Here is a 57671-nt window from a genome sequence, read left to right as displayed (position 1 = left end):
GGTGATCACCTGCGCCGGAGATTGGGCCATCTTGGGCACCACGGACACTTCGCCAAAATTGGCGTAGCCCAGCAGTTGGGCCTCTTCGCGGCGCAGGGCCAGGATTTGGCTGATCAGCGCAGTGTTGTCGAACTTGCGTGCATCGCCCTCAGCCTGGTCGGAGGCACGGGTCACATAGGCACGGTAGAGCTTCTCGCGCAGGTCGCTGCGCGCGGCAAACTGCATGACCGGCAGGTAGCAGGGCATCTTCAGGGTGAGCTTGTAGCCTTCCTTATCGTCTGCCTGCGCTGCGGCCAGCGCGGCCTGTTGGACATCGTCTGGAATGCCTTCCAGTTCTTCAGCCGTGGCGTAGTAAGCGTAGGCGTCGGTGGCATCGAGGGCGTTTTCGCTGAACTTCTGGCTCAGCTCGGCCTGGCGTTCCTGGATCTGCGCAAAACGCTCCTTGGCGGCACCGGTCAGCTCCGCGCCACTCAACACAAAGTTGCGCACCGCGTTCAGGTGGGCCTGCCGCTGCTCTGCAGTCAGGGTGGCGGGGTCGATGGCCTTGTATTTGGCGTACAGGCGTTCATCGGCACCCAGGCGCGTCCAGAACTCGGTGACCTTGGGCAAGGCGGCGTTGTAGGCTGCGCGCAATTCAGGGGTATCCGCCACGCTGTTGAGGTGGCTGATGCTGCCCCAGGCGGTGCCCAGTCGCTCGGTGGCCACATCCAGCACCTTGGCGATGGCATCCCAGCGGGCTGGAAAGTCAGGGGCGGTGACGGTTTCCAGCGCTGCATTGGCGCGCTCCAGCAGCACATCCATGGCAGGCGCCACGTCCTGCGGCGTGATGCGGTCGAAATGGGGGAGGTCCGAGATGTCGAGAAGGGCGTTGCTCATGCGAGTCAGATGGCGCCAGATGGCGCAGGTTCAAGTTGCAAAGCCGCCGACATCGACAGCACTGACCCAGGTCAGTGCTCTGCAGTGCGCTCGGCGGCTTCGATGGTGTTCACCAGCAGCATGGTAATGGTCATGGGCCCAACCCCGCCAGGCACGGGGGTGATCCAGCCGGCCACTTCCTTGACGCCGTCAAAGTCGACGTCACCGCACAGCTTGCCTTCGTCGTTGCGGTTCATGCCCACGTCGATCACCACGGCGCCGGGCTTGACCATGTCGGCCGTCAGCACATTGCGTTTGCCGACTGCCGCCACGATCACGTCGGCCTGCAGGGTTTGTGCCTTCAAATCCTGCGTGGCGCTGTGGCAGATGGTGACAGTGGCGTTCTGGCCCAGCAGCATCAGCGCCATGGGCTTGCCCACGATGTTGCTGCGGCCGATGACCACGGCGTGTTTGCCCTTGAGGTCGTAGCCGATGCTCTCCAGCATCTTCATACAGCCATAGGGCGTGCAGGGCCAGAAGCCGGGCATGCCGGTCATCAGGGCTCCGGTGCTGGCGATGTGAAAGCCATCCACGTCCTTGGCGGGCGAGATGGCTTCGATCACCTTCTGCGCGTCGATGTGTTTGGGCAGCGGCAGCTGCACCAGGATGCCGTGGATGGCCGGGTCGTTGTTGAGGGCCTCCACGCGGGCGAGCAATGCGGCTTCGGTCATGTCGGCCTCGTACTTTTCAAGCACGGAGTACAGGCCGCTGTCTTCGCAGGCCTTGACCTTGTTGCGCACATACACCTGGCTCGCCGGGTTGTCGCCCACCAGGACGACGGCCAAGCCGGGCTTGACGCCCCGTGCTGCCAGGGCGGCGGCGCGTTGCGCCACATCGGCGCGCAGTTGGCGGGAAAGGGCGTTGCCGTCGATGAGTTGGGCTGTCATAGCAGAAAATATCAGTCAAATTAGGCTCTAGCGCTTTATCAGCAAGCGCGAGCAGCTATCAAAATATGAGTATCAGCCCTTGGGCGCATTCTGGCCGAGGGCGATCTTGAGCAGGTCGGCCACGGTGTTGGCGTTGAGTTTTTCCATGATGTTGGCGCGGTGCGCCTCCACCGTCTTGATGCTGATGCCCAGGTCGTCCGCAATCTGCTTGTTCAGGCGGCCGGCGACGATGCGTTCGAGCACCTGGGCTTCGCGGCTGGTGAGCTTGGACAGCAGGGCATCGCGGCTCGCGGCCTGCTGGTAGCCGGCGAAGGCTTCGCGGGCGTGGTCGAGCATGCGCTCGACGAGGCCCACCAGTTCTTCTTCGTCAAAGGGCTTCTGGATGAAATCGAGCGCGCCCTTTTTCATGGTGTTCACAGCCATGGGCACGTCGCCGTGACCGGTGATGAACACGATGGGCAGGGGGGACTTGCGCTCGATCAGGCGGTCTTGCAGCTCCAGGCCCGTCATGCCACCCATGCGGATGTCCACGATCAGGCAGGCGACTTCGCGCGGGTCATAGCGTGAGAGAAACGTCTCGGCCGAATCAAAGCAACGCACCCGGTAGTCCTTGCCTTCCAGCAGCCACTGCAGGGAATCGCGAACTGCCTCGTCATCATCCACAACGTAGACAGTGCCTTTTTTCGGAATCAAGCTCATGCAATTGTCCTTGGTTTTTGAGTATTTGCTACAGAATTTGTAGTGGCATCAGCAGGCTTGGCAAGCGGCAGCCAGAAGGAGAACCTGCAGCCCGTGACCTCGGTTCCATTGTAGAGGTTCTCCGCCTGCATCCTGCCCTGGTGCGACTCGACGATGCTGCGGCAAAGATTGAGGCCCATGCCCATGCCTTCTTCCTTGGTCGAGAAGAAGGCTTCAAAAAGGCGCTCCAGTACCTCGGGGGCCAGGCCTTTGCCGGTGTCCTGCACCGAAAATTCCACCACTTCGCGGTCGTCAATGTGTTTGGGCACCACCCGAAGTTCCACGCTGCGGCCCGACGGCGGACGGTCAGCATGCTGGATGGCTTCGGCGCCGTTCTTCATCAGGTTGACCAGCACCTGCTCGATCAGGATGGTGTCGGCCATCACGGGTGGCAGGCGCGCCGCCACGTAATGTGTGAGCCGCACGTTGTGGCGGCGCAGTTCGATGTCGGCCAGCTCCACGGCTTCATTGACCATCGAATGCACGTCGGCCAAGGTGCGGTTGGGCTCGCTCTTTTTCACAAAGGCCCGGATGCGCTGGATGATCTGGCCCGCGCGCTGGGCCTGGTGGGCGGTCTTTTGCAGTGCCGTGAGCAGTGCTTCCTCGGTCAGCTGGCCACTCTGGATGCGCGAGACCATGCCGCTGCAGTAATTGTTGATGGCCGTGAGCGGCTGGTTGAGTTCGTGCGCCACGCTCGAGGCCATCTCGCCCATGGTGATCAGGCGGCTGACCGACTGGGCACGCTCGGCCTGGCGCGCCGCCTGTTCCTCGGCCTGGCGGCGGGGGGTGATGTCGGTGGCAATCACCATCTGGGCCAGGCGCCCGTCCACCCAGTTGAGGTAGCGGGAGCGTACTTCGAGCCATTTGCCCAGGTCGGGCAGGTAGATCTCGGCGTTTTCGGTGCGGGCGCTGGTGAGGGGGTCGGTGGGTAAGCCCATCAGGCCGTCTTCGTCGTCCATGCCAGTGTGGTCAGACCCCGCCACAGGCACCACGCCGGCCTGCGCTACCAGTTGCAGATGGCCGTCGGTCTGCGAGCCGAACCACTGGCGGTAAAGCTTGTTGGCAAACAGCAGCTCCTGGCTGCCCAGGGGCGCCACTGACACCGACGCGTCCAGCGACTCCAGCACCACCGTGAACCGCTCGTGCGAGGCTGTGAGCTGTTCACGGATCCGGTTGGGCTCGGTGATGTCGGTCATCGAGGTCATCCACCCGGTCTGCTGCCCATGCGCATCGATCAGGGGCGAGACATACAGCCGCGCATCAAAAAGCGTGCCGCTTTTGCGTCGCACCCGCACCTGAAAGCCGCCCACGATGGTTTTACCGCTGATCTCGTCGCGTAACTTGGCGTGCAGCGCTTCATGGTCAGACTCCGGCCAGTAGGGGAAAGGCGCCTTGAGGCCCACCAGTTCAGATTCGCTCCAGCCGGTCATCTGGCAGAACGCGGCATTCACATAGGTGATGCGGCCTTCCAGGTCCAGCGCCCGCATGCCAGTCAGGATGGAGTTTTCCATCGCACGGCGGAAATTGGTCTCGGCGACCAGCGCCTGCTGCGCCTGCATGCGCCTGCGCGTGTGGCGCCAGGTGGCGATCAGCATCCAGGCCGTCATGGCGCTCAGCGTGCCCACCAGCCAGAACAGCCCGCTGCCCACCACACCCAGCGACGTGCGGTAAGCCTGCGCCTTGAGCACCAGCCCGTTGCCCACCGGGGATACAGGCACTTCGTATTCGTTGGCGTGACGCGTCCACGGCAGCAGCTCGGTGGCCGCGTTGCGCGGGCCCAGCGGTGTACCAGCCAGCACCTGGTTCTTTCCGTCGAGCAATGTGACGGCATAGCGGGCCAGTACTTCGGTGGGCGTACCGTAACGCAGCAGGCTGTCGATGGAGTATTCGCCCAGCACCACGCCGCTGAACTTGCCCTGGTGCGTCAGGGGCACCTGCAGCTGGAGCAGTGGCGCCGCATCTCCCGAGGTGGCCGCAGGCTGGGCGTACACGGGCTGCTGCAGATCGCGTGCCAACCCGAAGGTATCGGCTGTGTCCCCGGGTTTGAGCACTTCTCCTGCAATGCGCAGCTCGTTGCTGGCCAGGGTGGGCGCAGCGTGGCTGGCGCGGATTCGGCGGCGTTCGTCGATCCAGGTCACCGCCTGCAGTTCAGGGTACTGGCTGATCAGGGTTTCGGCCCGGCTCACGAACTCGGCACGTTCCAGTTCCTGGTTGGACAGGTCGCGCGCAATGCGCATCAGCTGTTCCTGCCGCTCCAGCAGGCGCAAGCGCACCCGTTGCTGTGCGTATTCCACGTCGCGGCGTAGGGCTTCTTGCTCGCGTTCGGCCTCTTCGGCTCGCAGATACCAGAAGGCCGCCACGATGGCGGCCAGAAACATCAGCACGGCGGCAAGGGGGGCCAGCGCGGCAAAGCGGTCTTGCCGGGTGGGCGACAACCCGCGCCACCACTTGCGCCACCAACGGGCGGGCGCAGCCACCACAGTGGCTGCGGGCGAGGGCTCAAGAGGCTGGGGATCCATCCGCCAAGTGTAGGTGAGGCTCGACAGGCAGCCCAGTGGCTCCCCATGACCAAATGTGCAACTGCAGCAAAATATTACATTATGAAATGAAAAAGCACCATTCGAAATCGCATGAAAATTATGCGAAACTAGAGCCAACGTACTAAATTGCTGCCACACCTACAGGAGACAAAGCATGTCAGCTCAGCCCGACCCACAGGCCGGTTTCGGCATCGGTTCCGACACCGACCAGCAAGAAACCCGTGAATGGATGGACGCGCTGTCCGCCGTGATTGACAAGGAAGGCCCTGAGCGCGCCCATTTCCTGCTGGAACAGCTGCTGGAGCACGCGCGCCAGAACAGCATTGACATGCCGTTCTCTGCCAACACCGGCTACGTGAATACCATCGAGCCCGACCAGGAGGCCCACTGTCCGGGCAACATCCAGATCGAAAAACGCCTGCGCGCATACATGCGCTGGAACGCCATGGCCATGGTGGTGCGCGCCAATCGGCTGGACCCCGCCGACGGTGGTGACCTCGGTGGCCACATTGGCTCCTTTGCTTCAGTGGCCAGCATGTTTGGCGCCGGTTTCAACCACTTCTGGCACGCCGAAAGCGAGAACCACGGTGGCGACCTGTTGTACATCCAGGGCCACAGCTCGCCCGGCATCTACGCCCGCGCTTACCTCGAAGGCCGCCTGACGGAAGAGCAGCTCGACAGCTTCCGCCAGGAAGTCGATGGCAAGGGTCTGTCGAGCTACCCGCACCCCAAGCTGATGCCCGAGTTCTGGCAGTTCCCCACGGTGTCGATGGGCCTGGGCCCTCTGATGGCGATTTATCAGGCGCGCTTCCTCAAATATCTGCATGCCCGCGGCATTGCCAACACCGAAAACCGCAAGGTCTGGGTATTCTGTGGCGATGGTGAGATGGACGAACCCGAGTCGCTGGGTGCCATCGGTCTGGCCGCCCGTGAGAACCTCGACAACCTGGTCTTTGTCGTCAACTGCAACCTGCAGCGCCTGGACGGCCCGGTGCGCGGCAACGGCAAGATCGTGCAGGAGCTGGAAAGCGAATTCCGCGGCAGCGGCTGGAACGTGATCAAGCTGCTGTGGGGTGCTGGCTGGGATGCACTGCTGGCCCGCGACAAGACAGGCAAGCTCAGGCAGCTGATGATGGAGACGCTGGACGGCGATTACCAGGCCATGAAGGCCAACGACGGCGCATTTGTTCGCAAGAACTTCTTTGGCAAGTACCCCGAGACGCTCAAGCTGGTCGAGCACATGACCGACGAAGAGGTGTTCGAGTTGCGCCGTGGTGGCCATGAGCCCACCAAGGTATACGCCGCGTTCCACGCCGCCAATTCGCACAAGGGCCAGCCCACCGTGCTGCTGGTCAAGACCGTCAAAGGCTATGGCATGGGCAAAGCGGGTGAAGGCAAAAACACCGTGCACCAGACCAAGAAGCTGTCGGACGAAGACATCAAGTACATCCGCGACCGCTTCAACATCCCCATCCCGGACAGCGAGCTGCACAAGCTCCCGTACTACAAGCCCGCGGATGACACGCCAGAAATCAGGTACCTGCACGAGCGGCGCAAGGCCCTGGGCGGCTACCTGCCCAAGCGCCGTCCCAAGGCGGACGAGCACTTCACCGTGCCTGCCATTGACACCTTCAAGGCCATCCTGGAGCCCACGGCCGAAGGCCGCGAGATCAGCACCACCCAGGCCTACGTACGCTTCATCACACAGTTGCTGCGCGACCAGGCCCTGGGCCCGCGCGTAGTACCCATCCTGGTGGACGAGGCCCGTACCTTCGGCATGGAAGGCCTGTTCCGCCAGATCGGTATCTACAACCCCAAGGGCCAGCTCTACACCCCGGTCGATCGCGACCAGGTGATGTATTACCGCGAGGACAAGGCCGGTCAGATCCTGCAGGAAGGCATCAACGAAGCTGGCGGCATGGCTAGCTGGATTGCAGCGGCCACCAGCTACAGCACCAACAACCGCATCATGGTGCCGTTCTACGTGTACTACTCGATGTTCGGCTTTCAGCGCATTGGCGATCTGGCCTGGGCTGCCGGCGACATGCAGGCGCGTGGCTTCCTGCTGGGCGGCACCTCGGGCCGCACCACGCTGAACGGCGAAGGCCTGCAGCACGAAGATGGCCACAGCCACATCCTGGCGGGCACCATTCCGAACTGCATCAGCTACGACCCCACCTTTGCCCACGAAGTGGCGGTGATCATGCACCGTGGTCTCAAGCGCATGGTCGAGCAGCAAGAAAACGTCTTCTACTACATCACGCTGCTCAACGAGAACTACGCCATGCCCGGCCTCACGGCAGGCACGGAAGAGCAGATCATCAAAGGCATGTATCTGTGCAAGCCTGGTGCCGTGCCACCGCAGGGCACCTCCGATGCCAGTGACAAGCGCGTGCAGCTGCTGGGGTCGGGCACCATCCTGCGTGAGTCGCTGGCCGCACAGACCCTGCTGGCCGCCGACTGGGGTGTACAGGCCGATGTGTGGAGCTGCCCCAGCTTCAACGAACTCACCCGCGAAGGCCAGGACGCCGACCGCTGGAACCTGCTGCACCCGCTGGAGACACCGCGCGTGCCGTTCGTGGCGCAGCAACTGGGCAGCAGCACCGGCCCCGTGGTCGCATCCACCGACTACATGAAGGCCTATGCCGAGCAGATCCGCCCCTTCATCCCCAAGGGCCGCAACTACAAGGTGCTGGGCACCGACGGCTTTGGCCGCAGCGACTTCCGCAGCAAGCTGCGCGAGCACTTCGAGATCAACCGCCACTACATCGTTGTGGCCGCCCTCAAGGCGTTGAGCGAAGACGGCGTGTTGCCTGCCACCAAGGTGGCGGAGGCCATTGCCAGGTACAACATCCAGGCTGACAAGATCAACCCGCTCTACGCTTAAACCGAACGGAGACAGAACAATGGCATTGGTCAACATTCAAGTCCCGGACATCGGGGACTTTGACGAAGTGGGCGTGATCGAGTTGCTGGTCAAGGTGGGCGACACCGTGAAGGCAGAGCAGTCGCTCATCACGGTCGAATCCGACAAGGCATCGATGGAAATCCCGTCCAGCCACGCTGGCGTGGTCAAGGAACTCAAGATTGCGCTGGGTGACAAGGTCAAGCAGGGCTCGGTGATTGCCGTGGTGGAGTCTGCTGACGCGGGCGCTGTGGCAGCCCCCGCAGCAGCTCCTGCCCCTGTGTCGGCGGCCGCTCCGGTCGCTGCAACGGCACCGGCCGCACCTGTTGCTGCCCCTGCGGCCGCAGGCCCGGTCGAAGTGCGCGTGCCCGACATCGGTGACTTCAAGGACGTGGCCGTCATCGAGATGCTGGTCAAGGTCGGCGACACCATCAAGCTCGAACAGTCGCTGTTCACGGTGGAATCCGACAAGGCCTCCATGGAGATCCCGTCGCCCGCTGCTGGTGTGCTCAAGGAACTCAAGGTCAAGATTGGCGACACGGTCAACATCGGTGATCTGGTGGCTGTACTGGAAGGCTCCGCCGCAGCGGCAGCACCTGCTCCTGTGGCAGCGCCTGCACCCGCTGCAGCACCTGTGGCTTCCGCGGCACCAGCGGTTGCCGCAGCAGCGCCCGCTGGTGCCGTGACGTCCGTGCCTGTCCCCGCCCACCAGCCCGGTACCCCCAGCGCAGGCCTGCCCCACGCATCGCCTTCGGTGCGCAAGTTCGCCCGCGAACTCGGCGTGCCCATCGACGAAGTCAAGGGCACTGGCCCCAAGGGCCGCATCACGCAAGACGACGTGGCCGCCTTCACCAGGCAGGTGATGGCAGGCGCATTGCAGACCAAGGCCCAGGTGGCCAAGGCGCCCGCAGGTGGTGGCGGCTCCGGCGTGGGCCTGGACCTGCTGCCCTGGCCCAAGGTGGACTTCACCAAGTTCGGCCCGGTGGAGCGCAAGGACCTCTCGCGCATCAAGAAGATCAGCGGCGCCAACCTGCACCGCAACTGGGTCGTCATCCCGCACGTCACCAACCACGACGACGCGGACATCACCGATCTCGAAGCCTTCCGCGTGCAGTTCAACAAGGAAAACGAGAAGAGTGGCGTCAAGGTCACCATGCTCGCCTTCATGATCAAGGCTGCCGTGGCCGCGCTCAAGAAGTTCCCCGAGTTCAACAGCTCGCTCGACGGCGACCAGCTGGTGATGAAGAACTACTTCCACATCGGCTTTGCGGCCGACACGCCCAACGGTCTGGTGGTGCCCGTTATCAAGGATGCCGATCAGAAGGGCATCGTGCAGATCAGCAAGGAAATGGGTGAACTCGCCGCCAAGGCGCGCGAAGGCAAGCTGGCCCCGGCGGACATGCAGGGCGGGTGCTTTTCCATCAGCTCGCTGGGCGGTATTGGTGGCCGGTACTTCACGCCCATCATCAACGCCCCCGAAGTCGCCATCATGGGCGTGTGCAAGAGCAGCCTGGAGCCCAAGTGGGACGGCCAACAGTTCGCGCCGCGCCTCATGCTGCCGCTGTCGCTCAGCTGGGACCACCGCGTGATCGACGGCGCCAGCGCAGCGCGCTTCAACGTGTACTTTGCCTCGCTGCTGGCGGACTTCCGCCGCATCGTGATGTAACGACGAAAGGGCAAGACACACCATGGCAATCATCGACATCAAGGTGCCCGACATCGGCGACTTCGCCGAAGTGGCCATCATCGAAGTGCTGGTCCAACCCGGCGACACCATCAAGGCCGAGCAAAGCCTGATCACCGTGGAGTCCGACAAGGCCTCCATGGAGATCCCGTCCAGCCACGCTGGTGTGGTCAAGGAGCTCAAGGTCAAGCTGGGCGACAAGATCGCTGAAGGCTCGGTGGTGCTGACCCTGGAAGTGCAGGGCGCAGCCGCAGCCGCAGCCGCTCCAGCACCTGCCGCCACCCCAGCGCCCGCAGTTTCTGAACAAAAACAGGCTCTGGCGCCCGCTGTACAAGCACGAACAGCTATCAATTCAGTAGCATCCAGCTTTGCCGGCACTGCCGATATGGACTGCGACGTGCTCGTGCTCGGCGGCGGCCCTGGCGGCTACAGTGCCGCCTTCCGCGCGGCCGACCTGGGCCTGAAGGTGGTGCTGGTCGAGCGTTATGCCCAATTGGGCGGCGTGTGCCTGAACGTGGGCTGCATCCCGTCCAAGGCCCTGCTGCACGTGGCGGCCGTGATGGACGAGGTCAGCCACATGGCCGACCTGGGCGTGGACTTTGGTGCGCCCGTGCTGAACATCGACAAGCTGCGCGGCCACAAAGAGAAAGTCATCGGCAAGCTCACTGGTGGTCTCGCCGCCATGGCCAAGATGCGCAAGGTGACCACCGTGCGCGGCTACGGCGCCTTTGTCGGCCCCAACCACCTCGAAGTGGAAGAAACCACCGGCACCGGCCAGGAGAAGACGGGCACCAAGAAGGTGGTGGCCTTCAAGAAAGCCATCATCGCCGCCGGCAGCCAGGCCGTGCGCCTTCCCTTCATGCCCGACGACCCGCGCGTGGTCGACTCCACCGGCGCCCTGGCGCTCAAGGAAGTCCCCAAGCGCATGCTGATTTTGGGCGGCGGCATCATCGGCCTGGAAATGGGCACGGTGTATAGCACGCTGGGCGCCCGCCTCGATGTGGTCGAGATGATGGACGGCCTGATGCAGGGCGCTGACCGAGACCTCGTCAAGATCTGGCAAAAGATGAACGCCAAGCGCTTCGACAACATCATGTTGAAGACGAAAACCGTGGGCGCCGAGGCTACGCCCGAAGGCATCAAGGTTACGTTTGCGCCAGCGGAAGAGGGCGGTACCGCCCCCGAGCCGCAGGTGTACGACCTGGTGCTGCAGGCCGTCGGCCGCACCCCCAATGGCAAGAAGATCACCGCTGAAAATGCAGGCGTGGCCGTCACCGACCGTGGCTTCATCAACGTCGACATCCAGATGCGCACCAACGTGCCGCACATCTTCGCCATCGGCGACATCGTCGGCCAGCCCATGCTGGCGCACAAGGCGGTGCATGAGGCACACGTGGCGGCCGAAGTCATCGCTGGCGAACTGCAAGGCAACAAGGAGCTGGCAGCCGCCGCGTTCAACGCCCGTGTGATCCCAAGCGTGGCCTACACCGACCCCGAAGTGGCCTGGGTGGGCCTCACCGAAGACCAGGCCAAGGCCCAGGGCATCAAGGTCAAGAAGGGCCTGTTCCCCTGGACGGCCTCCGGCCGCGCTATTGCCAATGGCCGCGACGAAGGCGTGACCAAGCTGCTGTTCGACGACTCGCCAGAGGCCCACGGCCACGGCCGTATCCTGGGCGGCGGCATGGTGGGCACGCACGCGGGCGACATGATCGGCGAGATTGCCCTGGCCATCGAGATGGGCGCCGATGCGGTGGACATCGGCAAGACCATCCACCCGCACCCCACGCTGGGCGAAAGCATTGGCATGGCGGCGGAGATTGCGCACGGCAGTTGCACCGACGTGCCGCCGCAGCGCAAATAACGCGCCCATCGACCGGAGCCCGGCCGCACCGTCTGGAGAAGCGCCATGGCAGCCGTCAAGAAGTTTCCCAAAACACCCGCCCACCCCGAGCGGGTGTGCTGGGGTTGCAACCTCTACTGCCCCGCCAAAGACATGCGCTGTGGCAATGGCTCCGACCGCACCCAGCATCCCGCGGAGCTGTTTGGCGAGGATTGGGACCAGTGGGGGCTGGATGCTGAGACGCAGGCCGAATCGCCAATGCCTGGGAGCGCAGACGGCGCCAGACCACGGGGCTGACCAGGTATGCGCTGGGTGCACGTCGAGCGTGCGGAACCTTCGGTGCCGGAAGACTGAAGGTTTTTTGAAATTGCCACGTCTGCTCAACGGTTGGGATCGGCACTGCATGCGATCCCCGTCAAGCTCGTGCACGCCGCACTGGAGCCTTCAGGCCCGGTCAGGGAGCCCACACAAAAGTGATGGAAAATACCGGGTTGGCTGCTGCGCAAACTGTGGCAGCAATTTCGCCCCCGCAAATCCCATTTGTTTGCTCTCTTGAGCCTGTCCATGCAAGACGTTCAAAACTCCAAGATCTCGGTCGAGAAAATCGGCGGCACTTCCATGACCGCCTTTGGCGATGTGCTGCGCCATATCGTGCTGCACGACCCCCAGCGCATCAATGGCCGCATCTACGTGGTGTCGGCGTACTCGGGCGTGACGAACCAGTTGCTGGAGCACAAGAAGACGGGTGAGCGCGGCATCTATGCCTTGTTTGCCGAGAGCAAGGGTTACCAGGATGCGCTGAACCAGCTGGCCACCAGCCTGAAAAAGATCAACGCCGGTTACGCCGACCTGGGCCTGCCGCTTTCCGTGGCCGATGCCTTCATCGACCACCGCATTGGCCAGGCGCGTGAGTACCTGGGCGCCATGCAACATGTGCTGGCCAGCGGCTACCTGAGCCGCAAAGATGTGCTGCTGGCGGCGCGCGAGGTGCTGGCCTCGATCGGCGAATCGCACAGCGCGTTCAACTCGGTTGAAATCCTCAAGGCCAATGGTGTGAACGCCGTGCTGATGGACCTGGCCGGGTTTGATGACAACGAGGCCTGGACCATTGACGAGCGCATTGCGCAGAGCTTCAAGGGCCTGGACCTGGCCGACAAGGTGGTGGTGGCCACCGGCTACACCAAGGGCACCGAAGGCATCATGCGCGAGTTTGACCGCGGTTATTCCGAAGTCACCTTCAGCAAGATCGCCGTCGAGGTGCGCCCCGCCGAGGCCGTGATCCACAAGGAATTCCACCTGTCTTCTGCCGACCCCAACCTGGTGGGCCTGGAAAACGCCATCGTGGTGGGAGCCACCAACTACGACGTGGCCGACCAGCTGGCCGACGTGGGCATGGAAGCCATCCACCCCAAGGCCGCCAAGCCGATGGAGCTGGCGGGCATTCCGATCCGCCTGAAGAACACGTTCGAGCCCGACCACCCCGGCACGCTGATCACCAAGGACTTTGTGGGCGAGCGCGCGCGTGTGGAGATCGTCACCGGAACCGACAAGGTCACGCTGATCGAGATTCACGACCCGAGCATGGTGGGCACCGTGGGCTTCGATGCGGGCCTCATGGAGGTGTTCTGCCGCCACGGCGTGAGCTACATCCTCAAGGCCACCAACGCCAACTCCATCGCCCATCTGGTGTGGGACAACCAGGCCACGCAGGCCCTGGTGGCCGAGCTGGAGGAGGCCTACCAGGTGGTCACGATCAAGCCCAGCGCCATCGTGTGCGCCATCGGATCCAACATCAGCATCCCTGGCGTGCTGGCCAAGGCGGCGCAGGCGCTGGCCGATGCCCAGGTCAACGTGAACTGCGTGTCGCAAACGCTGCGTCAGGTGAACATGCAGTTCGTGATCGAACGTGAGGACTACAAGACTGCCGTCAAGGCGCTGAACATGGCGCTGTGCGTGAACTCGGTCGCGCCGGTTCCGAAGGTGTAATGCCCGGGATGGCGGCCGCTTTGCAGGTGTGAGGCCTTCTCTCAAGCCCGCCCTGTGCGGGCTTTTTCTTGCGTGGTTCCCACAGGTGGGGCATGCATTTTTTACTTCCCGTGGCTGCGAGTTCGTGCTCAGACTTCGGGACGGTACTGTTGAAAGGTTGACGTTTTGAAACCACCAGCGTGCATGAATCAGCGGCAGGCCGCAGTTTGTAGGGAAGGCGCAGCATGCTGAGCATCCTCGCTGTGGTCGTCTCTCTGGCCCTTCTGATGTTCTTCGCCTACCGCGGCGTCACGGTGCTGCTGCTTGCGCCGCTGATGGGGGCCCTGGCGGTGCTGATGTCCGGCGACGGGCGCTGGCTGCTGCCGCTGTACACCGACACTTTCATGAGCGCGCTGGGCGGCTATGTGCTGCAGTATCTGCCGCTGTTTTTGCTGGGGGCGCTGTTCGGGCGGCTGATGGCCGATTCGGGCGCGGCGAGCACGCTGGCCCGCTGGATCGTGCGCACACTGGGCGAGCGGCGTGCCATCCTCACGGTAGTGCTGGCCTGCGCGCTGCTGACCTATGGCGGGGTGTCGCTGTTTGTGGTGGCGTTTGCCATCTACCCCATTGCGCGCAACCTGTTCGAGGCGGCCAACATCCCCAAGCGGCTGGTGCCCGCCACCATCGCGCTGGGCGCCTTTACCTTCACCATGACGGCGCTGCCGGGCTCGCCTGCCATTCAAAACGCCATTCCGATCCCGTATTTCGGCACCAACGGCTTTGCTGCGCCCGGCCTGGGCGTGCTGGCGGCCGCCATCATGCTTGGCGGCGGCCTGACCTGGCTGCTGCACCGCGCAGCGGCAGCGCGTGCGCGCGGTGAAGGCTACGGCCAGCACGAAGAAGACGAAGGCGCCACGGGCGCGGCGCTCACGCCAGCCCAGGCCGCCGCCGAGGCCGCGCGCCATGCCGAGGTGCCGTTACCACTCGCATTTCTCCCGCTGGTGCTGGTGGTGGGCGTCAACGCGCTGTTCACCTACCTGGTGTTCCCGGCGCTCGACCTGGCGTTCATGGCCGAGCGCTTCCCATCGCTCGACCCGGCCCGACTGACCGGCCTGTGGGCCCTGCTGATTGCGCTGGTGGTGGCCTGCACCACGCTGGTACTGACGCGTCTGGGCCACTGGCACGACCTCAAGCACACCATCAACCAGGGCGTGTTCGGCTTCATGCTGCCGCTGTTCAACACGGCATCCGAGGTGGGTTATGGCGCGGTGATTGCCTCGTTGGCGGGTTTTGCGCTGATCCGCGACGCGGTGCTGCGTGTGTCGGACAACCCGCTGGTTTCGGAGGCCATTGCCATGAACGTGCTGGCCGGCATCACCGGCTCGTCCTCTGGCGGACTGAGCATTGCGCTGCAGACGCTGGGCGAAGACTACCTGCGCATGGCGGAGGCGGCGTCCATCAGCCCCGAGCTGCTGCACCGCGTGGCGGTGATGGCCGCTGGCGGCATGGACACGCTGCCGCATTGCGGCGCCATCATCACCCTGCTGGCCATCTGCAAGCTCAACCACCGCCAGTCGTATGCCGACATTGCCGCCGTGACCATCCTGTTCCCGCTGCCCGCGCTGGTGCTGGTCATCACATTGGGCACGGTGTTCGGGAGCTTTTGACGGCAGCCTGCCCGCTGGCAGCGCCCGGGCGCACGGCACGGGTGCCGATGTGGCACTTTAATTTTGATAGCTGCTCGCGCTTTATGGATAAGCGCTAGAGGCCAAAAACACTAAAAAATCAAATCGATGCAAGCCCTGCTCGACACCATTGCCAGCATGCCCCTGCCCACTGATGCCACGCGCATCTTTCACGGCCGGGGTGGTAAACACCCGGGCGATGAACAGTGGGTGCTGGATACCTACCCGCCCGTCTTCGTCGTCACCAGCTTTGCCCCGGCCACCGACGAGCAACTGGCCACCATCGGCGCCGCGCTGGAGGCGCGATGGGCGCAGATTGCTCCGGCGGGCGAGCCGCTGAACTGGGTGTTCCAGCACCGCGGCGAAGCATTGCGCATCGAGGGCCGCAGCGAAACGCGCCTGATGGCCGGCGCCGTGCCCGACCCGCACGTGGTCACCGAGGCGGGTGCGCGCTACCGCGTGCATGTGCTGCGCGGCCAGAACCACGGCCTGTTTCTGGACATGGCCGAGGGGCGCCGCTGGGTGCGGGATTTTGCAGAGGCACGCCGTGGTGATCGCTACGGCCTCAAAGTGCTCAACCTGTTTGCCTACACCTGCGCGTTTTCGGTGGTGGCGCTGCAGGCGGGGGCCCGGCAGGTGGTCAACGTGGACATGAGCCACGGCGCCATCGGCGTGGGGCAGCAAAACCACCAGCTCAACGGCATCACCTCGGGCGCCACCTTCTTGCCGCACGACATCTTCAACAGCTGGGGAAAGATCAACCGCAGCGGCCCCTATGGCCTGGTCATCGTCGACCCGCCCAGCTACCAGAAGGGCAGCTTTGTAGCCACCAAGGACTACGCCCGCCTGATGCGCCGCCTGCCCGACCTGCTGGCACCCGGCGGCCACGCACTGCTGTGCCTGAACGCGCCCGAGCTGGGCCTGGCGTTTTTGCAGGACCAGATGCGCGAACTGGCGCCGGAGCTGCAGTTTGTAGAGCGCGTGGCCAACCCGGCTGCGTTTGCCGATGTGGACGAAGAGCGGGCACTGAAGGTGCTGGTGTACCGCGCGCCTTTGCTCGACGAGCCCACGGTACTCATCGGATGAAGATCAGCGGGTAAAGAAAGCCAGCGGCGCCAGCACGAGCTGCGGGAACAGGATGAGCAGCAACAACACGGTCATCTGCGCTGCCAGGTAGGGCAGCACGGCGCGGATCACCGGCTCCATCCGCTCTTTGGCCACGCCGCACACCACGTTGAGCACCGTGCCCACGGGCGGGGTGATGAGGCCGATGGCGTTGTTCATGATGAACAGCACGCCAAAGTACACCGGGTCTATGCCCGCCATGCGCACCACGGGCATCAGCACGGGCACCAGGATGAGGATGGTGGGCGCAAAGTCCAGCGCAGTGCCCACCACAAACACGATGGCCATGATGGCCGCCATCAGCAACACAGGGTTGCTGGCCAGGGGCTGCAGCATGTCGGCCACCACCATGGGGATGTTGGCCGCGGCAATCAGCCAGGCCGACACCTGCGCGGCGGCGACGAGGAACATGACCACCGCCGACGTTTTGGCCGCAGCCAGCAGCAGGCCGTACAGCATGGACACGCGCAGCTCGCGGTACACCACAAACCCGATGAACAGCGCGTAGAACACGGCCACCACGGCGGCCTCGGTGGGCGTGAAGTACCCGGCCTTGAGCCCGCCCACGATGAGCAGCGGCAGCATCAGCGCCCAAAACCCCGCCACGGTGGCCGACAGCCGTGCCCGCATGGGCATCCTGTCGCCGCGGGGCATGTCGTCGCGCTTGGCCTGGTACACCCAGGTGGCCACCAGCGCCACCGCCATCATCAGCCCGGGCACGATGCCCGCCATGAATAGCTTGGTGATGGAGATGTTGCCCACTACGCCCAGCATCACAAACCCGATGGACGGCGGAATGATGGGCGCGATGATGCCGCCCGACGCAATGAGGCCCGACGCACGCGGGATGTTGTAGCCCGCCTTGCGCATCATGGGGATCAGCAGGGCGGCCACGGCGGCGGTGTCGGCAATGGCTGAGCCCGACAGCGACGCCATGATCACGCACGCAAAGATGGCGACATACCCCAGGCCACCCTTGAAGTGGCCCACCCAGGCGCCCGCCACATTGACGATGCGCCGTGATATGCCGCCTGCGTTCATCAACTCGCCCGCCAGCACAAAAAACGGGATGGCCATGAGCGGAAAGCTGTCCGCCCCAGAGAGCAGGTTCTGCGCCATGATCTGCGCATCGAAAATGCCCATGTAGGCCATCATGGCCATGCTGCAGGTCAGCAGCGCAAACGCAATCGGCACACCCAGTGCCATGGCCGCCAGCAGCGACACCACAAAGATGGCAACGATCATGCGGCGCTTTCTTCGTGTGATGCCACCAGGGACGCGGCCGTGATGCGGCCCGCGAGCAGCCGCACGATGTTGACCACCGCCATCACCCCGATGGAGGCAGCGCACAGGTACGCCACCGAATACACCACGCCCAGCGATATGCCCGTGACCAACCCGATGTTGGCCACGTTCAGCGCATGCTGGCGCAGCATGCCCCACAAAAACACCGCACAGCAGGCCAGCACCAGGCACTGTGCCAGCAGCACGGTGACAAACAGCGCCTTGCCGCGCAGGCGGTGCACCAGCATGTCCATGCCCAGGTGCCCGCCCTCACGCATGGCCACGATGGCGCCCAGAAAGGTCAGCCAGATGAACATGAAGCGTGACAGCTCTTCGGAGATGTTGATGCCCGAATCAAACACGTGGCGCAGCACCACGTTGCCAAACACCATGACGCACATGGCGCCCAGGCACAGCACGAGGATGACCTCCAGCGCCTTGAAGTACCAGTGGATGAGTCGTTTCAAACCAGATGGGGGCATGTGCTTCATGGGTGCTTATGACTGCTTTTGATTGCTCATCAGTGGCCAACGGCCGAGGGCTGGCTGGCGGGGCTGCCAAACGTGAAGATCTTGCCCGGATTCAGCAGGTTGTGGGGGTCCATGGCCTGCTTGATCTGGCGCATCACCGCCACGGCGGCCGGGCCCAGTTCATCGACCAGGAAGCCTTGCTTGTGCAGGCCCACACCATGTTCGCCGGTGCAGGTGCCGTCCATAGCCAGGGCGCGCTGCACCAGGCGCGCGTTCAGCGCTTCGGCACCTTCCACCTCGGCAGGCACGCTGGCGTCCACCAGCATCTGCACATGAAAGTTGCCGTCGCCCACATGCCCCACCATGGGCGCGAGGATGCCCGACTGCGCCAGGTCTTGCGCGGTCTCGGTCACGCAGTCTGCCAGGCGGGACATGGGCACACACACATCGGTGACGACAGAGCGGCAACCCGGGCGCAATTGCAGCGCCGCAAAGTAGACGTTGTGGCGCGCCTCCCAGAGCCGCGTGCGCTCTTCGGGCGTGCCAGACCACTGGAACTGCGCGCCACCGCCGTCCTGCGCCAGGGCCTGCACCACGGCCACCTGCTCGCGCACGCCCGGCTCGCTGCCGTGGAACTCAAAGAACAGGTGGGGTTGCTCTGGCAGCCCGGTCTTGCTGTACAGGTTGAGTGCGCGGATGGCAACGGTATCTACGAACTCGCAACGGGCAATGGGCACGCCGAGTTGAATGGTCTGGGCCACCACCTCGACAGCCGAATGGATGTCTGGGAACGCGCACACCGCCGCCATCACGCTTTCGGGCAGCGGGTACAGGCGCACGGTGGCTTGCACGATCACGCCCAGCGTGCCCTCAGAGCCTACAAATAGCCGCGTCAGGTCGTAACCCGCTGCGGATTTCTTGGCGCGGCGTGCTGTGGTGATGACCTCGCCATCTGCCGTCACCACCGTGAGGTTGAGCACGTTTTCGCGCATGGTGCCGTAGCGCACGGCGTTGGTGCCGCTGGCACGGGTGGCGCACATGCCGCCAATGGTGGCGTCCGCACCGGGGTCGATGGGGAAGAATAGGCCTTCATCGCGCAGCGCCGCGTTCAAAGCCTTGCGCGTAACGCCCGGCTGCACGGTGGCGCACTGGTCGTCGGCGTGGATGGCAATGACCTGGTCCATCTGCTGCAGGTTCAGCGTGAGGCCGCCCTGGGTGGCCAGGGTGTGGCCTTCGAGTGACGAGCCTGCCCCGTAGGGCACCAGCGGCACGCGGTGCTGTTTGCACAGCCGCACGATGGCCACCACGTCGTCGGTGCTGCGGGCGTAGGCGACGGCGTCGGGTGGCATGGCGGCAAAGATGGACTCGTCGCGCCCGTGGTGTGCACACACCGACGCGCTGGTGGACAGGCGCTCGCCCAGCAGCTGGCCAAGCGATTCCAGAAGGGCGGGGGGCAAAGGCAGGGGCAGGCGGGCGTTCATGGCAGTCGTTGAATGTCGAAAAGGCAGACCGCGCTCGGGATCAGGGCGCCCCGAGCGCGGGCCATTGGCGAAGAGCGCGCCTTTGACCTACCTGGCGCGGGCCTTGGCGATTTCGGTGCGCACCAGGGTCATGAACTCGGGCCCGATCTTTTCGAGGTGGGGCGCAATCGCTGGGGGCACGCGGTCGCGGATGGCCTGCAGATCGGCTTCAGAGAACTGGGTGACCTGCACGCCCTTGTCCTTCATGCCCTGCAGGGCGGTGCCGGCCTCGGCGGCGGTGGATTTGCGCTGGAACTCCGTGGCCTTGCGGGCGGCGGTGTTCATCATCTTTTGTTCATCGGGGGTGAGGCTGTCCCAGAACTTTTTGGACACCGCAAAGATCAGCGGCGAATACACGTGACCCGACAGCGTCATGTACTTTTGCACTTCATAAAACCGCTGGGTGTACATCAGCACCACCGGGTTCTCCTGCCCGTCAAACGCCTTGGTCTCCAGCGCCACAAACAGCTCGGACCAGGGCAGGGGCGATGCGTTGGCGCCAATGGCCTTGAAGGCATCGAGCGTGAGCGGGTTGGGCTGGGTGCGCAGCTTCAGGCCCTTGAGGTCGTCGATCTTGTTGACCGGGCGGCGCGAGTTGGTGATGTGCCGGAACCCGTTCTCCCACCAGCCCAGCACGTGGATGCCCACGCCGTTGAGCTTGTTGTTGAGGTACTGGCCCACGGGGCCGTCGAACACGGCATGCGCCTCGGCCTCGGTGTTGAAGAGGAAGGGCACGTCCTGAAACCCCAGCTCCTTGACCTGGCCCAGCAGCGCCAGCGCGCTGCCGGTATAGAACTCTTGCACACCGCCTTGCAGCGCGCCCAGCATCTGCGGGTCGGGGCCCAGGGCCTGGTTGGCGATGACGGCGATCTTCATCTTGCCGCCGGTGGCCTGCTCCATGTCGGCCGCGAATTGCTTGGCTGCCTGGCCCGCGGGGTGGGCGTCTGCCAGGCCATGGCCGAAGCGGGCGGTGCGCACTTTCACATCCTGCGCGCGGGCGGTGCTGGTGACTGCCAGCGTGGCAGCGGCGCCCAGTACGGCGGCGCAAAGAAAGCGGTGCAGTCGCGTGGTCTTCGTCTTCATGATGCTGTCTCCTCAAGGGGTTGGGCGGGGGCAGGGGTTTGTGGGGTGGCGGCTACGCTGTGCACCCGGTTGCGCAGCAGGCCGATGCGTTCGATTTCTACCTCGCAGATGTCGCCAGGTTTCATGTACAGGCGCGGCTCGCGCGCATGGCCGATGCCTGCGGGGGTGCCCGCCACGATCAGGTCGCCGGCTTCGAGCGTGATGGCCTCGCTGATGGTCACGATGAGGGATTCAACGTCGAACACCATGTCGCTGGTGTTGGCGGACTGCACGGTCTGGCCGTTCAGGCGTGTTTCGAGCAGCAGGCCGCGGGCGCCGGGCGGCAGCTCGTCGGCAGTCACCATGCAGGGGCCAAAGGCGCCTGTGCCATCAAAGTTCTTGCCCATGGTCCACTGCGGGGTCTTGAACTGGTATTCGCGCACGCTGCCGTCGTTGAACACCGAGTAACCCAGCACGTGCGAGAGCGCGTCGGCGCGCTGGATGCGGTAGCCGCCGGTTCCGATCACCACGGCCAGCTCGCCCTCGAAGTCCAGCGTGTCTGACAGCTCAGAGTGCAGCAGCGGCGCGTTGTGTGCCGTCACGCTGGAATTGAAGCGCGCGAACAGCGTGGGGTAGGGCGGTTGCACAAATCCGCTTTCTGCCGTGTGGTCACGGTAGTTCAGCCCTACGCAGATGATCTTGCGCGGGTGCTCAACGGGGGGCAGGTACTGCACAGTGTCCATGTCGACAGCGGGGTGCTGCGCCATGACGAGTGCAGCCGCATCGAGTGCAGTGCGGCCACGCCGGATCAGGGTGTCCACATCTCCGGGGTAACCGGGCTGGCCCTCCGTGGCGCCATGCCACTTGCCAGTGGCGGGGCTCTGCACGGCCCAGCCGGGGACGCCGCGCGATTGAAAACGAACCAACTTCATTTGTTCTCCTGGTGGGAGCGCGTGTGGGGGTGTTGAATCGCGCTGATAGATATTTAATCAAATAATCTATTATTCGCGTGTTGGTACATTCCCGCATACAATCCGTCCGCCATGCAGACCACCTTGACCAAACCCACACAGGCCGAAACCGCCTGCGAGCTCATCCGCTCAGAAATACTGGACGGGCGGCTGCCTCCAGGAGCCAAGCTCAACATCAAGGCGCTGGAAGAACGGTTTGAGCTGAGCCTGGGCGCAGTGCGCGAGGCGCTCTCACGCCTGGCCGCCCAGGGCATGGTGATTGCGGAATCGCAGCGGGGCTACCGTGTGAGCCCGGTCAGCAAGGATGAGCTGCTGGACCTCACGCGCGCGCGGGTCGAAATGGAATGCCTGTGCCTGGGCCAGGCCATGCGGCACGGCGATGTGGAGTGGGAAACCCGGATCGTGGCCGCAGCGCACCGCATGGAGCGGCTGCAGTCGCAGACATCGGACATCGAAGCACGGTCCACCAAGCCCTGGAACGACGCCCATGGCGAGTTCCACGAAGCGCTGGTCAGCGCATGTCCCAACCAGTGGCTGCTGCGCATGCGCCACATGCTGTACGAGCAAAGCGAGCGTTACCGCCGCCTCTCGGTGCCGCTGAGTACCGACCAGCGCGATGTGCGCCATGAACACCGCCAGATCATGGAAGCGGCCCTCGCCCGCGACCCGCAAAAAGCCTTTCAGACCGTGGAGCAGCACCTGCTGGCCACAGCCCAGATCATTCTGCGATCGCCCTTGCTTCAGTCCCAGTGAGCAGGCGGCGGCAGCAGGGGCTGCCCCATGGTGCACATTCGCCAGACTCCGACGGCGCGCTCTACCGCACCTTGCTGGAATCCACCCGCGCGATTCCCTGGCAGAGCGGTGCCGCAAGGCGGTTTTCAAGGCGCAGATTCCGCGCGCGGCCTCGGGGGTGGGCACCATCATCCCGGGTGCGCACGACGACCCGGTGCGGTTTGTACGGGAGGTGGACCGGCGCCTGTACTGCGCCAAGCACCTGGGCCGCAACCGCGTGGTGGACAGCGGCACGTAGAGCAACGAAGGTGCGTTTGATGCAAGCTGTCGCACGACTGGATCCATGAAGATATGAATTTGATAGCGCGCTGCGCTTTCCCATAAAGCGCCGGCGGCCAAAAACACCTGAGATTTTTTGCAGCGACAGCGTGGGCGGTCAGGCCGGGCCGCTGCCGGAGAGGTCGTCCACGGCACGGTGCGCGCCCGCACCCATGGCCATGGCGCCCATGCCGCCACCGCCCGCACCACCGCCGCCTCCACCTGTGCGTCCCCCGGCGGCACCGGCGCTCCGGTCGCCGGGGCTGGCGCGACGGCCTGCCGTGCCCGCACCCCCGGGCCGCAACGGGCCCTGCTGCGGGATGGCAAGGGTGGAGGGGATGGGCTCCAGGTCCAGTGCGGCACGGATGAACTGGCGCAGCGAGACCACCAGTGGCGCCACCTCCACGCTGCGCCCGGCCACCATGTCCTGCGCGGCCTGCGTGGCCAGCCGCACCTGTTCTTCGGTGCCCAGCAGGATGACGTCGGACAGGGCCGCCTCCACGGCATCGCGGGTGCGGCGCTGGCGTTCGGTGCTGCCGGCAAGCAGGGCGTCAACGGGAGCGTGGTCGTTGTCCTTGTTGCTGCTGTTGTCCACCAGCGTGGCGGAGTCTCCGGACTCCGCGCCCGGGGCGGTGTGGGATGAACGTGGCATGCCCACGGGCGGGCGGTGCAGGTCGCGCAGATGGGTGGGGCTCACCTGCAATTGCCCGGTGAACGAGCCGCCCAGCGTTTTGTACGCCGCAATCAGCGTCTTGAGGCGCTCGTTGATCTGGCGGTTCTCGCGCTCGCGCCGGCGCTGCAGGGTCTGCATGAAAACCAGCCGGATACCCACCATCACCAGGGTGGCGAGCAGCAGCCCGAACAGCGTGGAGAGCGTGGCGGACCAGGAGCTGAAGTCAAAGAGATTGCGCATGGCAGAAAGGGCGGTGCAGCCGGGGCGTTGGGGTCAGCGGGCCATCATAGGTGCGGCCAGCGCGCCCGGCGGTAGGCGCACACCGCGTGCCCAAGGGGTGCAGCAGCTGCAGGGGGCGCTCGGTCAGCCGCCACCGTCCAGCAGTGCCACGATGCGATCCCAGTGCGCGGCATCCACCGGGGTGATGGAAAGGCGGCTGCCTTTTTGCAGCACGCGCATGTCGGCCAGCTCCGGGCGCTCGCGCAGCTCGGCCAGCGGCATCAGCCGGGTCTTGCGCACAGCCTGCACATCCAGCAACAGCCAGCGGGGCGCATCGGGCGGGGATTTGGGGTCGTAATAAGGCGAGGCGGGGTCGAACTGCGTGGGATCGGGCCGGGTGGTGCTGGCCACCCGCGCAAGGCCGGCAATGCCGGGTTCGGGGCAGCTGGAGTGGTAGAACAGCACGCCGTCGCCCACCTGCATCGCATCGCGCATGAAGTTGCGCGCCTGGTAGTTGCGCAAGCCCGTCCAGGGCACGGTGGCGCCGGGGGCGGCCAGGGCGTCGTCGATGGAGCACTCGTCGGGCTCGGATTTCATGAGCCAGTAGTGCGCAGGGCGCGGCGTGGAGGAGGCAGTCATGCGCGCCATTTTGGCAAAGGTGTGGTGGTGTGCATACACGGCAGGCCAGGGCACGCCACGGTAGGTTTGCTTCTGTTTTTATAGCTGCTCGCGCTTTATGGATAAGCGCCGGAGGCCATTTTGATTCATATTTCCGTGTGAATTCGCCCGCAGGGTGCACCCCGGTGGCAAAACGTGCTGGCCTGCGGCGGCGGCAGGCCGCAGAATCAGCGCCGCCCGGTTTCCGGAAGAACAAAGCCCCCGGCATGGGGGCACGCACAGGGAGGGAGGGTGAATGGCCAACCCGGCACGGCGGCGCAATGGCGGCGCGGCCCCGCAGGCATCTGCAGGCAAGAACCAAGGCAAGAACCCAGGCAACAAAAGCGGCACCTGGTTTCTGATGCTGTTCGCACTGCCGTTTACGGCCGTCGGCATTGGCACGCTGCTGCTGGGCGTGCTGCCCACGCTGTGTGACTGGTCGCGCATGCAGTTCTGGGAGCCGGTTTCTGCCGCCGTGGTGTCGGCTTCGCTGAACACGCACCGGGGGAGCAAGTCGGCCAGCACGTACAGCGTTTCGGTGCACTACCGCTACCAGGTGGGCGGTACGACCTACGACGGCCACCGAGCGGCCATCAACACCTCGGCAGACAACGTGGGCAGCTTTCAGCAAGACCTGGGGCGGCGTCTGGTGGCTGCGCAGCACAGCGCAGTGCCGTTACCCGTGTGGTTCAACCCGTCGGCGCCCGCGCAGTCCGTGGCCGACCGCAGTCTGCGCCTGGGTTTGCTGGGTTTTCGGATGATCTTTGTGGTGGTATTTGGCGGCTTTGGCCTTGGCATGCTGGTGTGGGCGTTGCACCTGCGGCGCAGTGGTGAACGCAAGGCGCAGCGGCTGCAGACCGTGGGCAACCCGCCGTGGCTCGCCCAACCGGCCTGGGCCGGCAACCGCATACGCTCCGGCAAGCGCTGGGAGGTGTGGGTGGCGTGGGGCTTTGCCGTGGTGTGGGGCGCCATTGCGTACCCGGCCGCGCTGTCGGCCATGCCCCGGGCCTGGCGCAACGACAACTTCCTGGTGCTGGGGGTTCTGGGCCTGCTGGTGGCCGTGGGGCTGGGCCTGCTGGTGTGGGCCGTGCGCGCCACGCTGGATGCGCGGCGCCATGGCGAGGTGGTCCTGGTGATGGACCCTTTCCCCGGCTCCATTGGCGGGCATGTGGGCGCCACGATGGATTTGCCCACGGTGCCTTACCGGCCTGAGCTGCGCTTTGCGGTCACGCTGCGCTGCGCCTACCACTACCAGACCCGCACGGGAGGCAGCGAGCACGGCAACGAGTCGCGTGAACAGGTGGTATGGCAGGGCGAGGGCGCGGCGCAGGTGCAGCCGCAGGGTCCGGGCAGCCGCGTCGCGTTCCGGCTGAATGTGCCCAAGGGCCTGCCCGAGTCCGAGCAGCCCGCGGGCGACAGCGAACACCACTGGACGGTGCTGCTGGAAAGCACCGATCCCGCGCTGAAGTTCTCGCGCCGGTTTGAAGTGCCCGTGTACGCCACGGGTACCGAATCCACCTGGCTTGCACACGACGCCGCCAAGCACCCGCAGGCGCAGGCCCGGCGCGACGCCGAGCTGGACGCGGTGAGCAATATCGAGCCCGTGGAAGGCGGCGTGCGGCTGTATCAGCCCTATGGCCGCCTGTGGCGGCAGAACCTGCTGTGGCTGGTGATGGGCGGCGCATTCTTTAGCATGGGCATGCTGGCGGGCTACGGCGGCGCGCCTGCTTTGTTTCCGGTGGTGTTTGGCGGCGTGGGCGGTGCCATGCTGGTGTGGGGCTTTTACGCGGTGTGCAACAGCCTGACCGTGCAGCTCGATCGCCAGGGCCTGCGCACCGAACGCCGCCTGCTGGGCCTGATGCTGGCCTGGCAGCGCGTGCCCGCCAAAGACATCGCCCGCCTGCGCATCAAGGAAAGCTACACCCAGCAAAGCGGCCACCAGCACACCACCTTCTTCCGCGTGCAGGTGAGCCTGCGCAATGGCAAGAGCGTGACCATTGCCGACAGCCTGCGCGGCCGCCCCGTGGCAGAGCAGATGCTGGCCAGGGTGGCCCAGGCCACCGGTTATCCCCTGTGAACGGGGTGCGGGTCAGCCCGCCTTGCGAAACGTGAGGTTGATGCGGTGGGCACCCGTCAGTGGGTGCGTGCCCTCCGGCAGCGGCAACACGCCATGAAAGCGCAGCCGCGCCGGGCCGCCCCACACCACCACGTCGCCATGCATCAGCGCAATGCGCCGCGCGTTGCCGGCCCGCTGGGCTCCGCCCCACAGAAACACGGCCGGGATGCCCAGTGACACCGACACGATGGGGTGCGCGTAGTTGCCTTCATCCCGGTCCTGGTGCAGCGACAGCCGGGTCCCTGGCGCGTAGCGGTTGATGAGGCAGGCATCGGGCGCAAAGCCGGGGAAGCCGGCAGTTGCAGCCGCTTCGAGCGCCAGCTGACGGAACAGCGGCGGCATCGCAGGCCAGGGTTTGCCGCCGTCGGGGTCGAGGGGGTCGTAGCGGTAGCCGTTTCGGTCGCTCACCCAGCCCAGCTTTCCACAGTTGGTCATCGCCACCGACATGCGCAGGCCGCCGGGGGTGATGAGGTGCCTGAAGGGCGCTTGGGCCGTGATCTGCTGCACCGCTTGCAGCAGGTCTGCCGCCTTTTCCAGCGCAAAGCCGCGCAGCACCATGGCGCCGGGCTCCAGCACCTCGGGCGGCTGGGCAGGCTGGGGCGGGTCGTCGAAAAGGCTGGGGGTCATCACGCGGTCAATCCCTGGGGGCAGTCATTCAGCATCATGAAAAATGATGCCCAGTGTGTGCCGCCGCCCGCTGCGCAAGCGGCTAACGCCATGTCGCATCTGCACCCGGTACGGCCCGCGCGTGCCCTGCACGGGGCGGTAGTGCACGGCAAACACCACGGCGTCGCCGCGCAAAAGCGGCACCACCTCGGCCCGCGACTGCATGCGCGGGCGCTGCTCGGTCAGCACGAATTCACCGCCCGTGAAGTCGCGCCCGGGCTCTGACAGCAGCACCGCGACCTGCAGCGGAAACACGTGCTCGCCATACAGGTCCTGGTGCAGGCAGTTGTAGTCGCCAGCGCCGTATTGCAGCAGCAGCGGGGTGGGGCGCACCTGGCCCGCGGCGTGGCAGCGGGCGATGAAGTCGGCATGCTGCGCGGGGTAGCGCACGGCCAGGCCCATGGCGGCGTTCCACTGGTTGGCAATGGGCGCCAGGTGCGGGTATAGCGCCTCGCGCAGCCCGGCCACCACATCGGGCAGCGGGTAGCTGAAGTACCGGTATTCGCCCTGGCCAAAGCCGTGGCGCTGCATCACCACGCGGCTGCGGAAGGTGCGCTCATCCGCGTTGCCATACAGGCGGGCCAGCGCGGCGCATTCGGTGGCACTGAGCAGTTGCGGCAGTACCGCGTTGCCTTGCTGGTGCAGGGCCTCGGTGGTTGTTGGCCAGTCGATGGAGGCCGCACGCTGCGCCCAGTCGTCGTTCTGCGGATCGGGGTGGTGAGGCAGCTGGACAGCGTTCATGCCACCTTCTCCGCCAGCGGTTGTGCGGGCTCTGGCGCGGCTTCACGCGCCAGCAGCGCACGTTTGCGTTCCACGCCCCACCGGTAGCCCGACAACGCGCCATCACTTTTCACCACCCGGTGGCAGGGTATGGCCACCGCCAGCGCATTGGCCGCGCAGGCCTGCGCCACGGCGCGCACGGCGGTGGGGGCACCTATGCGCTGGGCCACCTCGGCATAGCTTGCAGTCTGCCCGGCGGGGATGGCCTGCAGGGCCTGCCACACGCGTTGCTGAAACGCCGTGCCGCGCACGTCCAGCGGCAGGTTCAGCCTCAGGCCCGGGGCCTCGACAAATGCCACCACCTGCGCCACCAGGGCTTCAAACGCGGCATCCCCGCCGATCAGGTGGGCGTGCGCAAACCGGTCCTGCAGGTCGCGCGCCAGGGTGTCGGCATCGTCCCCCAGCAAGATCGCGCAGATGCCCCGGTCGCTTTGCGCCACCAAGATGGCACCCAGCGAGCACTGGCCGATCGCAAAGCGGATGTCTTGCGCCGCACCCCCCGCGCGGTAGTGGCTGGGCGTCATGCCCAGGACCTGGGCCGATTGTTCGTAAAAGCGGCTGCTGGACGGGTAACCCGCGCTGTAGATCGCGTCCGTCACCGAGGCCGTGTGTGCGTTGTCGAGCGCACTGCGCAGGCGCTGCGCACGCTGGGCGGCGGCATACGCCTTGGGCGTGAGGCCCGTGGACTGCTTGAAGATGCGGTGCAGGTGCGACGGGCTCAGGCCCATCTGGGCGGCCAACGCATCCAGCGTGGGCGCTTCACCGGCGGCAGCGCCTTCGATGATGCGGCAGGCCTCGGTGACCAGCGCGGCGTGGTGCGACAACGCCGTGGGCTGCCGGGGCTTGCAGCGTTGGCAGGGGCGAAAGCCTGCGGCTTCTGCATCCGCGCAGCTGTCGTGAAACCGCACGTTCTCCGGCCGGGGTGCACGCGCAGCACAACTGGGGCGGCAGTACACGCCCGTGGTCTGCACCGAATACCAGAAGCTGCCGTCCGCCGCTGCGCTGCGCGCCGCCACTGCCGCCCAGCGCGGGTCGGCCTGGGTGGCGGCGGCCTGTGCGGCCTTGGCGGATGGTGTGGCGCGGGTGGGCATGGCGACGAAGTGTCGTGTCAGTGCGTTGGCGTTGCTGTGGGTGCGGGTGGCGTTCGGGTTCATGGTGCATGGCTCACACGGTGGTTTGCGATGCCGTGCACTTTAGGTACGGGGTGCGTGATGCGCACTCCGAAGCTTGCTTTTGAATTCTGCGCCACGCCAGCAGGCTGCGTGCAATGCGGAAAAAACTCTCAGTTTGATAGCTGTTGGCGCTTTATCGATAAGCGATAGAGGTCAAAAACACCAAAAATAAAGCAGACAAGGCGCAGGAATTTTCGCGCTGCCGTTCTTTTAAACTGCACGCGTTTTGCCGCCAGCGCGAGGCCAGCGAATTAACTCAATACAAAACAGCAAAAGTTCGGAGGGAGATCTCATGCCACACACCCGTGAACCCCGCAGGGCGCCCATGCGCAACGCATTGCTGCTGGCCTTGTTTGCCGCCCTTTTTGGTCCGGTCCCCACGGCCCACGCGGCGGACACCACGGCCACGCACCCTCTGGTCGGTCGCTGGAAGGTCGCCAGCATCAACGGCACGCCGCCCCCAGGTTTTCTGACCGGGCAGGTGCTGGTCATACAGGCGGATGCGCAGATCATCAACATCGACCTGAAAACATCCAGCGGCGCAGCAGCCTCTGAAAGTGCTGTACAGAAAGCCCTGCGCGATACGCTGATGCGCGGCACCTGGCGCGCAGACAAGGCGCGGCTGTATGTGTCCAACAGCCCTCGGCGCGACACCGGCAGCGCCTATATCCTGACGCAGCAGGGCAAGTTGCTGAGCCTGGACCCGGACCCGTATTTCTCAAACGCGGACGTGCCCTCCAAATCCACCTACGATCACCTGCCGTGAGGCAGCGCCGGGCGTCCCCCGAAGGGACAAGCCGACAGAAGATGCCGGGCGGCGTGTGGGTGCTGGCGCTGTTTGCCCTGCCGTTTGCGGCAGCAGGTGTTGCCATCTTTGTGCTGATGGTGGCCCCTGCCATCTATGACTGGGCGCGCATGCAAAGCTGGCAGCCGGTATCCGCCCAGGTGGAGTCGGCCACGCTGCAAAGCCACCATGGCAGCAAAGGCGGCACCACGCACAGCGTGGCGGTGCGCTACCGCTATGAGGTGGCTGGCGTGACCTACACCGGGCAGCGCGCAGCCATTCACGAACGGGCAGACAACATCGGCAGCTTTCAGGAGCAACTGGGCCGACGGCTGAAAAGCGCGCAGCACACGGGGACGCCGGTGCAGGTGTGGGTGAACCCCGAGCGCCCCGCCGAGTCGATTGCCGACCGCAGCCTGCGGCCCGGTCTGCTGGGTTTGGCGCTGGGTATGTCGCTGCTTGCGGGCGGCTTTGGCCTGGTGGTGCTGACCAAAATTGTCCGCGCTGTCTGGCGCGGGACGCTGACCGAGCCGCCTGGGCAGGCGACCACACGCAGCGATGAAGGTCCTGCGCCCTGGCTACACCGTGCAGAGTGGGCCGACAACAGCATCCGGTCGGACCAGCGCGAAACGCTCAAAACCGCGTGGGTCATCGCACTGGTATGGAATGCGGTGGCGATGCCGCTGATGGTGCTCAAGCTGCCCGCAGCGTGGGCGCGCGGCAGTTGGGTGTCTTTGGGTGCGATGGCATTTTTTGGCGTGCTGGGCACATGTTTGCTGGTGTGGGCGGTGCGCGCCACGTTCGATGCGCGCCGTTTTGGCGACGCTCGCCTGGTGCTGGACCCGTTCCCTGGCGCGATAGGAGGCCACTTTGGCGCCACCCTGGCGCTGCCGGTGGCCTACGCGCCGGGCCTGGTTTTTGTCACGCGGCTGCTGTGCACCCGCTACGAAAAAGGCAGCGGCCGCGGCAATGACGAAGACAACGAGCACGAACTGTGGCGCGCGGAAGGCATGGCCCAGGTGCAACCCCACGGCAATGGCGTGGCCGTGAGCTTTCGGTTTGATGTGCCTGCGCACTTGCCTGCATCGCAAGACCCCGTGGCCCAAGAGCACCACGGTTGGCGCGTTGAGGTGCAAAGCACCACGCCGGGATTGAAGTTTGCCCGTGGCTTTGGCGTGCCGGTGTACGCCACCGGCGCCATATCCAGCCGCCTGAGCGCCGATGCAACGCAGCACCCGGGCTTGCATGCACTGATGTCCCAGGAGCTTTCTGACCTGGCGAGCGTGCAAGCCCTGCCTGGCGGCGTGGAGCTTTACTTTGCCGCCGGCAGGCGCTGGGCCGCTTCGCTGATGGTGCTGGTGTTCGGGGCCATTTTTGCCGGGGCGGGTTGGTTTGCAGGAAAACAAGGTGCACCGATGCTGTTCCCGATCGTGTTTTGCGGGGCGGGGGGCGCCATCCTGCTCGGCGGACTGTACGAGCTGGCCAACAGCCTGCGCGTGCACATCGACCGCCAGGGGCTGTGGACCGAAAGACGCGTGCTGGGCTTCGTCATGGCCCGCCATCAGGCCCGCGCTGAGCAGGTGGTGGGTCTGAGGCTCAAAGAGGGTGGCGGCACACGCTCCGGCGCATCCAGCGTGCCCAACTACCGCCTCGTGGCAGAACTTCAAGGGGGCGGTCGCGTCACCCTGGCCGAGGGCGTGCGTGGTCTGGCCGCTGCGCGGGAGTTGATGCAGATGGTGCAGTCGCGCAGCGGCTACACCGCGCTGGACGGGCCATAGTGGGTAAAGCCAGCGCGCGCAAACGGCTGCGCCGAAACAATGCCGCCCCTTCTTCTTTCGGATCGAAAGGCGCTTTCGGCGTGGGAATCTGGTCGCAGCTTGTATTGACCTTGGTGGCCTTGATGCTTGTGGCGACAAGCCTGGCCCTGCTCGTCTTCAGTGAGGGCCCCACGGTTTACGACTGGTCGCGCATGCGTCAATGGCAGCCCGTGCCCGCGCTGGTGGAGTCTGTGCGCTTGCACCAGGGAAGAATGGCACGCGGTGCCCCGTACTACGCGACCGTGGTGCGCTATCGCTATCAGGCAGACGGCACGCAGTACATCGGCACGCGCGCTGCGGTGGATGGCTCGGGGGACAGCTGGCGCAGCTTTCACCAGCAACTGGCGGACCGGCTGCACAATGCGCAGCGCTCGGGTACGTCGGTGCAGGTGTGGGTCAACCCCGCGAACCCGACGGAATCGGTGGTGGACCGCAGTCTGCGTGCTGGCCCGCTGGTGTTGAACCTGGTGATTGCAGGCTTCTCGGGCGGCGCTGGTGTGCTTATGTTGATGATGGCGGTGGGCGCGCGCCGGCAGGGACGGCGGGGCAGAAAAACGCGGCGCAGGGCAGATGGTTTGCTACACAATTCATAGCTTTTAGCGCTTACTGGATAAGCGATAGAGGCCAAAAACACTCAAACTTCTGGCGGCTGCAGCGGCCTGGGCCGGCGCTTGCCGGTGCCGCCCCAGCGCAGCGCGTCTTCGCCCGGAATGCCCAGCGGGTTGTTGACTGGCTCACTCAAAGGCGCCAGCAGGGCGTGCAGGTCGGCCTCGCTGAACTTGACCGCACCCTCGGCGTCGTGGCCCAGCACGCCCTGGGCCAGCGCGGCCTTGCGGGCCTGCAGTTCCAGCATGCGTTCTTCGATGCTGCCTTCCACCACCAGCTTGTAGACAAACACGGGCTGGTTCTGCCCGATGCGGTGGGCACGGGCGGTGGCCTGCTCTTCGACGGCGGGGTTCCACCACGGGTCGAGGTGGATCACGGTGTCGGCGGCCGTGAGGTTCAGGCCGAGGCCCCCGGCCTTGAGGCTCACCAGCAGGATGGGGGCGCTGGTTGCGTCCTGTGCCTGGAACTGCCGCACCACCGCGCCCCGTAGGCGCGGCGGCGTCTGGCCGGTGAGGGTGAGGTAGGGCAGGGCCAGGGTGTCGAGCAACTCGGCCGCCAGTGCCAGCATTTCGGTGAACTGCGAGAACACCAGCACGCGGCGGCCTTCGTCGACCAGGGCGGGCAGCATGTCGGCCAGCAGCTCCAGCTTGGCGCGCTCCATGGTGTGCGCCGTCTTCGTGGTGCCCTTCACCAACCTGGGGTCGCAGCAGACCTGGCGCAATTTCAGTAGCGCATCGAGGATGGTGATCTGCGCGCCATCAAAGCTCTGGCGCTCCAGCGCGCGGCGCACCTGTTTGTCGGCTGTGGTGCGCACGGCCTCGTACAGCTCGCGTTGTTTGCCCTGCAGCTGCACGCGCTGGATGACCTCGGTGCGCGGCGGCAGCTCGGTGGCTACATCCTGCTTGCGGCGGCGCAGGATGAAAGGGCGCACGCGTTGCGACAGCAGCTGTGCGCGCAGGGTTTCGCCGTTCTCCTCGATGGGCTTGCGCCAGCGGGCGTTGAAGCTGCGCACATCGCTCAGAAAGCCGGGCATCAAAAAGTCAAACTGTGCCCACAGCTCGCTCAGGTGGTTCTCCAGCGGCGTGCCCGTCAGGCACAGCAGGTGTGGAGCCTGCAGCTTGCGTAGGGCGCGGGCGCTGCGGCTGCCCGCGTTCTTCACCATCTGCGCTTCGTCAAGGATCAGCAGGTGGAATGGCTGTGCGGCCAGCGCTTCCACATCGCGCCAGAGCAGCGGGTAGGTGGTCAGCACCAGGTCGTGGTCGGCAATCTGCAGGTAGCGCTGGCCACGGCTCGCACCGTGCAGCGCCAGCACGCGCAGACCCGGGGCCATGCGGGTGGCCTCGGCCTGCCAGTTAAAGAGCAGCGAAGTGGGCAGCACGACGAGGGCGGGGCGGGTGAGACGGCCTGCCTCTTTCTCGGCCAGCACATGGGCCAGGGCCTGTGCGGTTTTGCCCAGGCCCATGTCGTCGGCCAATATGCCGCCCAGGCCCTGCGCGCGCAGGTACTGCAGCCAGGCCAGGCCCTCCAGTTGATAGGGGCGCAGTTGCACCTGAAGTCCCCGCGGCGCGGCCACCGGCTGCGGGGTGCCGATGGTGCGCAGGCGCTGGGCGAGCTGGGCCAGGCCCACGTCGCCCTGCAGCTGCCAGTCGTTGTTCCAGCCGTTGACCGTACCCACGCGGTGGGCCAGCACCAGCCCGGCGCGCAGGGCTTCGATGCGGCGGGCCTCCCACGCGCCCAGGTGCAGCGGATCGCCATCCTTGCGCTGGTTACGGGTCGGGTCGGTCAGCAGATCGACCATGGCGCCCACGATGGCCTTGAGCGGCCCGGCCGGCGCGTCGATGCGTTTGCCGCCCGGTGCGCGCAGCTTAATGATGGCCAGGTCGTCGATAGCGGCCATCTGCTGCGCGTTGAGCCAGCGCGCATCGCGGCGCAGCAGGTCGGCCAGCATGGGGGCTAGGTCCAGCGTTTCGCCGTCGATCTCGATCCCGAGGCTCAGCAGCCAGGCGCCTTCGCGCTCGGGCAGTTGCAGCTTTTGCACGGGGCGTTCGCGCAGGGCCAGCGGGCCGTCCACTTCCTTGCCCAGCAGTTCGCCCGTGTCGGGGGCGATCAGCAGCTTCCAGCGCAACACGGGCACGCTTTCGTGTGCAAAGCCGGGCTGCACCACCACGCTCCAGCCCTCGGCGCGCAGCAGCGGAACCACGTCGGCCCAGAAGTCGCCAAAGTGCGCCTCCTGCGCCAGCGTCCACACGGGGCCCAGCGTGGCAGCAGCGGCGCGGTGGCGCCATTGCAGCTTGCTCGCGTCCACGGGGATCAGGCCCAGGTCCCACACGCGGTCCATGGCGTCGGCCTCGGCGCCCAGGTTGCGCTGCATGCGCACCACCGGGCCGCCGGTGTCGAACAGGTCTTGCACGGGGGCGGGGCGGGCGTTGAGGATGGACGTGGGGGCAGGCGTCTGCCAGTGGGCTCCATCGTCAGTGCGGTAGGTCCAGTCAATCTGCACCAGCGTCACGCTGTCGCCGCGCGGCCCCAGCTTGCCCTGGGGCGCCATGCCCAGCAGGCCGTCGCCCCGGCCCAGGGTCATGAGGGTGATGCGCGGGCGGAAGTGGCCCTTAGCAACACCATCGGGTGGGGCTGACGCAGTTCGGTGGCTTCCCTCGCCCCGCAATTGCGCCATCACCTGTGCGGCTTCGGCATCGGTCAGCGGGGGCCGCGCTTGCAGGGCGGCGCTGTTGGCCCGGTTGCGCAGGGCCTGGGCCCATTGCGCGACCACATGGGCACGGCCTGCGGGGGGCGTGGGTGGAGCGGGCGACGGCGGCAGGCTGGGCATGGGCAGGCATTGTGCCCATGCGTGGTTGGCGGGGGCTAAGCGCCGCGTTGGGTGCCCAGCGCCAGCGCAAACAGCTCGTTGCGAAAGTGGATGCCCAGGCGGCTGAATGCGCGATTGCGGTAGGTTTTGACGGTGGGCAGGCTCAGGCCCAGGTCGCAGGCAATGCCCTCTTGCGTCATGCCTTGCAGCAGGCGGGCGCACACGTCCAGCTCGCGCCCGGTCAGCCCGGCGTGGGCGCGCAGCAGGCGTTCGCGCAGGGCGGGCAGGCTGTGGGACAGCGATGGCGGGGCCGAAGCAGCCGTCATTTCAACGCCTTGCGGCAGCGCGCCGGGGCGCTGGGCCAGGGCAATGTGTTTGCGGGTCAGCGCGAGCAGCACCGGGGCCATGCCCTCGAAGTCGCTGATCTCCCGGTCCTGAAAGGGCTTTTGGTGCTGGTGGCGGTAGAAGTTGACGGCGAACACCGAGCCGTCAGCTTCATGTTCGACGATGGACACGCGCTCAGCCATGCCATGGGCTTCGTACACGCGGGCCTGGTGTTCGCCACCCACTTCGCTGGCGGTGAGATGGCACAACCGGGTGCCGGGGGCGGTGACCGACGACTCACCCCAGGTACGGTCGGTCCGGTAGGGGCCCGACAGATACGCCCACCAGCAGTCCTGCGTGGTGTCCGGAATGCCGTGGCTGGCCGACATGAACAGCGTGGGCCGGCACTGGCGCCCCGTGCGGTACACCGACCACGAGGCGGCGGGCAGCACGGGCGCCAGCTCTTGCAGCATGCTGCGGGCAAACCCGTCATCACCGAGCCGGTGCACCATCGCGCCCAGCGCGGAGCCCGTGAGGTTGGGTGCAGGCGCCACGCGATTGTCGGCCGTGCTAGCTGGAAGCCAGTGCCTCATGGGTGGTGGGTGGGGTGCCAGGCAGGCGTTGTCATGCTGTCATCTTCAGGGATGACACGGGTCAAGCGCCACGGGACTTACGCTAAGCCCGCTGAACCTTTCTTGTCACCCGAAAGCTGGAGCCATGAGCGAAAACGTGCCTTTGATGGAACCCCGTCTGCGATTTTTTGCCGATCTGCGCGTGGAGGTCGGCACGCCGCAGGAAGTCGGCAGCACCGTGCATGGTTTGCGCCGGCTGATACCCATCACCGGCGGGCGGGCCGTGGGCGACGGCTGGCAGGCGAGGGTGCTGCAGGGTGGGGCGGATTTTCAGCTGATCGTGAGCAGCACCCTGGCCGAGCTGGACGCACGCTACACACTGCAGACGGACGCTGGCGACCTGGTCTACGTACACAACCGCGCGGTGCGATCCGGCCCGCCCGAACTCATGGCCCGGATTCTGCGCGGCGAAGAGGTGGACCCCGCGCAAATCTACTTTCGCTGCAGCCCGCGCTTTGAGACCGCTTCGCCCGCGCTGCGGTGGATCAGCGAGCGCATGTTCACAGGAACCGGGGCGCGTTTTCCAGACGCAGTGGTCATGCGGTTCTGGGAGCTGATGTAGCCGCGTCCATCGTATTTTGTTTTTTCCCCTTCGTTCACTGACTGCACACAACAACACCCTGGAGACTCTGTCATGACCTCTTTTTTCACGCCCACCCGCAGCCTGCCCCGCCCGTTCTCCCGCCGCCATGCACTGCGCAACGCGGGGGCCGCCGCGGCCGTGGTGGTGGCGGGCCTCGCGCCTGCCACGGGCGCCCTCGCGCAGGCGACGGACTACCCCAACAAGCCCGTGCGCATCATCGTAGGGTTTCCGGCGGGTACGGGGCCCGACATCGTGGCGCGGCTGCTGGCGCAAAAACTGTCGGAGGGCTGGGGCAACCAGGGGGTGATCGTGGACAACAAGCCCGGCGCGGGCGGGCTCATTGCCGCTGGCGAGGCAGCACGCGCTGCGCCGGACGGCTACACCCTGATGCTGGGTGAAACCGGGCAGCTCAGCATTGCCCCCAGCAGCTACAACAAACTGCCCTATGACCCTGCGAAGGACTTTGTGGCCGTGAGCCAGGTGGTGACGGCCGACTTTGTGCTGCTGGTCAACCCGCAAAAAGTGCCATCGCGCAACGTGAAGGATTTTGTGACCTGGACCCAGCAGCAAAAGGGCCTGTTTCTGGCTACTTTTGGCGCGGGCACGCCGGGGCATTTTGGTGCGTTCATGTTTGGCGATGCGGTCAAGCTCAAGCCCGAGCCGGTCCACTACAACAACACATCAGATGCGCTTGGCGGGCTCTTCAGTGGCGACGTGCAGGGCGTGTTCGCCACCGTGGGTTTGGGTGCACCCCAGGTAAAGGCTGGCAAGCTGGCCGCGCTGGGGACGACCGGAGCTACGCGCTCGCCCATGTTGCCCGATGTGCCAACCATCAAGGAGCAGGGCTACGCCAACCTGGAATTCTCATCGTGGTTTGGCATCGTGGCACCGACCCGCACGCCGCCCGAGATCGTCGCCAAGCTCCATGCAGACATCGTGAAAGCCGTTCAGTCGCCGGAAGGCAAGGCCAAGATGGAGGAAGCGGGGTTCCGCGTCACGGGCACCAGCCCGCAGGAGTTTGCGCGCACCATTGCAGCAGACACGGTGACCTGGGGCAAAGCTGTGGCGGCCACGGGTTTCAAGGCCGACTGAGCCTGCACCCGCGCTACCCGCGGCGGGCGTTCAGCACGTGAAGTCCGTGTGGAATCGCGGGGTTTACGTGCAGAGGATCGCTAGCGGGTCGGGGGCGCAGGCAACTGCAGCTGGGCCTGCTGGACCACGCGAACACAGTCCCGCACGTGCTGCTCTCCCAGATAGCGCAAGGTGGCGTAGCCCATGGCGGCTGCGACTGCCTGGCCTGCCAGCGGCACATATTTGGCGGCCTGTTTGGTCGTCAAGCGCAGGCCCACCGTCTGGGTAGCGCGTATGACGAGCTCCCGCGTGATCAGCTTGCCAATCAGCACCGAGCCCACCAGCGCCACGGCCTTTTGCACCTGCTCACGCTGGGTGGGATCCAACTGGTCGATCTGCGCTGGCGACAAGCCGAACTCGGTGTTGATACGGGGCAGCAGGCGCGACAGCAGCGCTGCATCCACCGCCCAGTCAAGGCCGGGCACCGGCACCGCGCTGGCGGCCGCGGCCACCAGGGCGCGCCGGTGCAGCAAACTGCGCGCGCGCCGTACTGCGGCCTCCAGGGCCGGGTTACCGGCCGCCATCTGTGATGCTGTAGGCATGGCCACCGTTTTCAGTGCTTGCCCTTGACCAGGGCGTAAATCACGAGCAGCACCATGGCGCCGACCACCGAGGCGATCCAGCCTGCGGCCTCGCCTTGCTGGTACCACCCCATGGCCACGCCCAGATACGTGGCCAGAAACGAGCCTGCCACACCCAGCAAGGCTGTCATGATCCATCCGAGCTTGTCGTTCCCCGGCTTGAGTGCACGGGCCAGAAAGCCCACGATCAGACCGATCAGCAGTGTTCCTATCAAAGACATCATGTTCTTTCCCCGTTGGGTAGTCAGTTGTGCGTGCGATGCCGGTACTGTAGGCAACGGCGGCTGTGGTGGGTGTCAGACAAGGCGCCCTGTGGCGGTACAAGGCTCAACCTTCAGGCGGCTGCCGCAATGGCCGCTCGAAAAGGCACTGCCCGAACCGGTGCGATGGCAGCACCAGGCCGGATATTTCATGCAGCTCGGCAGAGCAGGCGTAGCGCCCGGGCGGCAGGGCTGCATGCGCCGCCTGGGTGAGCAGGATCTGCCCGGCAGCTGCAATGTCTTCGCCCAGCTTGCATGCGCCGTTCATTTCGGGCCCGAAGAGATCTTCATCGGCAATCACGAGCGTGGGGCCGAAGCCGATGCCAGCGCTGACCAGCAGCGCCCGCTCCGGCGGGAGCACGGCGTTCATGGCGTCCAGTGCCCGCAGCGTGTCCAGCGCGGCCTCCAGCGCCTGTTCGGCCGTGGTGAACACCGCAAAGAGGTTGTCGGCCTCCTGCTTGATGACCTCGCCGCCGTTGCCGACGATGGCGGGCCGCGCCGCTTGCTCCATCTGGTGCACCATGGCCAGAAAGTGAATGATGCCGTGGCGCGCAGTGATGCGCGAGAAGCCGCACATGTCCAGCACCAGGATGGCCACATCCCGCACAAACGCCCGTTCGATGGCCGCGTCAATGGCGGCGGCCTGGGAGGGCTGCTGGATGCGGCGCGACAGCAGCCGGCGCAGGCTTTCCTTGTCATGCGGTGCGTCCAGCGGGGAGGTCGTGGGCTCCAAGGCGGTCATGAAAATCAAAGGGTGTGTGGGCGATGTCCGACATGGTAGTGCGCCAGATGCTGGCGGTGTCAACGCGCCGCGCGGCCTACAGTCAAACACGTTCCACTTTTTCCCGGCAAGGATCCCATGACACACGCTTTTACCCTGCGCGCTTTTCCTCTGGTGTTTGCGGCGGCGCTCACCGTGGGTATTTTGGCCGTGTATCCGGGACACGCTACTGCGCAGACGAACGACGAAGCGTCGCTGGCGCGGGGCGCGGTGCCGGACACAACGCCCCAGCAGCGTTACCAGACCGCCATCCGCGAGGCGGGAGGCGGCTTGAAAGTGAGTCTGGAGGAATGCCGCGCCATGGGCAGCCCGGAGCGCAAGGCATGCGAGGCGCAGGCCCGAAGCCGCTACCAGGCTGATATGGCCACCGCGAAGGCCATGCTGCGCGATCCGTCCGTGCGACCAGCGAATGTGGTGGGCGGGCCCATCCGGAGCACCGAAACCACCTACGAAATCAAATAAGCGCTGCTACCGGTGGGCGAGGCAGCCGCTCTTTAACGGCTCAAGGGGCTTTGGCGATGTCTTCGCCGGCGGACGCGGCCACACGGCGGGCGCCGTTGAAGCGGCGGGCCCAGTACGCCACGCCCATGTCTTCCACGCGGATCTGGGCGCCGCTGCGCGGAGAGTGGATGAACTTGTTGTCGCCCACATAGATGCCCACGTGGCTGAACTGGCGGCGCATGGTATTGAAGAACACCAGATCGCCCGGTTGCAGCTCTTTCTTGTCGATCACTTGCGTGGCGGCAGCCTGCTGGTCGGCCCGGCGGGGCAGCAGCAGGCCCACGGTCTGTTCATACACGGCGCGCACAAAACCACTGCAGTCAAAGCCCGTGTCGGCGCTGTTGCCGCCGCGCTTGTAGGGAATCCCCAGGAAGCCCATGGCGTTTCCGACCAGCGTAGACGCCTGGTCGGCCACGGTGTGGGCCTTGTCAGCCACCTTGTGGCCCGCGTCTTCCAGGCGGTTGAGCAGGCTTTTGTCGGTGATAAAGCGCTCCACCTCGTCAGGGGTGCCGGCCTGAGGGGCCGCATGCGCAAGGGGGGTACAAGCCAGGAGGAAGATGCAAAGCCATCGGAACATGGGGGCGAAGGGTACCACGGTATCCTTACATGCCAAACCGGCGCCCTTTTGCAAGTCCTTGATTTTGTTCAACTAAATCGAAGCTTCGGGTTTTTCCGGATGCCACCGGGGGGCCGGCGGACGCGCACGGGCGCTTGGGCGCCCTCACTGCTGGCAAGCCCCGGTTCCACGGATCAAAACGGAGTTCAAGTCCATGAAATTCATGCAAAAACTGCCACCGGCGCTTACTGGTAAAGCGCGAGTAGCTATTGTTTTGGTAGCGTTCGGCGCTTCCATCGCAACGGCCACATCCACGGCTGCACAAACTGCGTCGCCTGCGGTGGCGCTGGTGGCGGTGGCCCAGGGGCTGAAGAACCCGTGGGCGGTGGCCTTTTTGCCCCAGGGGCAGTTCCTTGTCACCGAGCGGTCGGGGCAGATGCGCGTGGTGAGCGCCACCGGGCAGGTGAGTGCACCGGTTGCGGGGCTTCCGGCCATCGCCACGGGCGGGCAGGGTGGCCTGCTGGATGTGGTGACCGACACGGCGTTTGAGGCCAACCGCCGCATCTTCTTCTGTTTTTCCGAGCCTGCAGCCCCTGGCGCACGGGGCAACAGCACGGCCCTTGGGCGGGCGACGCTGTCGCCGGATGCGCGCAGCCTGCAGGACGTGAAGGTGATCTTCAGCCAGCAGCCCAAGGTGGAAAGCAGCCTGCACTATGGCTGCCGCATCGTGCAGGCGGCGGACGGCAACCTGTTCCTGGCGCTGGGCGAGCGCTACCAGCGCAAGGACGATGCGCAAAAGCTCGACAACCACCACGGCAAGGTCATCCGCATCACGCCAGACGGCTCCGTGCCGCCTGGCAACCCGTTTGTCAGCCAGAGCGGCGCGTTGCCAGAGATCTGGAGCTATGGTCACCGCAACCCCCAGGGCGCCACGCTGGCGCCCGACGGAACGCTGTGGATGCACGAGCATGGGCCGCAGGGGGGCGACGAGATCAACCTGCCCCAACCGGGCCGCAACTACGGCTGGCCTGTGGTCACCTATGGCGAGAACTATGGCGGCGGCAAGATGGGCGAGGGCACGGCAAAGGCAGGCACTGAGCAGCCCCTGCACTACTGGGTGCCATCCATTGCGCCGTCAGGCATGGCGTTCTTGACCAGCTCACGGTATGGCGCAGCGTGGCAGGGTAGCCTGTTTGTTGGTTCACTCAAATTTGGCACCCTGCACCGGCTGGAAGTGGCCGGCGGCAAGGTGCGGCGCGAGGAAAAACTGCTGCAGGGCAATGGCGAGCGCATTCGCGACGTGCGCCAGGGGCCCGACGGCCTTCTTTATATGGTGACCGACAGCGCAGAGGGCCGGTTATTGCGCTTGCAACCCCAGTGAGAGAAGCGGCGGTGCTGAGAGGCCGAAGTGGCGCGGAAAATCTTGACTTAGGTCATGGCCACTGCAAGATCCACCGTGCAATTGCAGCAGGGCGGGGTGCTCCCGGGGGCTTGCCGGGCACTTTGCCGTTAGGCTGGTGCCATGCACGCCGAGACATCCTCCTCTTCGTCCCCCGCTTCATGGCCCCCAGCGCCAGCCACCATCGCCGATGACGCGGCGCCCCGCTCCCAGTTGGCCCTGCGCCGCGTGGCCATCGACACCTGGCGCGAAAACGTCGCCTACCTGCACCGCGACTGCGCCGTGTACCGGGCCGAAGGTTTTCAGGCCCTGTCCAAGATCGAGGTGCGCGCCAACGGCCGCCGCATTCTGGCCACGGTGAACGTGGTGGACGACCCTGCCATCGTGGGCTGCCACGAGCTCGGGCTGTCAGAAGATGCGTTTGCACAACTGGACGTGGACAACGGCCATACCGTGTCGGTGGCGCAGGCCGAGCCGCCCGAGTCCATGGGCGCGCTGTTCCGCAAGATCGCCAGTGAGCGTCTCACGCGCGAGGACTTTGGCGCCATCGTGCGCGACATTGCCAACCACCGCTATTCCAAGATCGAACTCACCGCCTTTGTGGTGGCCTGCCACCAGAGCGAGCTGGACCGCGAGGAAGTCTTTTTCCTGACCGACGCCATGGTGGCCAGCGGCAGGCGCCTGGACTGGCACGAACCGCTGGTGGTGGACAAGCACTGCATCGGCGGCATTCCCGGCAACCGTACCACCATGCTCGTGGTGCCCATCGTCGCGGCGCACGGCATGCTGTGCCCCAAGACTTCGTCACGCGCCATCACGTCGCCCGCCGGCACGGCCGACACCATGGAGGTACTGGCCAAGGTGGAGCTGCCGTTCGACCAGCTGGCCGACATCGTGCGCGACTACCGGGGCTGCCTGGCCTGGGGCGGCACGGCCAACCTGTCGCCCGCAGATGATGTGCTGATCTCGGTGGAGCGGCCGCTGTCCATCGACTCGGCCGGGCAGATGGTGGCATCCATCCTGTCGAAAAAGGTGGCGGCCGGTGCCACGCACCTGGTGCTGGACATCCCCATCGGCCCCACGGCCAAGGTGCGCTCCATGCCCGAGGCGCAGCGCCTGCGCCGCCTGTTTGAATACGTGGCGCGGCGCATGGGCCTGTCGCTGGACGTGGTCATCACCGACGGCCGCCAGCCCGTGGGCAACGGCGTGGGCCCGGTGCTGGAGGCGCGCGACGTGATGCGCGTGCTGCAAAACGACCCGCGTGCGCCCGACGACCTGCGCCAGAAGGCCCTGCGCCTGGCGGGCCGCCTGATCGAGTGCGACCCCGACGTGCGCGGCGGCGACGGCTACGGCATCGCGCGCGACATCCTCGACTCCGGCCGCGCACTGGCGCGCATGCGCGACATCATCGCCGCGCAGGGCGCCAAGGAGTTCGACCACAACAGCCCCAACCTTGGCGCGCTGCAATTCGAGATCTGCGCACCCGCCGCCGGCGTGGTGGCGGGCATAGACAACCAGCAGATCGCCCGCATCGCCCGCCTGGCCGGCGCACCCAAGGTGCAGGGCGCGGGCGTGGACCTGCTGTGCAAGCTCGGCGACGCCGTGACCCCAGGCCAGCCCATGTACCGCGTGCATGCGGGCTTCCCGGCCGACCTGGAGTTTGCCCGCCAGGCCAGCCATCGCGCCAGCGGCTACCGCATCGGCAGCGCCGACGAGGTGCCCCACGTGTTCGTGGAGTTCTGAGCATGGCCGCGCCCGACGCCCCCGCGGCCTGCCTGCTGCACTTCGGCGACGAACGCGCCGCCGCCGCCCGCCTGGCCGCCGCCTGCGGCCTTCCCGCGCTGGAGATCGCGCGCCACCGCTTCCCAGATGGCGAGCTCAAGCTCACCCTGCCCGTGGACGCCGCGGGCCAACTGCCCGCGCGCGCCGTGCTGCTGCGCAGCCTGGACCAGCCCAACGAAAAGCTCATCGAGCTGCTGCTGGCCGCGCGCAGCGCGCGCAGCCTGGGCGTGCGCCAGCTCACGCTGGTGGCGCCCTACCTGGCCTATATGCGCCAGGACATCGCCTTCCACCCCGGCGAGGCCGTGAGCCAGCGCATCGTCGGCCCCTTCCTGGCCAGCCTGTTCGACGCCGTGGTCACCGTGGACCCGCACCTGCACCGCGTCGCCACGCTTGACGATGCCGTGCCCGCCGCGCGCACCGTGGCCCTGAGCGGCGCGCCGCTGCTGGCCGACTGGATCGTGCAGCAGCGCCCCGGCGCGCTTCTGGTGGGCCCCGACGGCGAATCCGCCCAATGGGTGGCCCAGGCCGCCGCGCGCCACGGCCTGGAGCACGCCGTCTGCACCAAGGAGCGCCACGGCGACCGCAGCGTCACCATCCACCTGCCACCCGTGGCCGTGCAGGGCAGGGCGGTGGTGCTGCTCGACGACATGGCCAGCACCGGCCACACCCTGGCCCAGGCGGCGCGGCTGCTGCTGCAGGCGGGCGCTGCCTCGGTGGACGTGGCGGTGACGCACGCGCTGATCGACGCAGAGGCCCTGGCCGCGCTGCACGCGGCAGGGGTAGGAGAGTTCTGGAGCACGGATTGCGTGGCGCACCCTACGAACGCGGTGGCGATGGCGGTGGAGCTGGCGCGGGGGGTGGGGCAGTTGTGGGGCTTTGGGGCTGATATTCCCGGTTGAATGTGTTTGCCCGACTGGATATGTAGCACTGTCGGCCATGGTCCAGCAGCCGGTTTTCTGGTGGCTGGCTTGTGTGACACGACGGTTTGCAGCAGCCGACTCGTTCCAACTGCTGGTCAATTTTTGGCGAGCGACCGCTTGGGCAAGCATCGGGGGGTGCCAAAACTCCAAATTCATCGGCCCGATTTCACCCAACCCTTTGGGCAATTGCCTTGCCGGGCGGTCTGCGGCGTTACGGCGCTTGTGGATAGCCGAGCTGTACGCAGCGCCCCGTGCCTTGCATCCCAACCCAGCAAAGGACTCGTGCAACTCCAAAAAGACTTTGAACCAAGGCTCTTGGAAGATTTAGCGTGGCCCACAAGGGGCTCTCAGTCATGCAGATGCTCGGCTACAAACTGGCGAAAAATTCCCATGGCAGGCGCTTCAGTACGGTCGGCCAGGGTAACGAACGCAAAGTGTGCGCCCTCGTTCAACGCCGGAGTGATGGGCAACTCCACCAAGCTACCGTTGGCGATGGCTTCACGCGCAGGGCTGATTAGGCCGAGGAACACCGCGTCACTGCCGTGTACCGCGTGTAGCAAACTGTTGACATCGTTGCAGCGCAGGGTCACCGCGACCTGGGGATCCGCTGCGGGTCCATAGCGGGTGATCAGAAGACGTGCCAACTCCGGATTGAGTGAAGTCGACCCTAACGGATAGCGTTGGAGGTGTGCAAATGTAATGGGGGTGTTGAGCTTGGTAAGGGGGTGACCCGCGCGACAGATGAAACCACCGCGCATTTGGCCCAAATCTTCGATCAACAGGTCATCAGCTGGCGTGACGCTGCGTAGATCCACGACCAGTGCGTCGAATCCAAGTTCGCGCAAGCGCTTGGTCTGCAACTCGGGGGGCCTGATTCGAGGCTGACCTGCACTCTTGGATGCATGCAGGCCATGTAACGCAGAAAGGGCTGCATCAGCAGTGCAGTAGGCCCCGCGCCGAGCCCAATGCGGATGACCCCCAAGTAGCCCTCTTGCAATAGCTGTGCGCTGCGTTTTAGCTCAACGGCATCCAGCACCATGCGGCGCGCCCGGCTTGCAACGGTCTGGCCGAACGGCGTCAACTCGTTGCGCTTGCCCATTCGGTCTATCAGACGTGCTCCGAGGTCGTCTTCGAGGGTCTGGATGCTGCGACTCAGGGCGGACTGGGTGATGTGGCACCGCTCCGCGGCGCGGCTGAACGAACCGGTGTCCGCCACAGCCAGCAGGTACTCCAGATGGCGCAGGTTCATTTCGTTTGTCGCATGAGTTTTTTGAATGCATTCCGAATAAATTATGCATTAGACGCATTTGATCATGATTCATATGATTTCGCACGCTGTCGTCCAGGGCAGCAGCAATCATCCGGAGACAAATTCATGGGCGTTCAAAATTCCAGTATGGGCGACGTCGCGTTGCCGCCCACATCCCAGCGCGTATCGAACAATTCAACTGCCGCGAAGAGCAAGGTGCAGCCCCGCGTCGTGGCTGCAACAGTGGCGGGTAACGCGCTGGAGTTCTTTGATTTCACCACCTACGCGTTCTTCGCGGTGTATATCGGCCAGACCTTCTTTCCTGCTGACGAGCCGCTGGTCACAGTGATGCTGTCGGTAGCGGTCTTTGGCGTTGGCTTCATCACGCGCCCTTTGGGCGGGCTGCTGATCGGCTCTTTTGCTGATCGTGTCGGACGCAAGCCGGCCATGCTGTTGACCATTGCGCTCATCACGATCGGCACGATCGGCATGGCGCTCACCCCCTCGTACGCAAGCATCGGGTTGGCGGCACCCATCATCGTCATTGCCTGTCGGCTGGTGCAGGGGCTGGCCCTGGGCGGCGAGGTCGGGCCGTCTACGACGTATCTGATCGAGATCGCACCCCAGGGCCGGCGCGGCCTGTATGGCAGCTGGCAGCTTGCCAGCCAGGGCATAGCCTCGCTTGCGGCTGGCGTCGTCGGCATTGTGCTCACGCTGGCGCTAAGCAAGGAGCAGATGCTGGCGTGGGGTTGGCGTATCCCTTTTTTGCTCGGTCTGGCATTGATCCCCATTGCTTTCTTTCTGCGCCGCCACATGCCTGAGAGCCTCGAGCATCCCACGCATAGCGGACCCATCAAGAGCCCGCTGGCCGATATCCGGCACCATCTGCGACCGATCATGCTGGCGCTCATGGTAATCCTGGGTGTGACGATCTCGACCTATGCGGCGATCTACATGACCACTTATGCCGTGACCACGCTCAAGCTCTCCGCGACGATCGCCATGTCGGCGACCATCGTATTCGGCGTGGCGACCTGGGCGGGTGCGCTGCTGGGGGGCTGGCTGTCAGATCTGTATGGGCGCAAGCCGGTGATGCTCTGGGCTCGCGTGGCATTGTTTGTTCTGGTCTATCCGGCTTACATGCTGCTCATCGACCATACCAGCGTTGCCACTCTGGCACTGGCGACTGCGCTGCTGGCATTGCTCACGGGCATTGGTGGCGCGCCAACGCTGGTGGCCATCCCGGAGCTGTTCCCTGGCCATGTACGCGCGCTCGGGCTGTCGATTGCCTATGCCTTTGGTGTGGCGCTGTTTGGCGGCACCGCGCAACTGGTGATCACCTGGCTGATCAAGGTGACCAACAACCCGGCGGCGCCAGCGCTCTATGTACTTATCACCAGCTTGATCGCCATCGTCGGCATTCTGCTCATGCGCGAAACCGGCGGTGACAAGGAACTACAGAAATGATCACCAGGCGAATTTTTGCGGACTGTGAGTTCATAGCATGACTGTTCAAGACACCTTGCAGGCGGTACGCGCACACGAAGACGAATTCATCGCTTTGCGCCGTGATATCCATCAGCACCCCGAGCTGCCATTCGAAGAGCTGCGCACCAGTGATTTGGTGGCTGCGCGACTGCGGGACTGGGGTTACCACGTTGAGCGCGGCCTGGGCGGAACCGGTGTGGTCGGGCAACTCAAGCGTGGCGACGGCACGCGCACGCTGGGCCTGCGCGCGGACATGGATGCACTGCCGATCCAGGAGGCCACGGGGCTGCACTACGCAAGTCGCAACCAGGGCGTCATGCACGCCTGCGGCCACGACGGACATACGGCCATGCTGCTGGCGGCAGCCAAGGTGCTGGCAGAGCAGGGTGACTTCTCAGGGACACTCAACCTGATCTTCCAGCCCGCGGAGGAATACGGCACCAGCGACTGTGGCGCCGTGCGCATGATCAACGACGGCCTGTTCGACAAATACCCATGTGACGCTGTCTTCAGCATGCACAACATGCCCGGCTGGCCACAGGGGCACTTGATCTTTCGCGAAGGCCCAATGATGGCCTCCTCTGACAAGGTCTACATTACGCTGGTAGGCCACGGTGGTCACGGTGCTGTGCCGCACAAGGCAGCCGATCCGGTGGTGGCGGCGGCCAGCCTGGTGATGGCGTTGCAGACAGTGGTCTCGCGCAACGTCGATCCACTTCAAACAGCGGTGGTTACTGTGGGGGTGCTGCAATCCGGGCGCGCCAATAACGTCATCCCCGACAGTGCATATCTTGAGCTGAGCGTGCGCGCGCTCGATTCCGAGGTGCGCAGCCTGCTGCAGCAGCGCATTACCGAAATCGCCCACGCTCAGGCGCAGAGCTTTGGCGTTAAGGCTGAAATCGACTATCGGCGCGGCTACGCGGCACTGGTCAACAGCAAGGACGAAACCGACTTCGCCCGCCAGATTGGCAGCGAATTGGTTGGTGCCGAGCGCGTTGTGCTGCAGGCCCCGCCACTCACCGGCAGCGAAGATTTCGCTTTCATGCTGGAGAAGTGCCCCGGCAGCTACCTGTTGATTGGAAACGGGGATGGCGACAAGCTGGGCGCCTGCATGGTGCACAACCCGGGTTACGACTTCAACGACGCCAACCTGGCCATTGGCGCTGCATACTGGGCGCTGCTGGCGCGGCGTTATCTGGTTTGAACGATGGACCGCGCCGCTTTGGAAACGCTCCAGAGCTTTCTGGTAGGGCTCGACGCGCGCATGAAGCGCGCACACAAACGCGGCCGGGTGGCGCACTACATTCCGCAACTGGCCAGCGTTGATGTGCATCAGTTCGGGATCAGTGTGTGCCTGGCCAGTGGTGAGCAGCTGAGCGCGGGCGACGCTGCGACGCCGTTTTCGATCCAGAGCATCTCAAAGGTCTTCTCGCTGGCGATCGCATTGGGCCGTCACGGCGACCGGCTCTGGAAGCGGGTGGGCAAGGAACCATCTAACTACACCTTCAACTCGGTCATTGAGCTTGAGCAGGAAGGCGGCAAACCGCGCAATCCTTTCGTCAATGCGGGTGCACTGGTCACCACCGACGCCATGCTTGATGCGCCTGACGCGGGCGGCGGACTCGACGAACTGATGGATTTCGTTCGCACGGCGGCGGGAGATGACCGGATCTCGATTGATGAACAGGTTGCCGCCTCGGAATACCGCACGGCCTACCGCAACTTCTCCCTGGCGTACTTTCTACGCTCGTGCGGTAATCTGCACACCGAATGCGAACGGCTGCTGCAGATTTACTGTCGCCAATGCGCGATCGCGATGAACTGCCAGCAATTGGCCAGCGTCGGCCGGTTCCTGGCCGGCTTCGACTCCGCAGCCCACCTGCTGAACCCAGCTCAGGCACGCAGCATCAACGCCTTGATGCTGGTCGCGGGGCACTATGATGGTTCAGGCGACTTTGCCTATTCGGTCGGCTTCCCCGGCAAGAGTGGCGTCGGAGGCGGCATTCTTGCCGTCGTTCCGGGACATGCATCGATCGCGGTCTGGTCTCCTGGCCTGAATGCGTTTGGCAATTCACTGCTCGGCACGCGCGCGCTGCAAGAGTTGTCAGAGTTCACCGGCTGGTCGGTGTTCTGATGTGCAGACTTTATCGTTTGCCCCGACATGAACAGACCCGGATTTTGAGCAGGCTGGCTGGTTTGAATGGAGGTCGGTGAGACTGCCTCGCCGGCCGATTGCCGCCAGACTGCTTGGAGCGCCGGCATGGTCGGCCAGCCTGAGCGAGGCAATCCCAGCGACTCTGCGATGACTTTTCACTCCAGCTTGGCAAGACACTCCTGAATCAAGGGAGGCCCGGCAAGACCGGCCCATGTTGTTGTCCTTTGCGTCATCCCGGGTGGTCATGACGACCGCCGGCCCGGATTCCAGCGGGTAAAAGCATTGTTCAGAGCCAAGGGTTGCATGAAGCTACCTCCCATGCTCCTGCCAGCCAAGCGCGCTGGGGCCTGCCCGCAAAGTTCAAGATACGCCGGCAGGTGCAAAGCCCCCGGCGCTGCGCTACGGCTGCGACAATCCGGCCCTTGCACCCACACGAGAGAAAGACCCCCCCATGCTGCTTGACGCCACCGAATCCCAACTCGTCCTGGTTGATTACCAGGAACGCCTGATGCCCGCCATCTTTGAAGGCCCCGCCGTGCTGGCCAATGCCCGCCGCCTGGCCGAGATTGCCCGCATGCTGGACGTACCCGTGTGGGGCACCGAGCAAAACCCCTCGCGCCTGGGCGCTAACGACCCCGCTCTGCGCGCCCTGTGCCAGAACACCCTGGCCAAGATGCATTTCAGCGCCGCCGAGGAAGGCCTGGGCGAATGGCTGCGCCCCCCCGCCAAGCCGCAGCAGGGCGGCAACGCGCGCAGCCTGCCCAAGCACCTGCAAAAGCCCGCGCAGCAAGCGCCCGAACGCGGCACCATCGTCATTGCAGGGTGCGAAGCCCATGTCTGCCTGTTGCAGACCGCGCTGGACCTGATCGACGACGAGTTTGAAGTGTGGGTGGTGACCGACGCCTGCGGCTCGCGCACCGAGCGCAACCGTGATGCCGCCTTTGACCGCCTGGCTGGCGCAGGCGCCGAGCTGGTGACCACTGAAATGGTCGCATTTGAATGGCTGGGCAGTTGCGAGCACCCGGCGTTCAAGGATGTGCTGGCGCTGGTGAAGTAATTAAATCTTCAGTGTTTTTGACCTCCAGCGCTTATCCAGTAAGCGCTGGCAGCTATCAAAACTATAGTTTTCAAGCCGCGTCTTTGGGCTGCAGGGCGTGGCCCGATGCCGCCCAGCCCTCCAGTCCGCCCTGCAGAAAGCGCGCCTTGATGCCCGCAGCACGCAGGCGCAGCGCGGCGGCCCGGCTTACGTCGTGGCCATGGACACAGTACACGACCACTTGCGCACCCACAGGAATTTCCTGCAACCAGGTTCCAATGGCGGCCGGATCGCGCCAACGGGCGCCGGGAAGGGTGGTGGCGGCCCCGGCGTAGGCGCCCGCCCGGCGCACGTCGATGAGGTGCGCGGCCTGCTGCGCCTCCTGCGCCGACGCCTGCAGCCTGTCACTGGCAGCAGTCACCGCAAGCTGGTAGCGGCTATAGACAGCAGCCCAGTCGATGGTGGCGAGGAGGGTTTCGACAGCGGCCGCTGCCTCCAGTGGGTCATGCCCGGACTCATCCAGCGTGAGCAGCGGCGTGCCGCTGACCGAGGCACGCTCGTTCACCAGCATCCCGCTATCGTCCTGAAACGCCAATTGCAGCGCGCCAGTACCGCCATCGCGTGCTGCCGCCACGAGCTGCGCATGCCAGTGTTCCAGGCTGCCAAAGCTGGCGGCCAACGCCAGGGCCATGCCGGGTGGAAGGGAGGAGGTGCCAGAGAGTGCTTGCATGGGATGTCCTCGAAGCGTCATGGGGTTGGATTCAGGCGAGCCAGGGCCTGAACAACGTCACCGCCAGCCCGACCACCGCGCACGCCGCCAGCAGGCTCAGCACGCCGGTCTTGAAGCGGAACAGCGCCACACCGGCTGCGAGCGCGATCACGGCCGACACCGCATCCATTGCCGCGCCAAAGCCTTGCGGCCACAGCAGGTGCCAGGCAAAGAACAGCGCCAGGTTCAGGATCACGCCCACCACGGCGGCGGTGATGGCCGACAGCGGCGCGGTGAAGCCGAGCTTACCGTGCGTGGCCTCCACCACCGGACCGCCGGCCAGAATGAAGATGAACGAGGGCAGAAAAGTGACGAAGGTGACCACCACGGCGCCCGTGGCGGCACCGGCAAACAGCGCGTCCGGCCCCCACACCTGCTGCAGCCAGGCGCCGACAAAGCCCACAAAGGCCACCACCATGATCAACGGGCCGGGCGTGGTCTCGCCCAGGGCCAGACCGTCGATCATCTGCGGGCCGCTGAGCCACTGGTAGTGTTCCACCGCGCCCTGATACACGTAAGGCAGCACGGCGTAGGCGCCGCCAAAGGTCAGCAGCGCGGCTTTGGTGAAGAACCAGCCCATCTGCGTGAGCGTGCCTTGCCAGCCCTGCGTGGCCACCAGCACGCCCATGGCTGCCAGCCACAGCAGCAGGCCCGCCGCCAGCACCTTCGCCAAGTGGCTGCGCGAGAAGCGGGCGTGGGCAGGCGTGGGCGTGTCGTCGTCGATCAGCGCCGGGCCGTAGCCCTTGTGGGTATTGCCATGTCCGCCACCGAGTGCGAATACGGCGGGCCAGCGCTTTGCACCGAAGTAGCCGATGAGCCCGGCCGCCAGCACGATGGCCGGGAAGGGCGTGTGGAATGCAAAGATGGCCACGAAGGACGCGGCGGCGATGCCCCACATCCAGCCGTTCTTGAGCGCGCGCGTGCCGATGCGGTGCGCGGCGTGCAACACCAGCGCTGTGACGGCGGGCTTGATGCCGTAGAAGATGCCCGCCACCACCGGCACATCGCCAAAGCGCAGATACACCCAGGACAGCGCGATCAGGATGAACAGCGAGGGCAGTACAAACAAGGCGCCCGCCACGATGCCGCCCCAGGTGCGGTGCAGCAGCCAGCCGATGTAGGTGGCCAGTTGCTGCGCCTCGGGGCCGGGCAGCAGCATGCAGTAGTTGAGGGCGTGCAGAAAGCGCGTCTCGCTGATCCAGCGGCGCCGCTCGACCAGCTCGGTGTGCATGATGGCGATCTGCCCGGCCGGACCGCCGAAGCTGATGAAGCCGAGCTTGAGCCAGAAGCGCAGGGCCTCGCCAAAGCCGACGGCGGCGGGGCGCTCCAGGGTGGGGGCGTTGGCGGATGTTGTCATGCGGCGAGGGGGTTTGAGGGGAGGGGCGCGGCATACAGCGCGTCGAACACGGCGGCGGCGGCCTGGGTCAGCTGGTCGTCATCGGCATGTACCTCGCGCAGCCCGGCCAGCACGGCTTCCAGGCCCGCAGCCTCGGGCACGGGGATGCCGCCCACATCCAGGTAATGCACGACCCGGGCCAGGCGCTGCAGCCGGGCGTCGGCACGATCCAGGTCAAAGCTGGCGGCCAGCACCTCAAAGCTCACACGCGCGCCCACATGGGTGAAGCGGGCACCGTCAAAGTCAAAGCCCAGTGCGCCGCGCGGCGCCTGGGCCGGGTCCTGCAGCCAGACAAAGACCGCGCCCGGATCGATGAAGCGGCGGATCAGCCAGGCGCAGGCCAGGCGGTCCACCCAGGGCCGGGCGCGCGTGGTCCAGCGCCGGTTCTGGAACTTCGTGCGGTCCAGGCGCGCAATGCCATGCGCAGGCTGGGCCGCCGGTTCGCCTTTGGAGAAGCAGGCATCCACCGCCTGGCGCAGTGTGGCCAGGTCGGCATCGGCCTGGGTGGCTGCGCTGCCGGGGTAGTAGTCGGTGCGGTGCAGCGCCTGCAGCGCGTCGGCAATGCTGCGCAGGCGGCGGCGGGCATCGGTTTCGCTGAGCTGCGCCAGGTCGGCCTGCAGGGCGGTGGCGGTGTCGCGCCACTGGGTGAAGGCTTCGGTGCGGTCAAACAGCGCTTCAATGGCGGCGCGCTGGGCGTCATCGGTGGCCGCCATGCTCAACACCATGGCCGTGCCGCCGTGCTCGCGAACCTGCTCGGCCACGGGGGCCAGCAGGCCCGCGTGTTCCCGGGGCAGCAGATAGGCACCATCGCGCAGGGCCGCGCAGCCCAGCGTTTTGAGATGGCGCCAGATGCGCAGCCGCACCGCATTGGGCTGTGTGGGCAAGGTCATGATGAGGGTGGACCACATTGTGTGAAGTATATGCGTTGATTATAGAAATATATATTTCTTAAATCTACGCCACAAAACACTCTATTGAGTGAAGGCACCCCTCGTCAGCTTGCCGCAAGTCCGTTATGAATAATTATGAATTCAGAACCCGCCACCCCGACGGACCCGAAGAGATGCCGAGGAGACAAGCCGCCATGACCGCCTACGCCGACTTTTACCGCCAGTCCCTGGCGCAGCCTGACGCCTTCTGGGCCGAGCAGGCCCGCCTCATCGACTGGCAGACGCCGCCGCAGCAGGTCTGTGACTACAGCAAGCCGCCGTTTGCCAAATGGTTTGTGGGCGGCACCACCAACCTGTGCCACAACGCGGTAGACCGGCATCTGGCCACACGCGCCAGCCAGGCGGCGCTGGTGGCAATCTCCACCGAAACCAACACCGAGCGCAGCTACAGCTTTGCCGAGCTGCATGCCGAGGTGCAGCGCATGGCAGCCGTGCTGAAAAGCCTGGGCGTGCAGAAGGGCGACCGCGTGCTCATCTACATGCCGATGATTGCCGAGGCAGCGTTTGCCATGCTGGCCTGCGTGCGCATTGGCGCGCTGCATTCGGTGGTGTTTGGCGGCTTCGCTTCGGGCTCGCTCGCTTCACGCATTGAAGATGCGGAGCCGGTGGCCGTGGTCAGCGCCGATGCAGGCTCGCGCGGTGGCAAGGTGGTGCCCTACAAGCCGCTGCTGGACGAAGCCATTGCGCTGTCCAGACACAAGCCCGCCGCCGTGCTGATGGTGGACCGCGGCCTGGCCCCGGCCGCCATGCGTGCCGGCCGCGACCACGACTGGGCCGCCCTGCGCGAGCAGCATCTGAACACCGTGGTGCCCTGCGAATGGGTGGAATCCACCCACCCCAGCTACACGCTGTACACCAGCGGCACCACGGGCAAGCCCAAGGGCGTGCAGCGCGACACGGGTGGCTACACCGTGGCGCTGGCTGCGAGCATGAAGCACATCTTTGATGCCAAGGCGGGCGACGTGTACTTCGCCACGAGTGACATCGGCTGGGTGGTGGGGCACAGCTACATCGTCTACGGCCCGCTGATCGCGGGCATGACGACCATTATGTACGAGGGCCTGCCCACGCGGCCCGATGCCGGTGTGTGGTGGAGCATTGTGGAGAAGTACCAGGTCACCCACATGTTCTCGGCCCCCACGGCGGTGCGGGTGCTGAAGAAGCAGGACCCGGCCTATCTGGCCAAGTACAACGTGAAAAGTCTCAAGGCCCTGTGGCTGGCGGGCGAGCCGCTGGACGAACCCACGGCCCAGTGGATCAGCGGCGCACTGGCCGTGCCCATCATCGACAACTACTGGCAGACCGAAACCGGCTGGCCCATCCTGACCCTGGCCAACGGCGTGGAGCAGCAGACCACCCGCTTTGGCAGCCCGGGCAAGGCCATGTATGGCTACCACGTCAAGCTCATTGACGAGACCAATGGCGAAGAGCTGACCGGCGCCAACCAGAAGGGCGTGGTCGCCATCGAAGGGCCGCTGCCCCCCGGCTGCATGCAGACCGTGTGGCGCGACGATGATCGCTTTGTGAACACCTACTGGAAGAGCATCCCCGGCCGCCTGATCTACAGCACGTTTGACTGGGGCATCCGCGATGCCGACGGCTACCACTTCATCCTGGGCCGCACGGATGACGTGATCAACGTGGCTGGCCACCGCCTGGGCACGCGCGAGATCGAGGAATCCATCTCGTCGCACCCCAACATTGCCGAGGTGGCCGTGGTGGGCGTGGCCGACAGCCTCAAGGGCCAGGTGGCCATGGCGTTTGCAGTGCCACGTGATGCCTCGGGCCTGACGGACGACGCCGCCCGCCTCAAGCTCGAAGGCGAGGTGATGAAGCAGGTGGACAACCAGCTCGGCGCCGTGGCGCGTCCATCGCGCGTGTACTTTGTGACCGTGCTGCCCAAGACCCGCAGCGGCAAGCTGCTGCGACGCGCCCTGCAGGCCGTGGCCGAGCGGCGCGACCCGGGCGATTTGACGACGATGGAAGACCCTGCCGCGCTGCAGCAGGTCAAGGAGCTGGTGGGGTAAAGAATACCCCGGCGCGTGTACCAGGCAACTGACGGTTTGGGAGCCTCGACAGCGAAAAGCGGGGCCAGTGGCTCGCTTGGTACACTGGCCCCGATTTTTTTGTAGCAAGAAGTATCCGAAGTCTTTGGTGCCCTCGGCTGCAGCGCCTGCCATGCACCACCACACCATTTTTGATACGCCGGTCGTCAACACCCTGCTGCGCGGGCTGTCCGTCGCCATCCTCAAGGCCACGGGCTGGAAGGTGGAGGGCCAGCTACCGCAGCACGCCGCCAAGAGCGTGCTGATTGCCGCACCCCACACCAGCAACTGGGACCTGCCCTACACCCTGATGCTCGCCTTCGTGCTGCGCCTGCGCGTGTACTGGATGGGCAAGCAGAGCATCTTCCGCTGGCCCTTCGGTGGCCTGATGCGCTGGCTGGGCGGCATTCCGGTCAACCGGGGCCAGGCCAGCAACCTGGTGGCCCTGTCGGCCCAGGCCATGCGCGACGCCGACGGCCCCATGCAACTCATCGTGCCGCCCGAGGGCACGCGCGGCAAGACGCGGCACTGGAAGACGGGCTTCTACTTCATCGCCCAGCAGGCGGGCGTACCCATCGTGCTGGCGTTTGTGGACTACGAGCGCAAGGTCGGTGGCCTGGGCCCGCTGTTCCAGCCCACAGGCGACGTGGAGGCCGACATGGCCGACATCAAGGCGTTCTACGCGCCCATCAAGGGCAAGAACCCGGGGCAGTTCGAGGCCTGATGTATTCAGGAAAATTTGAATGAAATTGGCCTCTGGCGCTTATCCAGAAAGCGCAGGAAGCTATCAATAGTGAAGTACTTCAGGGCGCAGAAACGCAACACTGTAATAGTGCTTCCCAAGCGGGCGAACGGCTAGCAGCGGTCTAATCATCAGTCAAGCTGACCCGCCTCCGGCGGGTTGCCCCATTCATGCCTCACTTTCCGATAGCACGTTTCATTGCTTCCAGAACACAGTGGATCATTTGGCTGTGCACAATTTTCAGCCTGAGCGCACCCATTCTCCGAATCATCCCCCTCCATGAATTTGAAGATGTGCAATGGGCGCTGGAGCTGATCTCCCATTGGCAGTGGGTGTATCTGGTGGCGGGGATCACTTGTCTCGCGGTGCTGGTGGTTGCAAAGCGCGCCTGGTGGCCGCTCATACCTTCCCTTGTTCTGGCCGCTACGTTCTTTGTGCAATCCGGCACGCTGGACCGCAGCACCGAGCCTGTGGGGGCCAGGCCTGTGCTGCAGGTGGCCACCGCCAATCTGAACTTTGACACCACGGATTTCAGCGGCTTGGTGGGCTGGCTGGTGTCTGGCGAAGCGCCAGATGTGGTGTTTCTGCAGGAATTCACGGGGCAGGCACAGCAAGCCCTTCAATCGCCAGAAGTTGCCCAACGGTACCCGCATCGCGTGGAGGCACCGCAACCCGACCAGTTTGGGCTGGCCATTCTGTCGCGCTACCCGCTGTCAGAGGTGCAGAAGGTGGAGCCTGCAGACATGCAAGCCACCCTGCGGCTGCGGGCCACGGTGACTTGGGCAGGCGGCCCCGTTCGCCTCAGTGCGATTCACCCCATGCCGCCTCTGAGTGCAACCTACGCGCAACTCCGGGACCAGGCCTTGGTCGAGGAAACGCACCATTTGTCGCAATCGGGCGGGCTGGCCTTGATGGCGGGGGATTTCAACACCACGCCTTGGGCAAAGGGTCTGTTGGCCATTGATTCGCAGCTCAGGCGCGCCAGCGGTTTGGCAGGGAGCTGGCCCAACGCGTTTGGCTGGTTGTCAGTTCTGCCGCTCGACCATGTTCTGGCATCCAGGGGGTGGCAGCTTGTGGACTCTGGCCATGGGCCAGATTTGGGCTCTGACCATCGCCCTGTGGCCGTACGGTTGGTGGCGCGATAGCGCTCGCTTCACTTACTCCATCGATTTCAAGGCTTTTTGGCCTCTAGCGCTTATACAGCAAGCGCTGGCAGCTATCAAAAACAGAGTATCTTGAAGCTAAAGCCCCACGCTGCGGCGGTCGATCTTGCGGCTGAGCACGATGCTGGTTTGCGTTTGGTGTACCCAGTCTGATCTGACCGATCTGTCCGAGCAGGGCGTCGAGCCGCTCGTGGCTATTCGCCGATTGGCGCGCTACACGGCCTAAGCCGACAGCCTGGCCGCACCCGTGCTGCGACGGGCCCACAGCGATACGCACAGGTGGATGCCCAC

At 65.3% G+C, this 57671-nt stretch carries 49 protein-coding genes and 2 pseudogenes (2 of these 51 only partly in view); 25 read left to right on the top strand and 26 right to left on the bottom strand.

Features of this window, described 5'->3' with window-relative positions; translation table 11 throughout:
- The 4 genes from KYG_RS20950 to KYG_RS20935 all read right to left on the bottom strand — a co-directional run.
- On the bottom strand, positions 1-876 hold the 5' portion of the coding sequence (locus tag KYG_RS20950; protein ID WP_008906935.1) for a M3 family metallopeptidase. 1194 nt of this gene lie to the left of the window's left edge; only the first 876 of its 2070 coding nucleotides appear in the window; it begins with the start codon at positions 874-876; its stop codon lies beyond the left edge, outside the window.
- Between the two features lie 71 nt (positions 877-947).
- Positions 948-1802, bottom strand: a complete 855-nt coding sequence (gene folD / locus KYG_RS20945; RefSeq protein ID WP_008906934.1) for a bifunctional methylenetetrahydrofolate dehydrogenase/methenyltetrahydrofolate cyclohydrolase FolD — start codon at positions 1800-1802, stop codon at positions 948-950.
- A 72-nt stretch (positions 1803-1874) separates the two neighbouring features.
- Complete coding sequence (locus KYG_RS20940; RefSeq protein ID WP_007848524.1) at positions 1875-2501, bottom strand: response regulator transcription factor; 627 nt, start codon at positions 2499-2501, stop codon at positions 1875-1877.
- Positions 2498-5059 carry a PAS domain S-box protein gene (locus KYG_RS20935; RefSeq protein WP_008906933.1) on the bottom strand — a complete coding sequence of 854 codons (2562 nt, stop codon included), beginning with the start codon at positions 5057-5059 and terminating at the stop codon, positions 2498-2500. Before KYG_RS20935 ends, KYG_RS20940 begins: the two co-directional genes overlap by 4 nt.
- 175 nt (positions 5060-5234) lie before the next feature.
- On the opposite strand from KYG_RS20935, the gene aceE reads away from it, so the two are divergent.
- The 7 genes from aceE (at position 5235) to KYG_RS20900 (ending at position 16245) form a co-directional block, all read left to right on the top strand.
- Positions 5235-7967, top strand: coding sequence for a pyruvate dehydrogenase (acetyl-transferring), homodimeric type (gene aceE, locus KYG_RS20930; protein ID WP_008906932.1), 2733 nt, complete (start codon positions 5235-5237; stop codon positions 7965-7967).
- Between the two features lie 19 nt (positions 7968-7986).
- On the top strand, positions 7987-9651 hold the full coding sequence (gene aceF, locus KYG_RS20925; protein WP_008906931.1) for a dihydrolipoyllysine-residue acetyltransferase: 1665 nt from the start codon (positions 7987-7989) through the stop codon (positions 9649-9651).
- 22 nt (positions 9652-9673) lie between these two features.
- Positions 9674-11530, top strand: a complete 1857-nt coding sequence (gene lpdA, locus KYG_RS20920; RefSeq protein WP_008906930.1) for a dihydrolipoyl dehydrogenase — start codon at positions 9674-9676, stop codon at positions 11528-11530.
- Positions 11531-11575: 45 nt separating this feature from the next.
- The gene (locus KYG_RS20915; RefSeq protein WP_008906929.1) at positions 11576-11806 is read left to right on the top strand and encodes a DUF3079 domain-containing protein; all 231 of its coding nucleotides are present in this window, start codon (positions 11576-11578) and stop codon (positions 11804-11806) included.
- 267 nt (positions 11807-12073) lie between these two features.
- Entirely contained in the window at positions 12074-13495 is a 1422-nt protein-coding gene (locus tag KYG_RS20910; protein WP_008906928.1) for an aspartate kinase, read from the top strand.
- Positions 13496-13719: 224 nt separating this feature from the next.
- Positions 13720-15141, top strand: a complete 1422-nt coding sequence (locus KYG_RS20905) for a GntP family permease (RefSeq protein WP_008906927.1) — start codon at positions 13720-13722, stop codon at positions 15139-15141.
- A gap of 126 nt (positions 15142-15267) precedes the next feature.
- Positions 15268-16245 carry a class I SAM-dependent methyltransferase gene (locus KYG_RS20900; protein ID WP_008906926.1) on the top strand — a complete coding sequence of 326 codons (978 nt, stop codon included), beginning with the start codon at positions 15268-15270 and terminating at the stop codon, positions 16243-16245.
- Between the two features lie 3 nt (positions 16246-16248).
- Here the strand turns inward: KYG_RS20900 and KYG_RS20895 are convergent, their stop codons facing one another.
- The 5 genes from KYG_RS20895 to KYG_RS20875 all read right to left on the bottom strand — a co-directional run bounded on the left by KYG_RS20895 (position 16249) and on the right by KYG_RS20875 (position 21552).
- Positions 16249-17529: a TRAP transporter large permease subunit gene (locus tag KYG_RS20895; protein WP_008906925.1), complete on the bottom strand. Its 1281-nt coding sequence runs from the start codon at positions 17527-17529 to the stop codon at positions 16249-16251.
- Entirely contained in the window at positions 17526-18035 is a 510-nt protein-coding gene (locus KYG_RS20890; protein WP_034695684.1) for a TRAP transporter small permease, read from the bottom strand. Before KYG_RS20890 ends, KYG_RS20895 begins: the two co-directional genes overlap by 4 nt.
- A gap of 53 nt (positions 18036-18088) precedes the next feature.
- Positions 18089-19519 (bottom strand): FAD-binding oxidoreductase, encoded by a 1431-nt coding sequence (locus KYG_RS20885; RefSeq protein WP_008906923.1) that lies wholly within the window; start codon positions 19517-19519, stop codon positions 18089-18091.
- An 87-nt stretch (positions 19520-19606) separates the two neighbouring features.
- Complete coding sequence (locus KYG_RS20880) at positions 19607-20641, bottom strand: TRAP transporter substrate-binding protein (RefSeq protein ID WP_008906922.1); 1035 nt, start codon at positions 20639-20641, stop codon at positions 19607-19609.
- Entirely contained in the window at positions 20638-21552 is a 915-nt protein-coding gene (locus KYG_RS20875) for a fumarylacetoacetate hydrolase family protein (protein WP_008906921.1), read from the bottom strand. Before KYG_RS20875 ends, KYG_RS20880 begins: the two co-directional genes overlap by 4 nt.
- A gap of 111 nt (positions 21553-21663) precedes the next feature.
- Here KYG_RS20875 and KYG_RS20870 point away from each other — a divergent pair, with 111 nt between their 5' ends.
- On the top strand, positions 21664-22344 hold the full coding sequence (locus KYG_RS20870) for a GntR family transcriptional regulator (RefSeq protein ID WP_008906920.1): 681 nt from the start codon (positions 21664-21666) through the stop codon (positions 22342-22344).
- Between the two features lie 415 nt (positions 22345-22759).
- On the opposite strand, the gene KYG_RS24765 is transcribed toward KYG_RS20870, so the two are convergent.
- Positions 22760-23554, bottom strand: coding sequence for a hypothetical protein (locus KYG_RS24765; protein WP_008906918.1), 795 nt, complete (start codon positions 23552-23554; stop codon positions 22760-22762).
- A gap of 123 nt (positions 23555-23677) precedes the next feature.
- Positions 23678-24172, bottom strand: coding sequence for an EVE domain-containing protein (locus KYG_RS20860; RefSeq protein ID WP_034695679.1), 495 nt, complete (start codon positions 24170-24172; stop codon positions 23678-23680).
- 274 nt (positions 24173-24446) lie between these two features.
- Here KYG_RS20860 and KYG_RS23395 point away from each other — a divergent pair, with 274 nt between their 5' ends.
- Positions 24447-26267 carry a DUF3592 domain-containing protein gene (locus KYG_RS23395; protein WP_008906916.1) on the top strand — a complete coding sequence of 607 codons (1821 nt, stop codon included), beginning with the start codon at positions 24447-24449 and terminating at the stop codon, positions 26265-26267.
- 12 nt (positions 26268-26279) lie between these two features.
- Here KYG_RS23395 and alkB read toward each other — a convergent pair whose 3' ends face one another.
- From alkB to ada, 3 genes are read right to left on the bottom strand one after another with little or no spacing between them, the layout of a single operon-like run.
- A complete protein-coding gene (alkB, locus tag KYG_RS20845) occupies positions 26280-26933 on the bottom strand; it encodes a DNA oxidative demethylase AlkB (RefSeq protein WP_008906915.1) in 654 nt (217 codons plus the stop codon).
- A gap of 24 nt (positions 26934-26957) precedes the next feature.
- Positions 26958-27713, bottom strand: a complete 756-nt coding sequence (locus KYG_RS20840; protein ID WP_008906914.1) for a 2OG-Fe(II) oxygenase — start codon at positions 27711-27713, stop codon at positions 26958-26960.
- Positions 27710-28843 (bottom strand): bifunctional DNA-binding transcriptional regulator/O6-methylguanine-DNA methyltransferase Ada, encoded by a 1134-nt coding sequence (gene ada, locus KYG_RS20835; RefSeq protein ID WP_050813912.1) that lies wholly within the window; start codon positions 28841-28843, stop codon positions 27710-27712. The genes KYG_RS20840 and ada overlap by 4 nt, the downstream gene beginning before the upstream one ends.
- 373 nt (positions 28844-29216) lie before the next feature.
- Here ada and KYG_RS20830 point away from each other — a divergent pair, with 373 nt between their 5' ends.
- From KYG_RS20830 to KYG_RS20820, 3 genes are read left to right on the top strand one after another with little or no spacing between them, the layout of a single operon-like run.
- A complete protein-coding gene (locus KYG_RS20830) occupies positions 29217-29690 on the top strand; it encodes a hypothetical protein (protein ID WP_139019432.1) in 474 nt (157 codons plus the stop codon).
- Complete coding sequence (locus KYG_RS20825; RefSeq protein ID WP_139019431.1) at positions 29687-31486, top strand: DUF3592 domain-containing protein; 1800 nt, start codon at positions 29687-29689, stop codon at positions 31484-31486. The genes KYG_RS20830 and KYG_RS20825 overlap by 4 nt, the downstream gene beginning before the upstream one ends.
- A complete protein-coding gene (locus KYG_RS20820) occupies positions 31486-32118 on the top strand; it encodes a DUF3592 domain-containing protein (protein WP_008906910.1) in 633 nt (210 codons plus the stop codon). Before KYG_RS20825 ends, KYG_RS20820 begins: the two co-directional genes overlap by 1 nt.
- 41 nt (positions 32119-32159) lie before the next feature.
- Here KYG_RS20820 and KYG_RS20815 read toward each other — a convergent pair whose 3' ends face one another.
- Together KYG_RS20815 and KYG_RS20810 are read right to left on the bottom strand one after the other, a co-directional pair.
- A complete protein-coding gene (locus KYG_RS20815; protein WP_008906909.1) occupies positions 32160-34958 on the bottom strand; it encodes a DEAD/DEAH box helicase in 2799 nt (932 codons plus the stop codon).
- Positions 34959-34993: 35 nt separating this feature from the next.
- Positions 34994-35854: a LuxR family transcriptional regulator gene (locus tag KYG_RS20810; protein WP_192810338.1), complete on the bottom strand. Its 861-nt coding sequence runs from the start codon at positions 35852-35854 to the stop codon at positions 34994-34996.
- Between the two features lie 124 nt (positions 35855-35978).
- Here KYG_RS20810 and KYG_RS20805 point away from each other — a divergent pair, with 124 nt between their 5' ends.
- Together KYG_RS20805 and KYG_RS20800 are read left to right on the top strand one after the other, a co-directional pair.
- Positions 35979-36455 (top strand): DUF3237 domain-containing protein, encoded by a 477-nt coding sequence (locus tag KYG_RS20805; RefSeq protein ID WP_008906907.1) that lies wholly within the window; start codon positions 35979-35981, stop codon positions 36453-36455.
- Between the two features lie 72 nt (positions 36456-36527).
- Positions 36528-37568, top strand: a complete 1041-nt coding sequence (locus KYG_RS20800) for a tripartite tricarboxylate transporter substrate binding protein (protein WP_008906906.1) — start codon at positions 36528-36530, stop codon at positions 37566-37568.
- 80 nt (positions 37569-37648) lie between these two features.
- On the opposite strand, the gene KYG_RS20795 is transcribed toward KYG_RS20800, so the two are convergent.
- The 3 genes from KYG_RS20795 to KYG_RS20785 form a co-directional block, all read right to left on the bottom strand.
- The gene (locus tag KYG_RS20795; protein ID WP_034695661.1) at positions 37649-38149 is read right to left on the bottom strand and encodes a hypothetical protein; all 501 of its coding nucleotides are present in this window, start codon (positions 38147-38149) and stop codon (positions 37649-37651) included.
- A gap of 11 nt (positions 38150-38160) precedes the next feature.
- On the bottom strand, positions 38161-38412 hold the full coding sequence (locus tag KYG_RS20790) for a GlsB/YeaQ/YmgE family stress response membrane protein (protein WP_008906904.1): 252 nt from the start codon (positions 38410-38412) through the stop codon (positions 38161-38163).
- A 103-nt stretch (positions 38413-38515) separates the two neighbouring features.
- A complete protein-coding gene (locus KYG_RS20785; RefSeq protein ID WP_008906903.1) occupies positions 38516-39190 on the bottom strand; it encodes an adenylate/guanylate cyclase domain-containing protein in 675 nt (224 codons plus the stop codon).
- A 117-nt stretch (positions 39191-39307) separates the two neighbouring features.
- Here KYG_RS20785 and KYG_RS20780 point away from each other — a divergent pair, with 117 nt between their 5' ends.
- On the top strand, positions 39308-39691 hold the full coding sequence (locus KYG_RS20780; RefSeq protein WP_008906902.1) for a hypothetical protein: 384 nt from the start codon (positions 39308-39310) through the stop codon (positions 39689-39691).
- Positions 39692-39731: 40 nt separating this feature from the next.
- Here KYG_RS20780 and KYG_RS20775 read toward each other — a convergent pair whose 3' ends face one another.
- Positions 39732-40307, bottom strand: a complete 576-nt coding sequence (locus KYG_RS20775) for a C40 family peptidase (protein ID WP_008906901.1) — start codon at positions 40305-40307, stop codon at positions 39732-39734.
- 193 nt (positions 40308-40500) lie between these two features.
- On the opposite strand from KYG_RS20775, the gene KYG_RS20770 reads away from it, so the two are divergent.
- From KYG_RS20770 to KYG_RS20760, 3 genes are all read left to right on the top strand, one after another.
- A complete protein-coding gene (locus KYG_RS20770; protein WP_034695631.1) occupies positions 40501-41667 on the top strand; it encodes a PQQ-dependent sugar dehydrogenase in 1167 nt (388 codons plus the stop codon).
- Between the two features lie 141 nt (positions 41668-41808).
- Positions 41809-43428 carry a thymidine phosphorylase family protein gene (locus KYG_RS20765; protein WP_369750104.1) on the top strand — a complete coding sequence of 540 codons (1620 nt, stop codon included), beginning with the start codon at positions 41809-41811 and terminating at the stop codon, positions 43426-43428.
- A 2-nt stretch (positions 43429-43430) separates the two neighbouring features.
- On the top strand, positions 43431-44366 hold the full coding sequence (locus KYG_RS20760; protein WP_008906898.1) for a ribose-phosphate diphosphokinase: 936 nt from the start codon (positions 43431-43433) through the stop codon (positions 44364-44366).
- Between the two features lie 368 nt (positions 44367-44734).
- Here KYG_RS20760 and KYG_RS20755 read toward each other — a convergent pair.
- Positions 44735-45636 (bottom strand): annotated as a pseudogene (locus KYG_RS20755) (LysR family transcriptional regulator).
- A 126-nt stretch (positions 45637-45762) separates the two neighbouring features.
- On the opposite strand from KYG_RS20755, the gene KYG_RS20750 reads away from it, so the two are divergent.
- The 4 genes from KYG_RS20750 to KYG_RS20735 all read left to right on the top strand — a co-directional run bounded on the left by KYG_RS20750 (position 45763) and on the right by KYG_RS20735 (position 50336).
- A complete protein-coding gene (locus KYG_RS20750) occupies positions 45763-47103 on the top strand; it encodes an MFS transporter (protein ID WP_034695628.1) in 1341 nt (446 codons plus the stop codon).
- A 37-nt stretch (positions 47104-47140) separates the two neighbouring features.
- Positions 47141-48328: a M20 aminoacylase family protein gene (locus KYG_RS20745; protein WP_008906896.1), complete on the top strand. Its 1188-nt coding sequence runs from the start codon at positions 47141-47143 to the stop codon at positions 48326-48328.
- A gap of 3 nt (positions 48329-48331) precedes the next feature.
- Complete coding sequence (locus KYG_RS20740) at positions 48332-49258, top strand: glutaminase (RefSeq protein WP_008906895.1); 927 nt, start codon at positions 48332-48334, stop codon at positions 49256-49258.
- A gap of 472 nt (positions 49259-49730) precedes the next feature.
- On the top strand, positions 49731-50336 hold the full coding sequence (locus KYG_RS20735) for an isochorismatase family protein (protein ID WP_008906894.1): 606 nt from the start codon (positions 49731-49733) through the stop codon (positions 50334-50336).
- A 70-nt stretch (positions 50337-50406) separates the two neighbouring features.
- On the opposite strand, the gene KYG_RS20730 is transcribed toward KYG_RS20735, so the two are convergent.
- Genes KYG_RS20730 through KYG_RS20720 form a run of 3 tightly spaced genes read right to left on the bottom strand, consistent with a single transcriptional unit; the run spans position 50407 to position 53388 of the window.
- The gene (locus KYG_RS20730) at positions 50407-51045 is read right to left on the bottom strand and encodes a rhodanese-like domain-containing protein (protein WP_160165358.1); all 639 of its coding nucleotides are present in this window, start codon (positions 51043-51045) and stop codon (positions 50407-50409) included.
- Between the two features lie 31 nt (positions 51046-51076).
- Positions 51077-52441, bottom strand: coding sequence for a chromate efflux transporter (chrA, locus tag KYG_RS20725; RefSeq protein WP_008906892.1), 1365 nt, complete (start codon positions 52439-52441; stop codon positions 51077-51079).
- Positions 52438-53388 (bottom strand): chromate resistance protein ChrB domain-containing protein, encoded by a 951-nt coding sequence (locus KYG_RS20720; protein ID WP_008906891.1) that lies wholly within the window; start codon positions 53386-53388, stop codon positions 52438-52440. The genes chrA and KYG_RS20720 overlap by 4 nt, the downstream gene beginning before the upstream one ends.
- Positions 53389-53543: 155 nt before the next feature.
- Here KYG_RS20720 and KYG_RS20715 point away from each other — a divergent pair, with 155 nt between their 5' ends.
- From KYG_RS20715 to KYG_RS20705, 3 genes are all read left to right on the top strand, one after another.
- Entirely contained in the window at positions 53544-55457 is a 1914-nt protein-coding gene (locus tag KYG_RS20715; protein WP_085942637.1) for a propionate--CoA ligase, read from the top strand.
- Between the two features lie 151 nt (positions 55458-55608).
- Positions 55609-56199 (top strand): lysophospholipid acyltransferase family protein, encoded by a 591-nt coding sequence (locus KYG_RS20710; protein ID WP_034695658.1) that lies wholly within the window; start codon positions 55609-55611, stop codon positions 56197-56199.
- 311 nt (positions 56200-56510) lie between these two features.
- Positions 56511-57362 carry an endonuclease/exonuclease/phosphatase family protein gene (locus tag KYG_RS20705; protein WP_008906888.1) on the top strand — a complete coding sequence of 284 codons (852 nt, stop codon included), beginning with the start codon at positions 56511-56513 and terminating at the stop codon, positions 57360-57362.
- Positions 57363-57458: 96 nt separating this feature from the next.
- Here KYG_RS20705 and KYG_RS25305 read toward each other — a convergent pair.
- Both KYG_RS25305 and KYG_RS20700 read right to left on the bottom strand, forming a co-directional pair.
- Positions 57459-57576, bottom strand: a pseudogene (locus KYG_RS25305) (AsnC family transcriptional regulator); the annotation flags it as partial.
- Positions 57577-57602: 26 nt separating this feature from the next.
- Positions 57603-57671 carry the 3' portion of a hypothetical protein gene (locus tag KYG_RS20700; RefSeq protein ID WP_008906887.1) on the bottom strand. 330 nt of this gene lie beyond the right edge of the window, so only the last 69 of its 399 coding nucleotides appear in the window; its start codon lies beyond the right edge, outside the window; it ends in the stop codon at positions 57603-57605.

Source organism: Acidovorax sp. NO-1 (assembly GCF_000238595.1).
Lineage (GTDB): Bacteria > Pseudomonadota > Gammaproteobacteria > Burkholderiales > Burkholderiaceae_C > Acidovorax.
Note: the sequence above shows the minus strand (reverse complement) of the source record. Positions and strands in the feature narration are given on the sequence as shown.

Coding starts and splice junctions, on each gene's coding strand:
- folD (WP_008906934.1), bottom strand. CDS start 1,802: ATGACAGCCCAACTCATCGACGGCAACGCCCTTTCCCGCCAACTGCGC.
- KYG_RS20940 (WP_007848524.1), bottom strand. CDS start 2,501: ATGAGCTTGATTCCGAAAAAAGGCACTGTCTACGTTGTGGATGATGAC.
- KYG_RS20935 (WP_008906933.1), bottom strand. CDS start 5,059: ATGGATCCCCAGCCTCTTGAGCCCTCGCCCGCAGCCACTGTGGTGGCT.
- aceE (WP_008906932.1), top strand. CDS start 5,235: ATGTCAGCTCAGCCCGACCCACAGGCCGGTTTCGGCATCGGTTCCGAC.
- aceF (WP_008906931.1), top strand. CDS start 7,987: ATGGCATTGGTCAACATTCAAGTCCCGGACATCGGGGACTTTGACGAA.
- lpdA (WP_008906930.1), top strand. CDS start 9,674: ATGGCAATCATCGACATCAAGGTGCCCGACATCGGCGACTTCGCCGAA.
- KYG_RS20915 (WP_008906929.1), top strand. CDS start 11,576: ATGGCAGCCGTCAAGAAGTTTCCCAAAACACCCGCCCACCCCGAGCGG.
- KYG_RS20910 (WP_008906928.1), top strand. CDS start 12,074: ATGCAAGACGTTCAAAACTCCAAGATCTCGGTCGAGAAAATCGGCGGC.
- KYG_RS20905 (WP_008906927.1), top strand. CDS start 13,720: ATGCTGAGCATCCTCGCTGTGGTCGTCTCTCTGGCCCTTCTGATGTTC.
- KYG_RS20900 (WP_008906926.1), top strand. CDS start 15,268: ATGCAAGCCCTGCTCGACACCATTGCCAGCATGCCCCTGCCCACTGAT.
- KYG_RS20895 (WP_008906925.1), bottom strand. CDS start 17,529: ATGATCGTTGCCATCTTTGTGGTGTCGCTGCTGGCGGCCATGGCACTG.
- KYG_RS20885 (WP_008906923.1), bottom strand. CDS start 19,519: ATGAACGCCCGCCTGCCCCTGCCTTTGCCCCCCGCCCTTCTGGAATCG.
- KYG_RS20880 (WP_008906922.1), bottom strand. CDS start 20,641: ATGAAGACGAAGACCACGCGACTGCACCGCTTTCTTTGCGCCGCCGTA.
- KYG_RS20875 (WP_008906921.1), bottom strand. CDS start 21,552: ATGAAGTTGGTTCGTTTTCAATCGCGCGGCGTCCCCGGCTGGGCCGTG.
- KYG_RS20870 (WP_008906920.1), top strand. CDS start 21,664: ATGCAGACCACCTTGACCAAACCCACACAGGCCGAAACCGCCTGCGAG.
- KYG_RS24765 (WP_008906918.1), bottom strand. CDS start 23,554: ATGCGCAATCTCTTTGACTTCAGCTCCTGGTCCGCCACGCTCTCCACG.
- KYG_RS20860 (WP_034695679.1), bottom strand. CDS start 24,172: ATGACTGCCTCCTCCACGCCGCGCCCTGCGCACTACTGGCTCATGAAA.
- KYG_RS23395 (WP_008906916.1), top strand. CDS start 24,447: ATGGCCAACCCGGCACGGCGGCGCAATGGCGGCGCGGCCCCGCAGGCA.
- alkB (WP_008906915.1), bottom strand. CDS start 26,933: ATGACCCCCAGCCTTTTCGACGACCCGCCCCAGCCTGCCCAGCCGCCC.
- KYG_RS20840 (WP_008906914.1), bottom strand. CDS start 27,713: ATGAACGCTGTCCAGCTGCCTCACCACCCCGATCCGCAGAACGACGAC.
- ada (WP_050813912.1), bottom strand. CDS start 28,843: ATGCCCACCCGCGCCACACCATCCGCCAAGGCCGCACAGGCCGCCGCC.
- KYG_RS20830 (WP_139019432.1), top strand. CDS start 29,217: ATGCCACACACCCGTGAACCCCGCAGGGCGCCCATGCGCAACGCATTG.
- KYG_RS20815 (WP_008906909.1), bottom strand. CDS start 34,958: ATGCCCAGCCTGCCGCCGTCGCCCGCTCCACCCACGCCCCCCGCAGGC.
- KYG_RS20810 (WP_192810338.1), bottom strand. CDS start 35,854: ATGAGGCACTGGCTTCCAGCTAGCACGGCCGACAATCGCGTGGCGCCT.
- KYG_RS20805 (WP_008906907.1), top strand. CDS start 35,979: ATGAGCGAAAACGTGCCTTTGATGGAACCCCGTCTGCGATTTTTTGCC.
- KYG_RS20800 (WP_008906906.1), top strand. CDS start 36,528: ATGACCTCTTTTTTCACGCCCACCCGCAGCCTGCCCCGCCCGTTCTCC.
- KYG_RS20795 (WP_034695661.1), bottom strand. CDS start 38,149: ATGCCTACAGCATCACAGATGGCGGCCGGTAACCCGGCCCTGGAGGCC.
- KYG_RS20790 (WP_008906904.1), bottom strand. CDS start 38,412: ATGATGTCTTTGATAGGAACACTGCTGATCGGTCTGATCGTGGGCTTT.
- KYG_RS20785 (WP_008906903.1), bottom strand. CDS start 39,190: ATGACCGCCTTGGAGCCCACGACCTCCCCGCTGGACGCACCGCATGAC.
- KYG_RS20780 (WP_008906902.1), top strand. CDS start 39,308: ATGACACACGCTTTTACCCTGCGCGCTTTTCCTCTGGTGTTTGCGGCG.
- KYG_RS20775 (WP_008906901.1), bottom strand. CDS start 40,307: ATGTTCCGATGGCTTTGCATCTTCCTCCTGGCTTGTACCCCCCTTGCG.
- KYG_RS20770 (WP_034695631.1), top strand. CDS start 40,501: ATGAAATTCATGCAAAAACTGCCACCGGCGCTTACTGGTAAAGCGCGA.
- KYG_RS20765 (WP_369750104.1), top strand. CDS start 41,809: ATGCACGCCGAGACATCCTCCTCTTCGTCCCCCGCTTCATGGCCCCCA.
- KYG_RS20760 (WP_008906898.1), top strand. CDS start 43,431: ATGGCCGCGCCCGACGCCCCCGCGGCCTGCCTGCTGCACTTCGGCGAC.
- KYG_RS20750 (WP_034695628.1), top strand. CDS start 45,763: ATGGGCGTTCAAAATTCCAGTATGGGCGACGTCGCGTTGCCGCCCACA.
- KYG_RS20745 (WP_008906896.1), top strand. CDS start 47,141: ATGACTGTTCAAGACACCTTGCAGGCGGTACGCGCACACGAAGACGAA.
- KYG_RS20740 (WP_008906895.1), top strand. CDS start 48,332: ATGGACCGCGCCGCTTTGGAAACGCTCCAGAGCTTTCTGGTAGGGCTC.
- KYG_RS20735 (WP_008906894.1), top strand. CDS start 49,731: ATGCTGCTTGACGCCACCGAATCCCAACTCGTCCTGGTTGATTACCAG.
- KYG_RS20730 (WP_160165358.1), bottom strand. CDS start 51,045: ATGCAAGCACTCTCTGGCACCTCCTCCCTTCCACCCGGCATGGCCCTG.
- chrA (WP_008906892.1), bottom strand. CDS start 52,441: ATGACAACATCCGCCAACGCCCCCACCCTGGAGCGCCCCGCCGCCGTC.
- KYG_RS20720 (WP_008906891.1), bottom strand. CDS start 53,388: ATGTGGTCCACCCTCATCATGACCTTGCCCACACAGCCCAATGCGGTG.
- KYG_RS20715 (WP_085942637.1), top strand. CDS start 53,544: ATGCCGAGGAGACAAGCCGCCATGACCGCCTACGCCGACTTTTACCGC.
- KYG_RS20710 (WP_034695658.1), top strand. CDS start 55,609: ATGCACCACCACACCATTTTTGATACGCCGGTCGTCAACACCCTGCTG.